Annotated in this window: 40 protein-coding genes and 7 pseudogenes; 20 read left to right on the top strand and 27 right to left on the bottom strand. The window is 44.7% G+C overall.

What is annotated here, in order from left to right; all coding sequences use genetic code 11:
- Nucleotides 1-137: 137 nt before the first annotated feature.
- On the bottom strand, nucleotides 138-368 hold the full coding sequence (gene acpP / locus QUB26_RS20830; protein WP_333244260.1) for an acyl carrier protein: 231 nt from the start codon (nucleotides 366-368) through the stop codon (nucleotides 138-140).
- Between the two features lie 1,441 nt (nucleotides 369-1,809).
- On the opposite strand from acpP, the gene QUB26_RS20835 reads away from it, so the two are divergent.
- Nucleotides 1,810-4,437, top strand: a complete 2,628-nt coding sequence (locus tag QUB26_RS20835) for a dynamin family protein (protein ID WP_333319526.1) — start codon at nucleotides 1,810-1,812, stop codon at nucleotides 4,435-4,437.
- Here the strand turns inward: QUB26_RS20835 and QUB26_RS20840 are convergent.
- From QUB26_RS20840 to ruvA, 5 genes are all read right to left on the bottom strand, one after another.
- Entirely contained in the window at nucleotides 4,413-4,973 is a 561-nt protein-coding gene (locus tag QUB26_RS20840; protein ID WP_333244183.1) for a Uma2 family endonuclease, read from the bottom strand. The two genes, QUB26_RS20835 and QUB26_RS20840, sit on opposite strands and share 25 nt — an antisense overlap.
- Nucleotides 4,974-5,282: 309 nt before the next feature.
- Nucleotides 5,283-6,344, bottom strand: coding sequence for a 3-deoxy-7-phosphoheptulonate synthase (aroF, locus tag QUB26_RS20845; protein ID WP_333319528.1), 1,062 nt, complete (start codon nucleotides 6,342-6,344; stop codon nucleotides 5,283-5,285).
- A 265-nt stretch (nucleotides 6,345-6,609) separates the two neighbouring features.
- The gene (locus QUB26_RS20850; protein ID WP_333058252.1) at nucleotides 6,610-7,083 is read right to left on the bottom strand and encodes a PAM68 family protein; all 474 of its coding nucleotides are present in this window, start codon (nucleotides 7,081-7,083) and stop codon (nucleotides 6,610-6,612) included.
- 95 nt (nucleotides 7,084-7,178) lie between these two features.
- The gene (gene rpsO, locus QUB26_RS20855; protein WP_015174482.1) at nucleotides 7,179-7,448 is read right to left on the bottom strand and encodes a 30S ribosomal protein S15; all 270 of its coding nucleotides are present in this window, start codon (nucleotides 7,446-7,448) and stop codon (nucleotides 7,179-7,181) included.
- A gap of 250 nt (nucleotides 7,449-7,698) precedes the next feature.
- Nucleotides 7,699-8,322, bottom strand: a complete 624-nt coding sequence (gene ruvA / locus QUB26_RS20860) for a Holliday junction branch migration protein RuvA (protein WP_333319530.1) — start codon at nucleotides 8,320-8,322, stop codon at nucleotides 7,699-7,701.
- Between the two features lie 522 nt (nucleotides 8,323-8,844).
- Between ruvA and QUB26_RS20865 the strand changes: the two are divergent.
- Nucleotides 8,845-9,808 (top strand): annotated as a pseudogene (locus QUB26_RS20865) (IS630 family transposase).
- A 132-nt stretch (nucleotides 9,809-9,940) separates the two neighbouring features.
- Here the strand turns inward: QUB26_RS20865 and QUB26_RS20870 are convergent.
- Both QUB26_RS20870 and QUB26_RS20875 read right to left on the bottom strand, forming a co-directional pair.
- On the bottom strand, nucleotides 9,941-11,236 hold the full coding sequence (locus tag QUB26_RS20870) for a ribonuclease D (protein ID WP_333244193.1): 1,296 nt from the start codon (nucleotides 11,234-11,236) through the stop codon (nucleotides 9,941-9,943).
- A 146-nt stretch (nucleotides 11,237-11,382) separates the two neighbouring features.
- On the bottom strand, nucleotides 11,383-11,595 hold the full coding sequence (locus tag QUB26_RS20875) for a hypothetical protein (RefSeq protein ID WP_333319532.1): 213 nt from the start codon (nucleotides 11,593-11,595) through the stop codon (nucleotides 11,383-11,385).
- A gap of 468 nt (nucleotides 11,596-12,063) precedes the next feature.
- On the opposite strand from QUB26_RS20875, the gene QUB26_RS20880 reads away from it, so the two are divergent.
- Entirely contained in the window at nucleotides 12,064-12,192 is a 129-nt protein-coding gene (locus QUB26_RS20880; RefSeq protein WP_445299418.1) for a reverse transcriptase N-terminal domain-containing protein, read from the top strand.
- 134 nt (nucleotides 12,193-12,326) lie between these two features.
- Nucleotides 12,327-12,521: a reverse transcriptase N-terminal domain-containing protein gene (locus QUB26_RS20885; RefSeq protein ID WP_333244196.1), complete on the top strand. Its 195-nt coding sequence runs from the start codon at nucleotides 12,327-12,329 to the stop codon at nucleotides 12,519-12,521.
- Between the two features lie 102 nt (nucleotides 12,522-12,623).
- On the opposite strand, the gene QUB26_RS20890 is transcribed toward QUB26_RS20885, so the two are convergent.
- Both QUB26_RS20890 and QUB26_RS20895 read right to left on the bottom strand, forming a co-directional pair.
- Nucleotides 12,624-12,743 (bottom strand): hypothetical protein, encoded by a 120-nt coding sequence (locus QUB26_RS20890; RefSeq protein WP_333302784.1) that lies wholly within the window; start codon nucleotides 12,741-12,743, stop codon nucleotides 12,624-12,626.
- A gap of 188 nt (nucleotides 12,744-12,931) precedes the next feature.
- A complete protein-coding gene (locus QUB26_RS20895; protein WP_333244199.1) occupies nucleotides 12,932-15,568 on the bottom strand; it encodes an AAA-like domain-containing protein in 2,637 nt (878 codons plus the stop codon).
- Nucleotides 15,569-16,646: 1,078 nt separating this feature from the next.
- Here QUB26_RS20895 and QUB26_RS20900 point away from each other — a divergent pair.
- Nucleotides 16,647-16,856 (top strand): hypothetical protein, encoded by a 210-nt coding sequence (locus QUB26_RS20900; RefSeq protein ID WP_333058256.1) that lies wholly within the window; start codon nucleotides 16,647-16,649, stop codon nucleotides 16,854-16,856.
- Between the two features lie 273 nt (nucleotides 16,857-17,129).
- A complete protein-coding gene (locus QUB26_RS20905; RefSeq protein ID WP_333058257.1) occupies nucleotides 17,130-17,702 on the top strand; it encodes a hypothetical protein in 573 nt (190 codons plus the stop codon).
- Between the two features lie 40 nt (nucleotides 17,703-17,742).
- Here the strand turns inward: QUB26_RS20905 and QUB26_RS20910 are convergent, their stop codons facing one another.
- Nucleotides 17,743-17,940: a hypothetical protein gene (locus QUB26_RS20910; protein ID WP_333212647.1), complete on the bottom strand. Its 198-nt coding sequence runs from the start codon at nucleotides 17,938-17,940 to the stop codon at nucleotides 17,743-17,745.
- On the opposite strand from QUB26_RS20910, the gene QUB26_RS20915 reads away from it, so the two are divergent.
- From QUB26_RS20915 to QUB26_RS20925, 3 genes and pseudogenes are all read left to right on the top strand, one after another.
- Nucleotides 17,939-18,655 carry a GUN4 N-terminal ARM-like repeat domain-containing protein gene (locus QUB26_RS20915; RefSeq protein ID WP_333244202.1) on the top strand — a complete coding sequence of 239 codons (717 nt, stop codon included), beginning with the start codon at nucleotides 17,939-17,941 and terminating at the stop codon, nucleotides 18,653-18,655. The genes QUB26_RS20910 and QUB26_RS20915 overlap by 2 nt on opposite strands.
- Nucleotides 18,656-18,878: 223 nt before the next feature.
- A pseudogene (locus QUB26_RS20920) lies at nucleotides 18,879-19,037 on the top strand (transposase family protein); the annotation flags it as partial.
- A 37-nt stretch (nucleotides 19,038-19,074) separates the two neighbouring features.
- Nucleotides 19,075-19,609, top strand: a pseudogene (locus QUB26_RS20925) (IS1 family transposase); the annotation flags it as partial.
- A gap of 14 nt (nucleotides 19,610-19,623) precedes the next feature.
- On the opposite strand, the pseudogene QUB26_RS20930 reads toward QUB26_RS20925, so the two are convergent.
- The 3 pseudogenes from QUB26_RS20930 to QUB26_RS32075 all read right to left on the bottom strand — a co-directional run.
- A pseudogene (locus QUB26_RS20930) lies at nucleotides 19,624-20,568 on the bottom strand (IS630 family transposase); the annotation flags it as partial.
- A 70-nt stretch (nucleotides 20,569-20,638) separates the two neighbouring features.
- Nucleotides 20,639-20,761 (bottom strand): annotated as a pseudogene (locus tag QUB26_RS20935) (IS1 family transposase); the annotation flags it as partial.
- A 9-nt stretch (nucleotides 20,762-20,770) separates the two neighbouring features.
- Nucleotides 20,771-20,857, bottom strand: a pseudogene (locus QUB26_RS32075) (hypothetical protein); the annotation flags it as partial.
- Between the two features lie 54 nt (nucleotides 20,858-20,911).
- Between QUB26_RS32075 and QUB26_RS20940 the strand changes: the two are divergent.
- Nucleotides 20,912-21,122 (top strand): annotated as a pseudogene (locus QUB26_RS20940) (hypothetical protein); the annotation flags it as partial.
- Between the two features lie 2 nt (nucleotides 21,123-21,124).
- Here QUB26_RS20940 and QUB26_RS20945 read toward each other — a convergent pair.
- The 6 genes from QUB26_RS20945 to QUB26_RS20970 form a co-directional block, all read right to left on the bottom strand.
- Entirely contained in the window at nucleotides 21,125-21,565 is a 441-nt protein-coding gene (locus QUB26_RS20945; RefSeq protein WP_333244205.1) for a DUF6444 domain-containing protein, read from the bottom strand.
- A 188-nt stretch (nucleotides 21,566-21,753) separates the two neighbouring features.
- Nucleotides 21,754-22,365: a class I SAM-dependent methyltransferase gene (locus QUB26_RS20950; RefSeq protein WP_333244208.1), complete on the bottom strand. Its 612-nt coding sequence runs from the start codon at nucleotides 22,363-22,365 to the stop codon at nucleotides 21,754-21,756.
- A 234-nt stretch (nucleotides 22,366-22,599) separates the two neighbouring features.
- Entirely contained in the window at nucleotides 22,600-23,643 is a 1,044-nt protein-coding gene (gene bioB / locus QUB26_RS20955) for a biotin synthase BioB (RefSeq protein ID WP_333319534.1), read from the bottom strand.
- Between the two features lie 17 nt (nucleotides 23,644-23,660).
- Nucleotides 23,661-24,965, bottom strand: a complete 1,305-nt coding sequence (gene bioA / locus QUB26_RS20960; protein ID WP_333319536.1) for an adenosylmethionine--8-amino-7-oxononanoate transaminase — start codon at nucleotides 24,963-24,965, stop codon at nucleotides 23,661-23,663.
- 215 nt (nucleotides 24,966-25,180) lie between these two features.
- On the bottom strand, nucleotides 25,181-26,593 hold the full coding sequence (locus QUB26_RS20965; protein WP_333244217.1) for an adenylate/guanylate cyclase domain-containing protein: 1,413 nt from the start codon (nucleotides 26,591-26,593) through the stop codon (nucleotides 25,181-25,183).
- A 249-nt stretch (nucleotides 26,594-26,842) separates the two neighbouring features.
- Nucleotides 26,843-26,995, bottom strand: coding sequence for an adenylate/guanylate cyclase domain-containing protein (locus tag QUB26_RS20970; RefSeq protein WP_333054555.1), 153 nt, complete (start codon nucleotides 26,993-26,995; stop codon nucleotides 26,843-26,845).
- Between the two features lie 604 nt (nucleotides 26,996-27,599).
- Between QUB26_RS20970 and QUB26_RS20975 the strand changes: the two genes are divergently transcribed.
- Nucleotides 27,600-28,349: a class I SAM-dependent methyltransferase gene (locus QUB26_RS20975; RefSeq protein ID WP_333319538.1), complete on the top strand. Its 750-nt coding sequence runs from the start codon at nucleotides 27,600-27,602 to the stop codon at nucleotides 28,347-28,349.
- Between the two features lie 145 nt (nucleotides 28,350-28,494).
- On the top strand, nucleotides 28,495-29,853 hold the full coding sequence (locus QUB26_RS20980; protein WP_333319540.1) for an FAD-binding oxidoreductase: 1,359 nt from the start codon (nucleotides 28,495-28,497) through the stop codon (nucleotides 29,851-29,853).
- 149 nt (nucleotides 29,854-30,002) lie between these two features.
- Here the strand turns inward: QUB26_RS20980 and QUB26_RS20985 are convergent, their stop codons facing one another.
- Both QUB26_RS20985 and QUB26_RS20990 read right to left on the bottom strand, forming a co-directional pair.
- Nucleotides 30,003-30,386: a hypothetical protein gene (locus QUB26_RS20985; RefSeq protein WP_333244225.1), complete on the bottom strand. Its 384-nt coding sequence runs from the start codon at nucleotides 30,384-30,386 to the stop codon at nucleotides 30,003-30,005.
- A 350-nt stretch (nucleotides 30,387-30,736) separates the two neighbouring features.
- Nucleotides 30,737-31,627: an ABC transporter permease gene (locus tag QUB26_RS20990; protein WP_333319562.1), complete on the bottom strand. Its 891-nt coding sequence runs from the start codon at nucleotides 31,625-31,627 to the stop codon at nucleotides 30,737-30,739.
- A 144-nt stretch (nucleotides 31,628-31,771) separates the two neighbouring features.
- Between QUB26_RS20990 and QUB26_RS20995 the strand changes: the two genes are divergently transcribed.
- From QUB26_RS20995 to QUB26_RS21010, 4 genes are all read left to right on the top strand, one after another.
- Nucleotides 31,772-32,218: a hypothetical protein gene (locus QUB26_RS20995; protein WP_333319542.1), complete on the top strand. Its 447-nt coding sequence runs from the start codon at nucleotides 31,772-31,774 to the stop codon at nucleotides 32,216-32,218.
- Complete coding sequence (locus tag QUB26_RS21000) at nucleotides 32,215-32,637, top strand: putative toxin-antitoxin system toxin component, PIN family (RefSeq protein ID WP_333319544.1); 423 nt, start codon at nucleotides 32,215-32,217, stop codon at nucleotides 32,635-32,637. The genes QUB26_RS20995 and QUB26_RS21000 overlap by 4 nt, the downstream gene beginning before the upstream one ends.
- Before the next feature lie 70 nt (nucleotides 32,638-32,707).
- Nucleotides 32,708-33,187, top strand: coding sequence for a DUF433 domain-containing protein (locus QUB26_RS21005; protein ID WP_333319546.1), 480 nt, complete (start codon nucleotides 32,708-32,710; stop codon nucleotides 33,185-33,187).
- Entirely contained in the window at nucleotides 33,177-33,539 is a 363-nt protein-coding gene (locus QUB26_RS21010; protein WP_333319549.1) for a type II toxin-antitoxin system PemK/MazF family toxin, read from the top strand. Before QUB26_RS21005 ends, QUB26_RS21010 begins: the two co-directional genes overlap by 11 nt.
- A 188-nt stretch (nucleotides 33,540-33,727) precedes the next feature.
- Here the strand turns inward: QUB26_RS21010 and QUB26_RS21015 are convergent, their stop codons facing one another.
- Complete coding sequence (locus QUB26_RS21015) at nucleotides 33,728-33,901, bottom strand: hypothetical protein (protein ID WP_333319551.1); 174 nt, start codon at nucleotides 33,899-33,901, stop codon at nucleotides 33,728-33,730.
- Nucleotides 33,902-34,457: 556 nt separating this feature from the next.
- On the opposite strand from QUB26_RS21015, the gene QUB26_RS21020 reads away from it, so the two are divergent.
- Nucleotides 34,458-35,900 (top strand): NB-ARC domain-containing protein, encoded by a 1,443-nt coding sequence (locus QUB26_RS21020; RefSeq protein ID WP_333319553.1) that lies wholly within the window; start codon nucleotides 34,458-34,460, stop codon nucleotides 35,898-35,900.
- A 61-nt stretch (nucleotides 35,901-35,961) separates the two neighbouring features.
- The gene (locus QUB26_RS21025) at nucleotides 35,962-36,549 is read left to right on the top strand and encodes a Uma2 family endonuclease (protein ID WP_333319556.1); all 588 of its coding nucleotides are present in this window, start codon (nucleotides 35,962-35,964) and stop codon (nucleotides 36,547-36,549) included.
- 32 nt (nucleotides 36,550-36,581) lie between these two features.
- Here the strand turns inward: QUB26_RS21025 and QUB26_RS21030 are convergent, their stop codons facing one another.
- The 4 genes from QUB26_RS21030 to QUB26_RS21045 form a co-directional block, all read right to left on the bottom strand.
- Entirely contained in the window at nucleotides 36,582-36,965 is a 384-nt protein-coding gene (locus tag QUB26_RS21030) for a DUF433 domain-containing protein (protein ID WP_333244245.1), read from the bottom strand.
- A gap of 226 nt (nucleotides 36,966-37,191) precedes the next feature.
- Nucleotides 37,192-38,214 (bottom strand): ATP-binding cassette domain-containing protein, encoded by a 1,023-nt coding sequence (locus tag QUB26_RS21035; RefSeq protein ID WP_333319558.1) that lies wholly within the window; start codon nucleotides 38,212-38,214, stop codon nucleotides 37,192-37,194.
- Nucleotides 38,215-38,945: 731 nt separating this feature from the next.
- Entirely contained in the window at nucleotides 38,946-39,134 is a 189-nt protein-coding gene (locus QUB26_RS21040) for a hypothetical protein (RefSeq protein ID WP_015175516.1), read from the bottom strand.
- 320 nt (nucleotides 39,135-39,454) lie between these two features.
- Entirely contained in the window at nucleotides 39,455-40,378 is a 924-nt protein-coding gene (locus QUB26_RS21045) for a histone deacetylase (protein ID WP_333244251.1), read from the bottom strand.
- A gap of 396 nt (nucleotides 40,379-40,774) precedes the next feature.
- On the opposite strand from QUB26_RS21045, the gene gyrA reads away from it, so the two are divergent.
- Entirely contained in the window at nucleotides 40,775-43,471 is a 2,697-nt protein-coding gene (gene gyrA / locus QUB26_RS21050; RefSeq protein ID WP_333244254.1) for a DNA gyrase subunit A, read from the top strand.
- A 245-nt stretch (nucleotides 43,472-43,716) separates the two neighbouring features.
- Nucleotides 43,717-43,884 (top strand): hypothetical protein, encoded by a 168-nt coding sequence (locus tag QUB26_RS21055; protein WP_333319560.1) that lies wholly within the window; start codon nucleotides 43,717-43,719, stop codon nucleotides 43,882-43,884.
- Nucleotides 43,885-43,944 lie beyond the last annotated feature (60 nt).

Consider the following 43,944-nt stretch of genomic DNA (forward strand, 5'->3'; position numbering starts at 1 on the left):
CTCTGACTTTTCGCTCATCTGACTACATTACCATATTGTTCGGCTCTCTGCGGAACTATTTTTACCTGAATCCTTACAAGTCTTTCTAGTGCTTTCTTCTGTTTAAGGAATTTGAACTTGGTTACTGTCTTTGCTTTTTAAACAGCAACTTTTTTGTAAATGTAATCAACAGCCTGTTGAACTGTTTCTATGTTCTCCGCAGCTTCATCGGGAATTTCAATGTCGAATTCCTCCTCGATGGCCATGATTAGCTCTACTGCATCGAGAGAATCTGCTCCTAAATCACTGGCAAAATTAGCGTTGATGGTGACTTGACTTGCATCAACTTCTAGTTGCTTGGCAACAACGGCTTTGACTTTTTCATAAATTTGCTGCTTAACCTTATCGCTTGGGAAAGATTCTGCAACAACGGTAGCAGTAGCAGTATTATTCGTAGTTTCATCAGAATCTAATTCTAATTCCTCTTCGGATTCATCCCGGACTTTGAAGTACCAAAATAGATTAGCCACAGCCAAATCAGAGGCTTTTTCCAAATTCGACGATACTAAACTTTTATGACCCCCTAGTTCCCCTTGTTCAATGATATAATCTTCATACTCTTCACGTCGCTCCTGATCGAGCATCCATTCCAGTTGAGTGCGAAGCGCGTAAAAATGAGACTTCGGCTTCAAATTTTCATAAAATAACTGTTCCTCTGGGATTGCTAAAGCTGTTGCGGCTGAGTTTTTCTCCACCTTAACAGCAGAGTCAGATTTACTAAAATCAGCACTTTGCAACTGTTTTAATTCACTTGGCGGTAAAGCTTTCATCCATTCAATCTGATTTTGCCAACTCTCTAATAAAACTAAATCGCGATCGTGAATGCACGTAATTTCAGGAAAAAGAAAGTCAAGCTCTTCGTCTGAGTCACAACAGTGTATAATACCGAGGCTATCTTGACGGATTTGTTGTTGAAGTTGAGAAATACGATCGCCCGCAGCCCCATACTCATTTTGCACCTGATAAGTCGCAATAATACTTTGTTCGATCGTCCAACTGCACTCTAACCGCCGCAACTGTCCCGCCGCACAGGTTTCTGACAACAACTGCGGATTTCTGTAATCAGCTAAAGCCTCAAACAGCATCCCCCGCGCCGCATCAATTTCAGCATTGCGGCGGTTGATATCTTGCAGTTGCAAAGCCGATCGCATTCGTTGAATTGCTTGATTAAATAACCCGTAAGCCCGCACTAAGACTAGGCGATGGTTCTCAAATTTTATATCTGCAACCACTTCGGAAATTAATTGCTTAATTTCGGCGCCTTGGCCTTTCAAAAGTTGTTCTAAATTGATGAAACCATTTTCTACTTTAACTTCCAGCCTTTCTACTGCTTTTTTTAGTTTCAAAGTCTGGTGCAAATTCACCGCCGACAAGGCTACCCCAGCCGCAACTCCCACACCAATGACGGCTGTTGTCGCTTGCAGCACGCCCAAACTGGTTTGGACGGCTTGAAAGCCCATGTGGTTTTGGTACATCTGCAAGCCTCCCATTGCAAGCTGCACGGGAGACACTAACGGCGATAGGGGGCTGTTGTTGACCACCGCGCCAACGGCGTGGGCCGCAAACTCTCCCGTTGCTGCATCTCTCGCCATGCCGATCGGCACTCCAGCCGATGTAAACACTTGTACGTACTTGCCAGCCTCGATCGCAGCCTGTACCGCCGGGGGAAATACAAAGTTCATCATCAATTTCTACCGTGTTACCAATCCACAGAATAACTAATATATTATGCTAGTTTAAATAAAAAAAAATTATCAATATGCCCTGCAAATGCACACTTCGCTAATTAGTCCTCAAACAGTTGAGCTTGTTTCGCGGCTGACCGGGCAAAACCTCCGAAAAGAGGATATTACTCCGCCTGTGCTTTTCCTGGCGGGGCTGGTGACGGTATTGCTGGGAGTCATTCATGCCGACGGTACGGTAAGTGCTGAGGAAACACAGCGATTGCGGACAATTTTTACGGAACTTATTCCCGCTAACAACAGTTTGCGCCAATTCGTAATGCCGATGGTTAAGAGCGTGCGGGAACAGCAAGTTTACAAGAAATTGACGGCGTTGCTGGCGCTCACATCGTGCTTTTCCGAAGAGGAAAAACTGCTGTTGATTAGTTTTGGGTATCAAATGTCGGCGGCAGATGGGACAATAGATGAACGAGAAAAACAGTATTTGACCATCATTGCCGATCGACTCGGAGTTAATGCGCGATTTTTGAGTGTTTTGGAAGCGAGTTTTAGCAATCAAGCCATCAGCGATACAGCAGCTTTAGCAGAAGTCCACTCGTTACTAGATCCAGCGCAATTTCAATCTCTCGATTCTATGTTTGTCCGTGCTGCCAGTCACATTATCGAACATTTACCAGCCAAACCGAAACACAAAACAAATCAAAAGCAATCAGTTTCATCCTATCAGGAGTTGAAAAAATTTCAGGAGTATCGGCAACAACTGAATGCTCTTTGTGAAAAACTAGGCTTAACTCTGCAAAATGGAATCGATCGCAACGTGCTATCTCCTACTTTAGCACAAGAAGTAACGAAAGTATCTCAGAGATTGCAATCTCCATGTTTTCGCGTTGCTGTTGTCGGCGAATTTAGTAAAGGTAAATCAACCTTACTAAATGCTTTACTTGGTGAGGAAATCCAACCAGTGCGCGATATTCCCTGTAGCGGTAATGTGACTATTTTGAAATATGGTTCGCAGCGCCGGGTTATTTGTCGCTACCACAATGGACGGGAGGAAGAAATTTCACCTGCACAATATCAAGAGAAAGCTTCGATTTCGGAACAAGCGGCTTATGGTTCCTATGCCGATGAAATTGCCAAGTCGGAAATTGCCGAAATCGTTTTTGAACATCCCGAATTAGAGTTGTGCCGCAATGGGGTAGAAATTATTGATTCTCCTGGATTGAACGAACAAGCCGAACGCACATTAATCACCCAACAGGTGCTCAAAACAACTGATGCGGTTATTTTCTTAACTCATGCTCAAAATGCTTTAACCGAGAAAGAGCGAGAACTGCTTTTGTACTTGAAAAAAGAACTAAATTATGGTAATAAGGAAGGCGCGAGTAATATTTTTATGGTAGTTAATTTTTTCGATTTGCTGCGGCGGGAAGAGAGTCGCCAGCAGGTACGAAAAAGGGTGGAAACAATTGTTACAAGTCAAAATTTGATTGCTGGTGAAAATCGGATTCATTTTATTTCTGCTCAATCTGCATTGGAAGCGATTTTAGCAGGCCATGAAAATGATGATTATCTAAAATCTTTTCAGGGTTTTACTGATTCGGTTGAGAAGTTTCTGACAGTTGAACGCGGGGCGATCGCACTTCAGCAATCAGCCGCCGGAATTAAGCAAATTATTAATACTGGCTGCAATGAATTGACTCAATATAGGGAAATCTTAGAAGGAAAATTGACAGTTTCTCAAGGAGATAAGGCGAAGATTTTTGAACAAATGGCGGAAGTAAGCGGCCGCGATGTGAAAATCAAACTTTTAGCTAATGAACTGAGGGAGGAATCTGTAGAAGAAGCTATTGAATCTTGGAATGAATGGGTGGAAGGATTGGGAGAACGCCTGATGGCAAAAAGTCATCGCTGGACTTCCGAACACGGACACATCATGAGTCAAGACAAGTTGACTAAAGATTATGCAGATCAATTTGTACGAGACATCACCGAAGAAATTGATGACTGGGGCAATCAAAAAGTACAGTCTATTTTAAAACAAAATATGGGAGTGCTAGACAGCCAAATCGGTGAAGATATTGATGCAATACGGCAAGAATTTCAACAGTTTGACCAGCAACTCAGCACTAGCCTTGTCGCTCAATTCAATAACTTAGCAACAGCAGGTAGCTTAGGCGGATTTGGCGCAAGTGGAAGGGGAATTGCTTCCTCAATTAACCCAAATATCGGTAGTGATGAAAGCTTAGGCGTTGGTTTGGGTCTCGGTGCATTAGTAGGTGCTGGGTTGCTATTTTTTACAGGACTTGGTTTTATAGGAGTTATTTTGGGTGGCTTAGCTGCTGGCGCTGGTGGCGGTTTTGGCTTTAGTTTTTTAGATGGCGATGCTGTTAAAGATCAGATTAAGCAAAAAGTTTGCGAGTTAGGCGTTGAGAAATTTGACGAATCTGCCCAGTCTATTTTTGAGAAGGTACAAGAAAGAATTATTACAGTATTTGACGATCGCGCTGATGCGAATAGCGGTGCGATGTCAAAAGCGATCTCGCTGTGGGAAAATTTATTAGAACAGCAGGAAAAGCGCGATCGAGAGCAAGCAGATTGCGAGGCCCAAAAAGTTTGGCTGGCTGACAAACGCCGAGAACTCGAACAAGTACAAAATCAAATTGAGGCTATTTTAAATCAGAGCGATCGCCCTCAATCAATCAATTCCGCTTCCTGAAAAATCTGTCTAGTCGTCAACTCCAAACCAGGCAGCAACTCATCCACAATCGGTGTATTATCCGTATAAACTTGACTAGAACCATCGGTCAAAAAACTTCTAATTAAAATAGCCTCTGGATCAATTACCCAAACTCGCGGAACACCCGCAGCCAAATAATCTTTCGCCTTCTCTTCAAATTCCTTCATACTTTGATCGGGCGATATAATCTCAATCACCAGTTCAGGAATTGCGGGACAAGCTTCATTTCGCCGCCAACTTTTCGGCAGACGTTCATAAGAAATGTACGTTAAATCGGGAACAGGTGCCCAATCTTTATCCTGACGTTTTAACAAAATTGCCCATTCTGGAAGCACTCGCCCGCGTCCTTTACACCATACACGAATCAGGTCACACAAAGCTCCCTGTAAACTGGAATGAAAAAATTTTGGAGACACTTTAGGGACTGCTTCACCATCTACAAACTCACAATATACATCTCCGTCGGGCAAAGCTAGAAATTCTGCTAAAGTGAGTTTGGTTCCGATGCCTACCATGACTCCCAGCCCTCTCGCTAATTAATTCAAATATCAATTATACAAAATTTCCCAACATTCCTAGAACTACGATCGCCCTTGGGCCTCTATTCCAAAAACCGAATAACAAAATCCCCGACTTCTTTAACAAGTCGGGGATTTAACCCAATACGGTTCCGTTAAAACTATTTATTCCTCGGAGATCCCCCTAAATCCCCCTTAAGAAGGGGAGTAGGGGTTGACTTTGAGAACATTCTTGTCCCCCCCTTTTTAAGGGGGGTTAGGGGGGATCTGGGTTAACCCAAGCGTATTGACTGATTACCGCGATTTTTATGCCAAAACTGGCACCGGCTGTGGCCAACGTCCCATGACTTTACCAATCACCGCCAATTCTTCCATCAACTTGTCGAACTGATCCGGTGTTAAAGATTGCGGCCCGTCAGACAAAGCTTTTTTCGGATTCGGGTGCACTTCAATCATCAGCGAATCAGTACCAGAGGCGATCGAAGCAAACGCCATCGAGGGTACAAACTGCGCCCAACCGGTGCCGTGACTGGGGTCAACCATAATCGGTAAGTGAGTCAGAGTCCGCAATACTGGTACTGCCGACAAATCGAGGGTATTGCGTGTATATTGCCTGTCATACCCGCGAATTCCGCGCTCGCACAAAATCACGTTCGGATTGCCAGAAGCCATGATATACTCAGCAGCCATCAACCATTCTTCAATGGTTGCGGAAATGCCGCGCTTCAGCAAAATTGGTTTGTCTTGAGCTCCGACTTTCTTCAACAGTGAGAAATTCTGCATATTTCTCGCCCCGACTTGTACCACGTCGGCTACTTCCACGATCGCACTTAAATCGGCCGCATCCATAACTTCCGTGATAATTCCCAAACCGCTAGCTTCCCGCGCCGCAGCTAGCAATCCCAAAGCACTCTCGCCGTGGCCTTGGAAAGCATAGGGGGAAGTTCTCGGTTTGTACGCGCCACCACGGAGAAAATGAGCTCCAGCAGCTTTGACGCGCATTGCCGTTTCGACAATCATTTCTTCGTTTTCGACCGAGCAAGGGCCTGCTACGATCGCGATCGGGTGATGCAAGCCGATCATCACAGTTCCTAAAGGAGTAGCAACTTCTACTGTGCTGGCTTCTCCTTGGCGGTACTCCAGAGAAGCGCGTTTGTAGGGTTTTTCCACGCGCAGCACTTCTTCAATCCAGGTGCTCATTTCGCGCAGTTGCATCGGTTCTAGTTCAACGGTGTCGCCCACCAAACCCATGACGGTTTTGTAACGGCCGACGATTTTTTCTGGTATCAAACCCCAGTTAGTGCGGAGCTCTTCGTCGATGCGATCGATCTCGGCTTCTGGAGTGCCGGCTTTCATTACTATAATCATATTTTTTTTGCCTTTTTAGTTGGGCTAGACACGAATTATGACACGGATGGAATGCGAAAAATCCCGTTTTTACCTAAGCCTCGATCCCCCTAAATCCCCCTTAAGAAGGGGGACTTTGAGCAAGTTCTTGTCCCCCCCTTCTTAAGGGGGGCTAGGGGGGATCTGGGGCTAATCGTCAAACAGAAGTCTCTGACTGGGTTTAACCTTAAGTTGACACCGATGACTACTGACTAATGACTAATGACTAATGACTAATAACTAATGACTAACTTTTTGGCTTCGCGGCGCGCCACGCTTCTCGCATCCGTCCAAAATTGGTATTAAATTCTTCCCACCCCAGAGTGCTTCCTGAAACTTCTTCATCCCAGGAAGCTGAGAGGACTCCGTAGCTTAATCCCAGAACGCCTAGACCAAAACAGCCCATGCTTACCAGCAATACTGCTGTGTTGGGCAAATCAAACAAGCCTTTGCTGACTATCAAATAGCTGACAAAAAATGTGGAAATTCCCAGGATTGTCGGTATGCCGCAGAATACCGCTATGCGAGATATCATGCGTTGGCTGACTACTTCTGGGATGGATTGCGCCTGTTTTCCGGTTTTGTTAGCTTTCGGCTGCTTGTCGGCAGAATCCGACTCTAAGGCTATGCTTGCTTGGGGTTCTGGGGGCTTTTTAGGCGTTTTTTTACGATTTGTTGCCGGTTCAAAGGGCAAGCGCTTGCGGGGTGGTTCGGAGGACATATTTTATCTCTGACCTGAAATCTCGAACATTTTTCAATAAGTCTTGGTGTTTGTCCAAGATTAAAGAATATTGTCGCAAATTTTGGCTTTGGTGTTTAGCCGCGAATGCCTAGACGGGCAATCAATGCTTTGTAGCGATCGGCATTTTGCTTTTGGATGTATGCCAGCAGGCGCTTGCGGCGGCTGATCATCATCATCAAACCGCGCCGGGAGGCGAAGTCTTTTTGGTTGATTTTCAGGTGGGCGCTGAGTTTTGTGATGCGATCGGTCAGCATGGCGACTTGGACATCTGCTGAACCGGTATCGGTTTCATGGGTTTGGAAGTCGCCCATGATTTCTTGTTTGCGCTGTTGTGTAAGAGCCATGAATTGATTTTAGTTTTTTTTGTACGATTGTCACGATCTCCAATGTTATCACAGGGGAAGCATAACAACGATAAAATTTTTGCTACGGATGGGTTTGTTTTTTGAGCAGAATAGACTTGAATTGCAAACATACTTAGGACGGGCGGGACGCCCATCCCACAGGAAAAAAAATTGTGGGATGGGCGTCCCGCCCGTCCAGGGTTTTTATTCCCGGCGGCTAGATATTGTAGGGGATTATCATTGTAGGCAATTATCGGCTCAAATAGGCGATCGCCTCACGTATCCAATCCTCCGCATCACCTTTGGCGGACAAAGTGCTGTCTTGACTGAGGGTTTGCAGCGCTTGCAAGACTTCAGCCCCAGTGTATCCCATCGCCAGCAGGATCATCTCGACTTCTTCTTGAATAGCTGGGGGGACTCCGGCCGCGACTGAAGTTGTCAAACCTGCTTGCTGGCGCCATTCCGAGAGTTTGCTTTTGAGTTCCAGGGCGAGACGTTCTGCGGTTTTTGTACCCACGCCCGGAGTTTTGGCGAGGATGCGGGTGTTACCGCCGACGATCGCCTGGACTAAATCTTGCAATCCTAAAGTATCCAGAAGTGCGATCGCCAGTTGAGCACCCACACCGCTGACACTCGTCAACTGCCGAAACAAATCGCGTTCTGCCGCGCTGCCAAAACCGTACAATACGATTTGGTCTTCCTTAACTTGCTGGTGGGTAAAAATTTGGGCGACTTCGCCGGATGCTGGCAATTGACCGGTCACACGGGGCAAAATTTGGATTTCATAGCCGATGTGATTGACTTCCAGAGTCAATATGACGCGGTTGCTGCCTTTGGCGATATCGGCGACTGTGCCTTTGAGATAGCTAATCATAGAGTTTATAATACACCGCTATTCGTTTTCGTCAAACTCGGCGATGATGCAGCAGATTTCGTTGAGGCTGATATCTGTTCGATTCCCTTCGGGATAGCTTCACTTCACGGATTTTGAGTAAATGGTTCAGGACTTACGCATAAACACCATATATAGCGTTTATGAGGATCCTGAACTACAAGCCGCTAAAGGGTGATTGCCCTGCCTGCTATAGCAATCCTCGCATCATTTGCATAATTATTGTAGGGGCAATCCCACGCCCGGTTGCCCGATAGATAGGGTGTAGGCACTCTTAGCACTACCCCTACAAATTTATAGCCTTTCGAGCGAAAGATGAGGTATCATGTTACTGACACTCACTCGTGAGGGTCAAACAGAGAAGATCAGCTCAAATGAACTCTAATTACATGGTTCAGTAAAGCCACGCGAAAGCCATACCACACATAATAGCATTTTTTTTACACCACGATCTGCTTGACTCACAACACGTTTACTTGTACCAAACATCATACATTGTTAAAAATCAAAGCTTATTCGATTGATTTTCGGCAAAAAATCCTTGATACTTATCATGCTGAACCCATTTCACAAAAAGCAATAGCTAAGCGTTTTTCTGGAGCCTCGGAGTTTTGTACAAAAATTGCTTAAACAATATCGTGAAACAAAAAACATTACTCCGAGAACTGACCGATGTGGAGTCAAACAAAGGCAAACTGAATGCGGAGCAACTACTCATCGAGTGCCCAATTGGTTGAAGCAAATAATGATGCAACTGTTGAAGAACTCCGTTATTTACTTTATGGAAAAATGGGATTTTCCGTTAGTAGAGCAACAATAGGAAGAATGATAAAACTCTTAAACATTACTGTCAAAAAAAAACTCTCTTCCCTTCAGGTAAAGGCACGGAGCGAGTTCAAATCCTGCGATGTGAGTTCTGGAAAACCATTAAAAAGTAAGGTTTGAAAGACTTAATATTCATTGACGAATCGGGAGTTAATTTGGCAATGGTTAGGTTATATGCTAGGTATGCAAAAAGGTGAAAGAACCCAGGGACTAAAACCAACTAAACGTGGCAAAAATCTCTCAATAATTGGAGCAATGTCAGTCAATGAAATTTTGACATCGGTTAATCTAATAGGCGGAACTGATGCAATTACATTTGAAGCTTTTATTATCAGAAAAATCGTACCAAAACTCTGGAAAGGTGCTTGTGTGGTGATGGATAATTGTCCTATTCACCTGGGAGAAGAAGTCAAAAAAGCGATTGAAAAGAAAGGCGCAAAATTAATATACTTATCACCTTATTCACCAGATTTTTCACCAATTGAGAATCTGTGGTCAAAACTTAAAATCATTCTCCGTTCTATCAAGACTACTAATTATCAAGAGTTAGGAAAAGCACTCTTAGTTTGCGTTCGGACAAGTTACATCGTCAAATATTTTTAACTGGTTTACACACTGCTGTTATTGTACCTCATCTTTATGAGAAAGGCTATATTTACAAAATCGGGATGCTCCCGGCTGCAACCCTTATTGGGTCTTGTTCTTAGACCTCTTTCTCACCCTCCCAGACCCCAGAGAACACATAAAAATGAGAAGAAACATGATATTTTAGTAGTTAAAAAGGGATTTCATCATCATCTTCCTCTTCCATAGTCTTAGCCGTCATCCGCCAACTCGTAAGATACTCAATTTGCACATCAATTTTGTTAATAGCTTCCCCTAACCGCTTTTGAATGTATTGAGTCAGCGTCACCATAAAATCTAACTCAACTCCCACAGATAGCGCAAGTTTTGCCAATCTAGCAAAATCTACCTTCAAAATTGAGGAACTGGATAACTTAAAATGGGGAGTATTTTCCTTACTTTGCACCAACATTGCTTTTTTAATTCGCTCTTTCAAATGCTCAACTTCTGAATCCAGTAACTTCCATTCAGGCAAAATTTTTTGATACCTTTCCCCCAATACTGTTAAATCCTCACTCTCCGGTTCCGGCGCAATTTTCTTAGTGGATTTCCGCCGTTGCTGTACATTAGAATTTAACCGCCAACTAGCAATATCCTCAACTTCCAAAGATGGATCAGCGATGAGGTTGCCTAACTGTTTTTGAATTTCTTTCGTCAGCGTCACCGGAAAATTTAACTCAATTCCCTCATTTTCCATCAGTCTGGCCAGCGTCATAAAATCAACTTTCATCGTTATCGAACTGGAAAGCTCAAAATAAGAACTGTCTTTGAGCTTTTGGGCCAGCATCCCTGCTTTAATGCGTTCTTTCACTTCAGCAATTTCTGAATCTAGCGGCTTCCACCGAGATTCTATTTCCTGATATTTTTCACCCAATGCTGTCAAGTTTTCCGTTGCTGGTTCGGGGTAGCATTGGGCAAGAATTTCTAGCAGGTGGCGATGCACTCCAGCTAAATAAACCGCGTCCATCTTGGCATATTCTAGCTGATTCTGGGTCAGGGGACGCTTTGCCCAATCGCCGCTTTGTTCTGTTTTATCTACATAAGCAATGCCGCAAAGTGTTTCTATTAAAGTTTTGAGTTTTCGGTTGGGTAATGGCAGGATGTAAGTGGGAATGTTTGTCGCCATTTTGAATGTGCAAGTGACATTTTGAGCGTCGTCATTGCCGAGAAATCTGATGTCATAGCTGGCGTTGTGCAAGACTTTTTCAATATGTGGATTGACCATGATTTGGTTGATGAAATCTTTGGTCAATTCTGGTTTATCCAAGACATCTAGTAGAAAAGTGGCATCTCCCGTGGAATCTGTGGAGTCAGCTAACACCTGAATCAGAGATAATCTGGGGTTGGATTTATAGTCTGCTATTTCTGTATCCACCCACAGGATTTTAGCTTGGGAAAATTTAGCGATGAGTGCTTTGATATCGTTTGCTGCTGTTAAATAAGGCATTTTTAGAGACTTTTGCTATTAACTTTTTGATTCTATTATGCTATAGCAATTATCGGCTCGATTGTCAACAATTTAAACACCGGACATCGCATTGCCGTGTCCTGGATACACGCCAACCTCAGAAACCCGGTTGCCCCGGTTTCTTCCTATATTTCTCGTTCTAGCGTGCGTTTCGTTCTGAAGAAACCCAGAAATGGGGGGAATTCAGGCTCTAACAAGGTAATCCAATATGGATTGAGTTCGCACTTTAATCCCTTGTTAGATGACAACTTGTTCGTCTTGTGGGTGAGAACACTGTTCAAGTCCCATCCCGCTGGTGCTGCGGTGAAAGCATCACCCCTACGGTAGCGATTAGCCATCAATTCGTAAAGCGGGGTGAAAAGGCGGTAACTGGAAAACCTATTCTAGAATCCCGTCGAGCAAGAGTTTATGGGTAGCGAAAGTAAAGGTACATCCGAACCATCGTGAGCGATAACCAGCGAAACAGGTTGATACGCGCTTGAGTCCCAAAAGGGCAAGGATTGGTAAGAAAGGGACTTTACCTTCAATGTACCGGAGGGTTGGCAATTGTTAGCTTGACCAACTCAGCACTCTGTAATAAATTCGCTGGAAAGTACCACCCTAAAAACTCTAAACAAAGACGAACAGGAACGAAATAACCTACCGTTTGCTCTCTGAAAAAGTCGATTTTCAGAGTAGGTGCGTTCCCGGATGCAACGGCAAGGAGAGATTGGGTCAAAAGCGAAAGCTCCCCTGTAACGAGGGAGATATGCAGACAGACCCACGGTGTCTCGGAAGATAGAACCTCCAGTAGCAATCTAAAAGTCATGAGCACGGTAAAACCGATGTATGAATGGAACAAGACTCCCTGGCGAAAGCTGGAAATAGTTGTGTTCAAGTTGCAGAAAAGAATCTATCAAGCCGCCAATCGTGGTGATACAGCATATTCCATGTAGATGTGGTACACACAATCTTCTAGCCCGTGTAAGGTGCTGATACACCCGTCAATCTGTAAGTTTTATCGACCAATATTTCGCCGCTCCGCACCCGGAGGATTAACACCACACAATATAGCTTTATAGTGTACTTCATGAACCACCGAACAGGCTGTATTAAGGCACTTCGCAGACTCCAAAAGTTGTTGATGAAGTCCTGGGCTGCAAAATGCTTAGCGGTACGTAGGGAACAAAGGAACCACTTCAAGACTGGGCAAACATTAACTGGAAGCTCGTCAAGAAGCGTCAGGACTTACGCACGACCACTAGATATAGCGTACCGGGTTTAGAAATACCCATTGGATAGAGCGATAATATAAAATTAACTATCTTGACTTTTACATGAGAAATTTTAATTCTAAGGAATGACAATTTAATAACTTTAGCATCTGCTAAATAGTCGGAACTGCACGATAATTCCATTTTGGTAGATATTCATCAAAAATAATTTTTATTGTTTCTTTAAATCCCTTAGCTACTTTTCGGCCAGTTTCATAAATTTTATCGCTCACATTTACTACCACAGAAAGCCCGTTTTAGTATGAGTTTTTGCCATGTTTTTTTTCCTAACTCAAGAGTAGTAAAAAATACTCCTTTACAGGCTCTGGTTACGTGAGTAAACAAAGGTTTTTATGTGCTTTACCTGGTTTTTTTGAAATTAATACTATTATAAAACCCTGCACCAGGGAGTTGGTTTTTTTTAAGTCAAAATAAGATGCTCTTTAACTAAAGACAAATCCATCTTACCAAAATTCACAACCAAAGCCACATTGAAATTTTCCAACGATTTGACAAACCACATAATTTCATTAGAAGCTTTACCTTCATAGTGGTTGAACAAAATAGAAAATCGCTTTTCCAACTCTGGTTTTACTTTGCCCGAAAGCAGCACAATTTTCATCAGTAAACCCATTGTCCTGCTGGCGCCGAGGTTGTACACCAAATCGTAAAAAACGTAGTGGCTGGGATGTTGGGAATTTTCCACTACTAAGAAGTTGAACAACTGGTTGCAAGTACGAACTAACAATGGATTATTGAATTTCACCGAGTCATTTTCTCGCAATGTATTTTTGATTTGTTTGTACAAACGGTCATTAAATTGACGCCCGCCGTATTCTGGTTCGATAGACGATATTAAATATTCATATAAATCCACTTTAAATGAGGCGTAAGATGGAGTTTTTCGGGAATCTCTCAGGAAAAATTGAGCCGCTTCTTTGTAGGTGCGATCGCCTGCTACTTTTCCGGCAAATTCCCTGACCGCTAAGTGCAGTTCTGCATCGTTCAAAAGTGTGGGATTAGCCGCTCGCTGTACAATTCCTATTTCTGTATTTCTCGGCTCAACCATATAATTCAAATATTTAGACAAATGTGTTTCAAATTGTCGCTGTCTTTGAAATGCCAGTTTTTGGATGGTTTGTTGGTCTTCCTCAATGCTGTCCTTGCTCAGTAGAGAATAGCCGTACAAATAAGGATACCGACAGATCAATTCGCCCAAAGGAAAATCTGTATCTTGTTGCTGCAGTTCCGCATCTCTATCTAAGGCTTTTACTAAGCGCTCTATAGTCTGGAATTCTTCACTTTTATTAAAAAATTTTATTTGTTCTTGTAAGCGCTTGACTATGTAAAATTCCATCCCGAATCGGGGAGAAGTCTGCTTAAATAAAGATACCAACTTGGCGATCGCGAACTGATTTTGTGATTGCAATTGCCAGCGGTTGATGGGGATGTAGCAGCAGCGGTGGAGCAGATATTTAAAGTCCTGATCCGATCGCTTGACGGAGACTATACTATACAAAGTTGCTTCAATCTCTCGATCGGGATAGCCCATGCCGTCGATGAATAGCTTTCGGAACCGCTCGATCACCTGTGCGGGGGATTCTGTTTCCACGCAGGAGACGATGTGATCGTACAATCTCTGTTCGTTGTTGCCAGTTGGAAGACTCTCTGAGGGTGGGGTGAGGATGTGGCTGTCTGCATCTGTGTCTACGCTGCTGTCTGCAACTTGTGCGACAACCACTGTGGGTTTTTTCCCAAAAGTTCGATCGGGATTCAAGAACCAATAGTGTTCTTGGCTTAATTGTTTGTCCTCCGCCCAATCCAAAGCTGACTGCAAACTTTCCCCTGTCAATAACAGTGATTCATCTTCGCGGTCTGAAGCCAGCCATGCTGCTAGGGCCAAGCGGTAAGGAGCCAATTTTCCCAGCTCTTTTTCCACCCAGAACTGATTAAAAACTGACTGATAAATTAGGTTGGAAACTATTAATTTACCCTCAAATTTAACAACCAGTCCTGACAGTTGCAATTCGAGTTTTTCGGGAGAGTAATCTGCTGGTACTCCCTGGGATTCTCCCGGTTTTGTTGCCTTGGGCGGTTGCAAAGCTTGCTGGTACAGCGTTAACAGCCGCGTGAGGTCGCAGTGGTTATGGAAAATGCGATCGCGTATAGGTATCAAATGTTGGGGTTCGTCTTCTTCTTCCCAATTTTTAATAATTCTGTGTTTGACCAGTTTTTCAACCTGCTGAGCTTCCGAATTTCTGCCAATAAAAGGCCCGTATTCAAGTACCAAGTGGCAAACTTTTTGAGTTAGAAACGGTTGCCCGCCCGTCCAAGCTAATATTTCTTGGAGGACTTTTTGGGGGCGAAAAGCTTTCAGGGCTAATCCTTTTGCTAGCGGCAAACTTTCCTGCAGTTGGAATCGACTTAAATGAATTTGCCGTCCAACATTAAAAGGGTTGCATCTTGGATCTCGGATCAATTCTGAGGGGGCTGCTACTCCCATAACAGCAAAAGTCAGGCGATCGTATTCCGGTTGCTCTGCCCGCTTGGAGTAACAAGCCCGGATCAAAGCAAAAAAATCCTTGGTACTGAAATTTAGGCGGCTGATGCTGTCAATGTCATCTAGAAAAATTACCAGATTTTGCTGAAGTGACTTGAGCAAAACTTTTTCGATAAATATCTCCAATCGCTGCACCGGCGGCAGCAGTTCGCGATCGTTCCACCACTTGATGGCATCAAACCTGTTTGTGATGTGTAAACTGCTGGCCATGCGGTACATGATTCCGCCATACCACTTTTGGGGGGAGATATCTGGGCTGCTGATGCTTCTCAAGTTGATGGCGGCAAAAACTGTACCTTCGGCTTGCAACCTTTTGGCCGTTTGCACTAGCAGGCTGGACTTTCCCATTTGTGGCGAACTCAACACGTAGCAGAAGTCTCCGGCTTTGAGTCCTTCGTAGAGCTCGCTGTCTGCCGATCGCCTGACATAGGTGGGCGCACCGGCAGGCAAATAGCCTCCAACTTGATATTGGTACGTTGAGTTGACGGATGCTGTCATCTGGGAATTCATCAAGATTTTACGCCCCTATGCTGTGCGATCGAAAGGTTACAAATTGGAGTTATGGCCCGCTGATACCATTTTAGATTTTAGATTTTAGATTTTAGATTGGGCAATGACTTATTCAATAAGGGTTTGGAGTTTGCCTGTTGCATTTGCATTGTTTTTTTTTGAATCGGCCTTACTATGGTGGAAAATTTTTTGTTCTTCTTTCTCTATTGTCTACTAGGTCAGCTTTCTTCTCGTCAATCTTTACCGTATCTTTGCAAGCGTTCGCCCCAAATCCTATGATCGGCCCAATTGTACCCCGCCACTTGATTTTTTACACTCGTTCACATAATTAGATGAATTTTCACTCGCTCGGATTGAAAACGCTAAAACGCCGTTTTTTTCACATTTTTTTTACAATAATACTTTAAAATTAACCCGGTGGTATGATGTTGGCAGGGAAACTCATAACCACAGCGCCGTCAACCTTCTGCCTTCAGTTGCGCTTGCCGAATGCTGGAGGAAAAGACAGAGCAATGGCTGCCAATAAAAAACCCCAGCGTTTGGCTGAGGACTGCTTGAGTGGGAGATATCGTTAATCTGCGTTTTTTTAGTTGACTTAGATTGCATGGAATTCCATGCTGCTGACTTTCCCCGGGCTTTCGCGTTCGGGGATTCCTAAGAACAAACTTTTCAGGATGCATCCACAAAAAGTTTAATTCTTAAAGGCGTGGTCAGAAACTGGCTAACCACTCGCTCAACTCTAAAAGTTAAGTCTGTGGCTAATTGTAGAAGATGCGCCCTGATGGCTTAACTACCCGATGGATTAGCACCCTGATGGCATAACTCCCTGATGGATCGACGCCCTGATGGCTTTCGCTCCACTACCCAAAAGATTCGGGTTGGTGGATGATCGTGGACATTAGTAACACGTCACTTCTGGCGTTTCCGATCGCAAGCGGGTGTGCCTGTCTGAATTGATTATGGCAGGCAGATTTATCAGAAGACAAGTGGGCTATTGCATCAACCCATTTCTGACAGATCGGGTGAGCCAAAAAGTGTCAATCTACGCAAATCAGGGTCATCGAACATGAAAAACAGCATCTTAGTATTAGGGGTAATTGCCTCGGCTGGCTTCGGCTTTTTCCAGGCAGGCAGCGCCAGCGCTTCAGCGATCGCCACACAACCTTCATCAGCCAGTAGTTTGACGGCTTGGGAGAGTCGTCCTGACTTTAACTACACTGGAACGAATGAGGATGGGGACCAAGAAGAGGTAAAAACGGGTAAAGGCAGGAAATAATTGGCGCCCGGAGTGTGGTTCGCTCTGATGCGGTTGTGGTTGTAGTTGTGGTGCTTGTTGTCCCAACCGCCTCTGATCGAGGTAGTTAAAACTCGATCCCAAGATCAGTCTACCTAATCCCAGGTGTGGTAATCAGTTTCAGAGAACGGTGGATGGGAAAATAAACAGGTAAGGCGAGTCTGTTGGTGGAGTTTCCCCGCCTATCAACTTCCTTACCTTCTGATGTTCGGGATTTGGATCTGGCACAATCGTATTTCATCTCGTAAAAACCCAATGGAAAATACTCTCGAAACTACCCGCAGACAGCGCGTATTGACAAGAACCCAGGAACGGCGTCAGGCGACACCCAAAGAAAAACAGTTGATTCACCTGCTAGCCAATATGGCTTGCAGCTTGATTAAATACGACTACAAACACGCAGCGGGCAAGGGTACTCTCCCGCCTTCGGAAAGCAAGCGTTTAGCGGAATGGCACTACCTGCGAGTTCAGCAAATTCGCCGGATAGAACGTTCATTGGAGCCCGTAGCAACCCTTAAGCGCGTGTACTACAAGAGCATCCTCAGTCCGAGGGATCTGAAGTCTTTGAAACTGCTGTGGCTGGAGGAGGACAAAAACCGTGTCAAACGGGTCGATCCTGACTTGGACGACATCCTCAGCGAAGCTTTGGATCGGGGAGATACTTTAAAACAGCTATTTCACTCGATCGAAGTCAAAGAACGCACCTTTTCTGCAACTCCTAGCCCAGGCGCCGTGCCGCTTTGGGTCAAAGAGTGGGAAGACTCGGAATATGACATAAACTTTTTTCCGCCTTCCTTCCCTGCATGGGTTTCAATCGTGGACGACTAGGTTCAAAAAAAACTCTTTGGTATGGCATCGATCGTAAATTTCAGATGGTAGACTTATTTGCGATTGCTGACATTGGCGAAAAGTGTGCGATCGGGCGATCGGCTAAACCAGGCGGCGTTGCGCGCAGGCATCCGAGTACAGAGAAGTGAATCGGAGTCAGTACCATTGTACAATGGGGGAAAACCAGGGCTTCAGCTAATAGCTGATAGCTGATAGCTGATAGCTGATAGTTTCTCATGACTGACTCGATTTCTACTTCTCCTCTAGACTCGGCGGCCGATACAGCCGAACTCCGCTCTCAGTTGAGGTCGGGTTCGGAAAAAGCTCAACTGCAACTGCTGCAACAACAAATAGCAGATTCCGGTTGGGATGTATTGATGGAATTTTTATTAGAGCGCAAGTCAGAGGCACCGACTGCGGTAATGGGTAAGGCTTACCAAATTCTTTACAGTGCTAATTCTCCGAGAGCGACGGAGTTTTTGCAAGCGAATTTTCCGACTGGGGTTGTGCCACTGCGATCGGACTCTAACATTGATTACACTCCGCTGCAACAATTATTGGCGTTACAGGAATTTCAAGAAGCCGATCGCTTGACTTTAGACAAGCTTTGTGAATTGGCTGGTGATACAGCTTCTGTGAGAAAGTGGCTGTATTTTACCCAAGTTGAGAGTTTGCCGATAACGGATTTGCAAACAATTAATACGCTGTGGAAAGTTCATTCTGAAGGCAAATTTGGCTTTTCGGTGCAGCGGGAAATTTGGCTCGGTTCGGGCAAGAATTGGGATAAATTGTGGCCGCTAATTGGCTGGAAAAAGGGGAATAATTGGACGCGATACCCGCAAGAGTTTATTTGGGATTTGAGCGCGCCTAGGGGTCATTTGCCGCTGTCGAATCAGTTGCGGGGAGTGCAGCCTTTTGCAGCTTTGATGGCTCATCCTGCCTGGTTGAAGTGAATGATTTTGGGGCTTTTGGAGAATGTGGGGCGGGCTGGATGGCCTGCCCCGCTATGGTTTTTGGGGAATTGGGATTTTGATTTTTGAGGCGCAGAAATTCACAGAAATTCACAGGCGGGATGCCTGCAGGGCGAACGCATCTCAACTTTATGTTAACATAATCTGGTATATTGGAGAATAATTATTGAGTACCTACAAAACATTTAATTAGAGTTTACCCTTTATGAAACTCAAACCTAAAATCACCATCGCCGACCATTTTTCCGACTTAGAAGATCCAAGAATTGAGCGGACGAGACATCATCAATTAATTGATATTATCACCATCTCAATTTGTGCCGTGATTGGCGGTGCTGATACATGGGTGGATATTGAAAGTTGGCGTTGCTGAGTTAGAGTATGAATAGGAGGAATAATTTATGCAATGCCCAGAATGTAAATCAACCCATATCCGCCAAAACGGCAAGAAGAAAGGAAAACAGAATCACATTTGTGTCCAATGTGGTCGTCAATTCATTAATCAGTATGAATCCCACCCTTGGTTATAGCGAGAGCATCAAACGTGATTGCCTAAAAATGTACGTCAATGGTATGGGTTTACGGGCGATAGAACGAGTTAAGGGAGTTCATCATACCACGGTAATAAATTGGGTAAAACAAGTCGGAAAACTGTTACCAGAGGTTTATGACCCTGAAGTCATTCCAGAAGTTGGTGAGCTCGATGAATTACAAACTTATGTAAAAAAAAAACAGACAAAATCTGGTTGTGGACAGCGGTTGACCACTTTCGACCAGGAATTTTAGGATGGGTATTAGGGGATCGTGCGTGCTAAGACATTTGAACCATTATGGAACCAAGTAAGTGCATGGAACTGCTACTTTTATGTAACTGATGGATGGTCTGTATATCCCATGTTTATTCCTGATGAGGATCAGATTATCAGTAAGACTTATAAGCTGTTGCACATTTAAACTGTGATACAAGCATTACCCTTATTTTTAATTTTGCGACCCCATTTAATTATTAATTGCCCTTCATTTAAGAGGCGGTGCAATAAATACTCTAGCTCTTCAATAGATGTAAAAAGTCGATTGGCAATATATTCTTTTGCCGAATGCCATACTAATTCAATTAAGTTATAGTCGGGGCTGTATTCGGGGAGAAATTCTAAATGAAGGTTAGGCATTTCTGTTTCAATTATTTTCAGGTACTCTTCTTTCTTATGAAAACTAGCATTATCAAGAATAATCACTATTTTCGCTCCTTTTTCAGCAAATTCTGAGGCTTGATTCCCTGCTGATACCCATTCATTGATTAGCTCTTCATAAAAGAGTTTTAGCACTTGATAAAAATTATATGAATTGCCTTTTTTGAGGAACTCTACCCACCTTTTTTTATCCGAATTCCTCACTCCTCCCATTACATTAACTCTGCCTTTTCTTCTGTCTCCTCGAACCTTTTTTCGGCTGCCTTTTTTACACCAGTTCTTTCTTCGGGTGACTCTTAAACTAAATCCACTCTCGTCCCAAAACCATACCTGTAATCGTTCTGGCGATTCTTTTTCTATTTTTAAATATTCGGCTATCTTTATTTTAAACGCTGTTCTTTTTTCAGGATTTCTCTTGGACTCTAGGCTATACTTAGCCCAGATGTAAACATACTTTTTTTTCTTTAATATCCTCCGAACTTGTCCTCCACTTAATTTTATTCCTGTGGATTCCTCTAAGTATGTTGCTAATCTCTGCGCTGTCCATCGTCCAAAATTATATCCTAATTCTTGAGGGTCTTTTTCTATAGTCTCTAATAATATTTCTATATATTTATCTGTGGCTTTTTTGTGATTTCCCTTCATCCTCTCATCTATTAGACTTTCTAAATTGTCGGGATCTCCCTTTATACACCAATAAGATACTTTGTTTACTGGGTAGTGCCGTGAAGGAAAGCATCAAGAGAATTAAACTGAATTCAAAGAAAGTAGGGGTTTAGACTTGTAAATTAGCATTGTAATGATGCACAAAGCGCCAAATGGCAGCAATATGATTTTCTAATTTTTTAGATAAGGCTAAGCTCTTTCTTACCAATCGAGACACTCGTTGTCGAATAGTTCGGCATTTATAATTTTGTTTATGATGCCGACTTTGACCGTTTCGACTAACTTCTTCCGCACCACAATTAGGGCAACAATTAATTTCTAATGTCATATCACGCTATGGCAAACACTTCTCTAATCATAACGTACTCTGATCCTTTCCTTCAGGGCACTACCGAGAAAACGTACTACAGTTGAACACTCTCTGGCTCCTATTGGTCATTGGCTTTCTTAACCGTGCTCGCTATATTTGACTGCGGAAAAATCTCTTCTCACTACGGCGAGTCCCTGTTGTTCATAATCTTCATGTCATTGCTCGAATGGATAAGGTTCGACCAATTACACCAGGCATAAAGTCGAACTCATGCACTGGCTAATTTCATAAAGTCTTTTTTTGTCCACTCCTAATACTGAACCGACGCCCTAGACTTGCTACTTGCTGAGAGTGGATGTTAATTACTTCACTTAATTCTTGACTGCCACAATTGAGGCAGATTTCCGGTGAGCTAATTTCGGTTCTGTCTACTCGTCCAAACCCTTTTCGGGTTTTTCCCTGATGACCTGGTTGTCCACCTGGTTTCTTTTTTTGGTCTGCTTCTGGTTTAACTGTTGGTTTCTCTGGTTTTTGGAGTAGATCCGTTGATGGGGGTTTTGATGAAGTCTGACTGCTGGTTCGACTTTTGCCCGTAGCAATGGCTAGTTTTTCTTGCAATTCTTCAATAATTTTTTGCAGCCCCAGTACCATTTCTACCAGTTTAGCTTGGCTCAACTGCTCGATTTCGGTTTTTTTCTGCTCTCTCGTGGGTGCGGGCTTTTTCATCCGTTTATTTTACCAGATGCCGCCACTTAAGTTTTTTTGACCTGAATCCTTACAAATGGCAGGGCTTTTTCCATAAGGCTTACAGGGCAGTTAAAAAACTGTCCGAAGTATTGGTGAATGAGTTTTTTTATTTAACCGCAGAGGGCGCAGAGGAAGAGAGGGGAAAGATTGGCAATTTCCCATTTACGTTAGAGTTTTTTGCCCACTATTACTACCCAAGATTGAGCTTCGCGGGGTAAGCCGGGGGGGCGATAGTAGCGATCGACAATTGCAAATCCTGTTTGTTCTAAACAAGGCGCTAAAGTATGATATTCCCATCCGGCTGTATAGCGTTTTCCCGTTGGTCTCTCGTCGTATCCCTCCCAATTTCCCCGGCACATTGACATGACAATTGCACCGCTAACAACTAAGGCTTTGTGCAAATTTTGCAGCACTTTTACCATCTCGTCCCTGGGAACGTGAATTAGGGAAGCATTGGCAAAAATACCGTCAAATTCTGCCTCTGGCAAGTCGAGATTCAGAAAAGATTGTTGCCAAACTTCGCATCCTGACAACTCTTTTGCTATTTCTACAAAAGCTGGAGTTGCATCTAAGCCTACAACTGTGTGTCCTTGGCTTTTGAAGGCTACTAAGTCTCGTCCCGGCCCGCATCCTATATCGAGAATTTTACCGGGATTGCGGGGCATAGCAGCGGTCAATGCGGATCGATTTTGGGATACGTCGTGATGCCAAGTTCCTTCTCGGAAAGATTCGGCAGTTAGCTGGTATTCTGCGATAGTAATTTCTTCGCGTTTGTCCACAATTTCCCCCTCTTGTATTATTTTAGATTTTAGATTTTAGATTTTAGATTGAAGAATGTAAACCGTAGAAACCGGGTTTCTGGCTACAATTTAAGAACTTACGGCTTACCCATTTGCTACCTCAGAAACCCGGTTTCTCTTGCCCATGTGTAAACGTGAAATAGAGATATTGGGTAGGAACACGGCACTGCCGTGTCCTACTCTATTTCATCTGATTGAAAACTGGTATAAGAGTTAAACAACCAGGGTTTTTTGTTCAGATTTGGTAACTGCTGAATCAACCTCTAAGAGAGAACCTTCGGGGGATTCGATCGCAAATCCCGCATCTTGAATCATGTCCCAATCTTGATGGGCAGCTTGTCCGGGAGTTGTCAGATAATCGCCAACAAAGATAGAATTAGCAGGGTAGAGTCCGAGAGGTTGCAGCGATCGCAAATGCACTTCTCGTCCCCCAGCAATCCGAATTTCTTGACTGGGAAGCAAAAATCGGAACAAACAGAGAATTCGCAAACATTGGCGGGGAGTTAACCTGTTCACATCTGCAAATGGTGTGCCGGGAATCGGAATGAAAAAGTTAACTGGCACGCTAGTAACGCCCAACTTGCGAAGCGAAAGCGCTAAATCGATCGCATCATCATCCGATTCGCCCATCCCCAAAATTCCGCCGGAACAAGTTGTGATTCCCGCTGCTTTTACGTGTTCGACGGTTTCCACCCGATCGCCAAAAGTGTGAGTGGTGCAAATGTCCGTGTGATATGATTCGGAAGTATTGAGATTGTGATTTACGCGATCGACTCCAGCTTTAGCCAGCCGGTGAGTTTGCTCCTCGCTCAACAATCCCAAACAAGCGCAAATTTTTAGGTTATAATTTGCCTTCACAGTCTCGACAGCATCCAAAACGCGATCGAAAGTAGATGCGTTAGGTTGGCGGCCCGAAATCACCAAACAAAACGTACCAGCTTTTAAATCTGCTGCGCGTTGGGCGGCATCCAGAATTTTCTCCTTAGCTAAAAGCGGATATTTCTCAATTTCCGCAGTCGAAATTTTTGACTGAGAACAATAATGGCAATCTTCAGGACAAAGGCCACTTTGAGCATTTAACAAATAGTGCAGCCTGACTCGGTTTCCCCAGTAGTGGCGGCGCACCCGATAAGCTGCGTTTAGTTGTTCCAGCAAAACCTCATCCGGTGCGCGCAATACGGCTAAAGATTGCTCGCGAGAGAGACATTTGCCCGCCAGCGCGTCGTCAGCCAAATCGTTCCAATTGGGTAAATTCATTACTAAAATTAAAGGGTTTACAGAGTATCCAAAACCTGACGAATCACCCGATAAATCGATTCTAGTTCATCAGGAGAAATGCAGTAGGGAGGCATCAAGTAAAGCGTATTTCCCAAGGGGCGGAGCAAAAACCCCGCTTCGAGAAATCTGGCTTTCAATACAGGAGCAATGTCATTAAAATAACCGGAAATGCTTTCCGTTTTCACATCCATTGCTACGATGGTGCCACAAGTCCGAATCCGTTCGAGTTTAGGATGATTTCTCAGCCATTGATTCAGGGATTTGTGGTGGAGTTTTTCCATCCCTTGATACACATTTGGGTTTTGCTCCAAAAGCTCCAAGGATGCTACACTCACCGCACAAGCTAAGGGATTTCCGGTGTAAGAATGACCGTGAAAAAAAGCTTTGTCCCATTCATCTCGCCAGAAAGCTTGATAAATATCCTCCGACGCCATTGTGACAGCAATTGGCAAACAGCCACCAGATAATCCTTTAGACAAACACAGGATATCCGGTGAAGTTGCAGATTTAACCGAGGCAAACAGTTTGCCCGTGCGCCCAAAACCCGTCATTACTTCATCGTAAATCAACAATACATTAAACTGGCGGGCAAGTTGTGCGATCGCCTGCAAAAACTCAGGGCGGCACATTCGCATCCCCCCAGAACCTTGCACCAAAGGTTCGATAAAAATTCCCGCATAGCCGCCCTGCTTTAACAAAAACTCCAATTTCTCTAAACTCGCGGCCTCCTTGCTTTCCACCTCCTCATCGCCGTCAAAAGTTGCCGGAAAAGGAACAACATCCCCAGCAAACATTAAAGGTGCAAAAGATTCCCACCACAGCGAACTTCTGCCAGCCGACATCGCGCCCACAGTATCGCCGTGATAACCTCCCTCAAAACTAATAAAGCTAGTGCGATTAGTTTCTCCGATATTTTGCCAATATTGAAATGCCATTTTCAGAGCAACTTCAACAGCAGTCGAGCCGTTATCAGAAAAGAAAATCCGCGTTAAAGAAGCAGGCGTATGAGTTAGCAATTTATTGGCAAGTTTCTCGGCAGGTTCGTGAGTAAACCCCGCAAAAATTACGTGTTCTAACTTTTGGGCTTGTTCGTAAAGAGCCTCAGCGAGAACCGGATGGCTGTGCCCGTGAACAGTCACCCACCAACTAGAAATGCAGTCGAGAATTTGCCGCCCGTCTGCTAATTCCAGCACCGCTCCTTTGCCGCGAATTACCTTCAGTGGCGGGGCAGCCGTTTTCATTTGCGTGAAGGGCTGCCAAATCGGTGAATTTGAAGAATTCTGTTCCTGATTCGCAGTCATTTTTGCCCCGATTACTAATATTAACCTGCCTTTTAATATAGCAATAATAACGACCTTATGAACTTTTTATTTTTGATTCTTTCTTCTTCTCTTCCTACGTGTCCTTAGCGTCTTCGCGGTTCGTTCAAAAAAAATCTAGTTTGGTGTCGAGGGCGGCTGCGCTGTAACGTCTGCCGCCATCTCACTTATTCCCGGGCGATGGTTAAAATTGTCAGTTACAATTTTCGACCTTTCAGCAAATAAGTTGTCATAGCTCCTTTGCCTTTAACATTAATTTTACCGCGCTTTTCCAACAAATACTTATCGCACAGCAATTCATAAGTTGAGTTGCTAACTTGAATTTTACCCGGAAGTCCCTGAGATTCCATGCGGCTTGCTGTATTCACAGCATCTCCCCACAAATCGTAAATAAACTTTTTAGTGCCGATGACACCTGCTACAACAGGCCCAGTATTAATGCCAATGCGGATATTGAGAGGTTTACCGCATTCGTCGCGGAATTTCATAATTTCTTGCTGCATTTCCAGGGCCATTTCGGCAATAGATTCGGCGTGATTTGTACAGGGAAGCGGCAAACCGCCTGCTACCATATAATTGTCGCCGATCGTCTTAATTTTTTCTAAGCCGTATTGTTCGCTTAAGCGATCGAAAGATGAAAATATTTTGTTAAGCAACTCGACTAATTCTTCAGGAGATGTGCGCGAAGATATTTCGGTAAAGCCCACAATATCAGCAAACAAAACCGTAACTTCGGCAAATCCGTCCGCAATATTTATCTGACCTTGTTTTAGGCGATCGGCAATCATTACTGGTAATATATTTAGTAATAAACGTTCCGACTTTTCTTGTTCGGCGCGCAATACTTCCTCAGCTTGTTTCCGCTGTGCAATTTCCTGGTATACTCGGTGAAACATTTGATTGAAGGCGACCATGAGTTCTCCCAACTCGTCATCCCGCTTGACAGACAGAGAGTAGAAATCAGGTTGTTCTCGATCTTTGCTCAAAGCGTCTCCAGCAGCGATCAAGTCATCGCGCAATCTCAAGATAGGTGAAATTACTGTCAGCCCTAAAAACAACATAGTCACAGAAGTGACAAAGGCTGATATAATGATGACTAGAACAGCAATCCGTCCGATAAATGCGTAGAGTTCCGGCTGGACTGTGGAAGCATCGTGGCGAACAATTAAGATGTAATCGCCTCCCAAATGTCGCTCCGTCCAAGCAATATCGTACCTCTTGCCATCGAAATTGTGATTGTGAACTATACGAGATTCTTTTAGTTGCTCTAAACTGATTTCTGGGGGTTCGCCAAGTGTATATATTAGTTCACCGTTAGCTTGGTAAATAGATAGTCCTAAGACTACTTGAGAATCCTTAGTAATATTTTTTACTTCTTCTTGCAATAAAGTGCGATCGGAAATATCTTGTTGGAGCACAAACTCTAGGGAATCAACAGTTGCCCGAGATACCTGTTCCAGTTGGCTTAAAAGTTCATTTTCTCGCCGAAAATAAGAGGGAACTAAAATAATTCCTTCTATGACAAGAATGCTAGCAAATACCCACAAAGCTATTTGCCTAGACAAGCGAGATTGGAAAAATTTCAAGAATGATAAAATTGACAAGGGCATAAAATTTACTATTTGGCAAATGGCTAATGTAGGACATAGGAAAAAAACCGGGTTTCTGGTAATCAATTTTGGGTTGTCAACGAAGCAACCGCGCAAAAACCGGGTTCTCACATCCCCTGTGTAATTCCTGTAATAGTCCGCCGTCAGCAGTCAGCAGCGACTAACTGTTAGTTCTTGGCTGCTTGCTGCTGACTAATGACTGATCGCTCTCGACTAACTAGCAGACCCCTTCATAATATAATAAACAAATTAAACCGAAACGGCGCTGACTAGCCTGCCTGCAAGCAGATAAGTATTCATATAGCCCTTGCCTTTGATGTGAATAATTCCTCTGTTTTCAAACAGATACTTATTTTGCAAGATATCGTAAGTTGATTGTGTGACTTGAATCGCGCCTGCAATCCCGTTAGGATGGAGGAAAGCTCAGACATACTTGCCATCGCTATCCCTACGCCGACACCAAATAAAATTGTCAAAGCAAGGAGAATTTGTTTGTAAACTAATTGGCTGATGGCAGCCCGACTGCGAGAAATCAATTGGCGCATGGTATCCTCAAGTCTGAGGTTTAATCTTTATTTCAATTTATGCACTACTAACATAACACTGCTTGTTCAGAGTGTTTTGCTGGCGTCCGGGGTAAAGCAAGACTCTCTGAGTGCAACCGAGGGTCAATCGATTTTAGATTTTAGATTTTAGATTTTAGATTTTAGATTAAAGAATTGAAGCATTGACCCCACGGATAAATTCGGGGGCAAGTTTCATCGGATACAGGTTTTTTATTTCTGGACAGATGAATCACGTGGCGGGTATCGTGGATGCTTTCGGTTAATTATTGTTTACCACGAGTGTTTGGCTTATCCGTAAAAATACGCATAACTATATAGCGGTTTTGTGTTGAGTGAAGTACAGATGATCGGGTAAGGACAGGGCAGTGGCTTGTCCCTACTTCACGCACTTTTTGCTCTATTTCAGTTAGGATAGCAATTGTAGTCTATGGTTGACGATCGTGAATTCTGACTCTACTGTCTCACCTACTAACAACGAAATTTTTCCGGGAGAAGTTTTCGTCAATACTGCAAATTTTGATACAGGCATTCGGCGACTTTTACCTAAGTATGACGAAATGCTGGATGTATTAGCCGACTGCATTGCTAACACAAACCACCGCATTTTAGAACTCGGCTGCGGTACGGGTGAACTCACTTTAAAAGTTCTCCAACGCTACCCGTCTGCGGAAATAGTGGCTGTCGATTACTCGCCGCGAATGCTTGATTTTGCCCGCGCCAAAATAGAGTATGCAGGATACGCAGCCCGGTGGACTGGCATAGAAATGGATTTTGGAGAATGGGCGAACAATCCAAATTTCTCAGGCTTGGGCGATAAATTCAATGCTTGCATTTCATCTCTGGCAATTCACCATCTTGAGGACGAAATGAAGTTAAAATTGTTTCAACGGATTCGCGAAAGTTTAAATGCTGGTGGCTGTTTTTGGAATGCCGATCCTCTTTTAGCAGAATCAGCAGCAATGAAAGATATTTATCAAGCGGCGCGAGAAGATTGGGCGCGAAATCAAGGGGAAACGTTAGCACAAATTCGGGCAAATGTGGGGACGAGTGTCTCTTACGGGTATTCTAATCCCGATCGCCTAGCTACACTTTCGGCACAGTTGGAAATGCTGGTAAAAGCTAGATTTGACACTGTTGCAGTGCCTTGGAAATACTACGGTATGGCAGTGTTTGGGGGATTTTTTCATTGAAAAAAGCAGTCCGGGAGGCAGAACTTCTATGTGTAGGGTGCGCCTGGACGCACCTTAATGCTTAAAGAAAGATTGCAGTTAGTATTTTATGTTACTAAGTTCGGCTTGAGAAAATATATAATACTCCCAGGATGGAGTAAACAAAATGACTGCAACTGCGATTCAAAGTATTGACTGGGATGCTTTTTCTTCGGAACTATCGGGAATTGAAATAATTAGCGATCGCGCGCAAGTTGTCAAGCTATCTCAAGACTACTATCACTTCAGTCCTGTTTTGCAACCTCTCTTAAGTGATAAAACAGGAGATTTAGTAGTTCGTCCCGCCAGCGAAGCCGATGTTTTGCGGATTGCTGCGGCCTGCGTCAAATTCAAAATTCCGCTAACTGTTAGAGGTGCAGGAACGGGCAATTACGGGCAGTGTATTCCCCTCAAGGGCGGCGTCATTTTAGATACCAGCAAAATGAACAGTATCCGCTGGATAAAACCGGGTTTAGCTTGCGTAGAACCAGGGGTGAAAATGTCGGTTTTCGACAAACAAGCGCGAGAAACTGGTTGGGAATTGCGGATGGTTCCCTCAACCTATCGCACCGCAACGATTGGGGGATTTATCGGCGGCGGTAGCGGGGGAATTGGTTCGATAACTTACGGGCAATTGCGCGATCGGGGAAATCTTCATGCCGTTCGAGTAGTTACAATGGAAGACGAGCCCCGCGTCATCGAATTGCGCGGCGATGAAGTGCAAAAAGTCAATCACGCTTACGGCACAAATGGGATTATTACTGAGTTAGAAATTCCCCTCGCCCCTGCTTATGCTTGGGCGGAAATCATCGTCGCTTTTGACGATTTTATGACATCGGCTAACTTCGGTCAAGCTTTGGGCGATGCTGACGGGATTATCAAAAAACTAATTTGTGTTTGTGCTTGGCCGATTCCTGCTTATTTTGCTGCTTTCCGCGAGGAGATTCCTGAAGGTAAGCACTGCGCTTTGTTAATGGTAGCTGAATCTTGTCTGGAACCGCTGCAAGATTTGGTGCGCGAATATGGCGGCACAATTTGCTATCAAAAAAACGCGCAAGCAGCGAGCAAAGGTGCAGCAATTGCTGAATTTACTTGGAATCATACAACTCTCCACGCACGCAGCGCTGACCCGTCTCTGACTTATTTGCAGACGCTTTTTCCCGCAGATAAAGGTTTGAAATTGATTGAGGAACTGTATAATTTTTATGGGGATGAGGTGATGATGCACTTGGAGTTTTTGCGGATGAATGGCAGGGCGATCGCTGCGGCTTTGCAAATAGTTCGCTACACTACGGAATCACGGCTCAATGAAATTATTCGCTATCATGAAGAGCAAGGCGCGCTGATTGCTAATCCTCACACTTATATATTGGAAGATGGAGGGATGAAAAGTATTAATGTGGAACAGTTGCAGTTTAAAGAGTTGGTCGATCCTTACGGTTTGCTTAATCCGGGTAAAATGCGGGCGTGGTTGGAACGGGATTAAGGGGGATGGTTTTTAGATCGTTCGGCGGTTGAAACCGCTGCTAGACAAACGAAGTCCGCCTTCGCGGACTAATAAATAAAGATTAAAACTTGGCGGTTGAAACCGCTGCTAGACAAACGAAGTCCGCCTTCGCGGACTAAGAAATCAATTTAAGGGACAGGGGCGGTAATTTCTGTAGGTGCGATCGCCCCTGGTGTAGGTACTGCTTGCTTTTCCAGTAGTAGGCGCTGTTTGTTCCGAAATTCGGCGGCCGCATCGTTCAAATTTTGGCGCTGTTCGCTATTAAATTCTTCCATGCTGCGACCGCCGCCCAATTTGGATCTGTGAATTAAATCAAATATTCCGCTTCCGCTGCTGCGGCCGGAAAAGGGGTCGGTATTGTCTTGAGTTTGAAAGTCTTGCAGCGGTTGGGCATTATTTAAACCGCTGGCTTGAGCGAAGCTTGCTTGAGGCGAGAACAGAGCACAGGATGCGATCGCGCTTGCAGCAATCCCAATCATCAATTTGCCGGATTTGGAAGTTTTGGGGTTCATAATTTATTAGTTGAATCTTCAAAAAAACAATTCTATCTAAACAATATTCTGACTTGTGACTAAATATTATATTACTTCGCTGGGGCTAAGGACAGGGCAATGCCTTTCGTCGTGTCAACTTAAGCTTTTAGTCCGCCAGTCCTCTCGCTTACCCAAGAGTCCGCCAGGGAATGAATTCCCTGTCTCATAGCGAAAGTCCTCTGAAAGAGGACTGAAGAAGTCATTAGTCCTATGCAAGAGGACTTTGGCTTGGAGGCTGTTGTTTCAACCCCTGACGGACTATCGGTTTTAGCTTAAGTTGACAGGACGAAAGGCATCCTAGAATTGACGGTGCAGGTGAAACGATCGCCCTAAGCAAACCGGCGCCGCAGCAGGGGTTGAATGCTCAGCAGCGCCACCAAATCAAACGCCAGCAGCACTAATAGCGCTCCTCCAAAGGTGACAGTACCCCAAGGAGCCTGCATCACGACACTCGCTAGCGACCAATCGCTGTGCAGGTACAGGTAGCGGATGGGTTCGATCGCATAACTCAGAGGATTGAGAGTCACCACAACTTGCAGCCACTCTGGCATAAATGACAGCGGCGCGAGGGCTGTGCTGGCAAATAACAGCGGCAGGTTAGTAACAAAAATTACCGCTATTAATTCTACGTGACCGGGAAGAGCGAAGGCTAAACCCAGACTCAAGCCGGTGACGCCCAAAACTAATAGCAGGACTATTAGGGCGATCGCCCCTAGTCCGGCAATTCCGGGGAATCCCGCGCCCAAAAACGCGCCTGCTGTAACGATTGTGCCGGTTTGGATAAAGCTGAGGGTGACGATAAAAATAGCCGAAGCCAGGACGATCGAAAATCTCGAAGCCAACGGCGCGACTAACAAGCGGTTGAGAAATCCGAACTCGCGATCGAACATAATCGGCAAACCAGCATTCAGCGCCCCGGCAAATGCTGTAAAAACGATTACACCAGCGCCGAGAAATTGTCCGTAATTCTGGCTTTCGCCGAACAAGCCTGCGGGTGCATTTTCAAACAGAGCTCCGAACAAAACCAACCACATCAGGGGCTGAATAATGCCTGCAACTAGCGTCGAGGGGCGGCGCTGCAATTGAATAAACAGGCGCTTGGTTAAGGCGAGTGTTTCTTGGATGAAGTCGCCCAGCAGGGAAGTGGAAGTGTCAGCGGAGGCTGTGGAGAGTGGCCGCTGCGGGTTGAGGTTGTTGGGGGATGTAACAGTACCGCTCATAATTGCTTGTTGATTAAATCTCACTATCTTTACAGTAGCAAGTCTGGAGGTATTGGTGGTGTTGGGCGGGCGATCGCTCTAAAATTGAGAATAAGCTCATCAAATATGCTAAATAAAAACTTGATTTACTAGGAGGATAAAGCTATGTCATCAAGGGCGATCGCCACTTTGGTCGAAATTATGGAATCTCTGCCGGAAACTCTGCAAGATAGAGTTGTTGAACACCTGCGAGAATACATTCTGAAATCAAATATTACTGTTCCTGTCAACCCCGACGGTAAGTTAGAAATTCCCGCTGAGATTGAAGCTCAACTGAAGCCTGGGGATCGATATGCAGTTACAGTGACAGGGGATAGTATTGTTTTTCAGAAAGTAGCAGGTTTCGACTGGGAGGAACTGCGGCGGCGTAGAGAGTCTTTGCAACCCGATCCTAATCCCCTGACAAAGGTAACAGGTTTTGACTGGGAGGAATGGGAACGGCGAATAGAAGCAGCGAGTCCAGATCCTGATGAGTTAACAATGGAAGAAATTTGCGAACTTGTGCGGGAAGTGCGTCGCGAGAAACGTTCTGAAATAGAGTCGCACCAATGAAAATTGTAGTGGATACTAATATCTTTGTGTCCGGCTGGCTGTGGGGAGGTATCCCAGCTCGTTTATTCAGATTAGCTCGAACTCGTCAACTCATAATTTGTGCTTCTGAACCAATACTAGCAGAATTAGAGAATACTTTGAACAAACAAAAACTCCAGGCGAGATTACAGTCTTTGAGTTTTACCGTTAATGGTTTAATGAGCGGAACACGAGAGTTAGTGGAGATTTATCCGATTTCCACTATCAACGTCCCTGAGTTACGAGATGCTAATGACAATATGATTTTAGGAAGTGCGATGGCTGCTGGTGCCGATGCAATTGTTACGGGCGATCTTGATTTGTTAGTGTTGCAGGAATATGAGGGGATTCCTATTGTTACAGCTAGGGAGTTTTTGGAGCGCTATTTTCCAGAAAATTAGGAGGCGATCGCTCTTGCTGTGACAGTGCTATCCTAGATAAAAGAGCGATCGGAATAGGGAGGAAAAAATCTTGTCAACTATCACCGATATAGGAACTTTAATTAGCCGTCAGCCTGACATACATGGTGGCTGTCCAATTATTGCCGGAACGGGTGTTACAGTCCGGCGCATTGCTATTTGGTACAAGCAAAGTTTGAGTGCAGAAGAAATTGCCGATCGCATCGGGCATTTAACTCTCACCCAAGTTTATGCAGCTTTGACTTATTATCATGCTAACCGAGAGGAAATTGATGCTGATATTGCAGCGGAAGAAGCAGAAGCCGATCGAATAGAAGCCTTGATTTGCGATCGTCAGATTCCAAAGCAGCCGACAGATATAGCTTTAGAAATACCAACAATAGCCAACTCTCCCAGCCGCCGAGAATTTATGCAATTGCCGCTAGAAGAGAGGCGAAAGATTCTAGCAAAACAAGCTGAGGTAATGTTGCAACATTATCAGGAAGATAGAGAATGGCAAGAATTAGAAGCAGGAGATTTAATTGACTACTAACTCTCTTTTTCCTAAACGAGGTGATATTTGGTTTGCTAATTTTGACCCAACTGTGGGAGCAGAAATCAAAAAAGTCCGTCCGTCTGTAGTGGTAAGTTCTGATAGTGTTGGCAAGTTACCACTGAAATTGGCTGCACCTATCACAGATTGGAAAGAATATTATGCTGGTAATATCTGGCACATTAAGATTGACCCAGATATTGCTAATGGTTTAACGAAAGTTTCGGCAGTGGACCTGTTGCAATTACGGGGTATGGATGTACAAAGATTCATTCGTAAAATAGGAGAACTTTCGACTACTGATATGGAGGAAATTGCCAGGGCGATCGCGGCTGTAGTAGAGTATCAGTAGTTACTGATTAAGGGCGATCGCACTTAGTTTAGGTAAGGGCGATCGCTCTTCACTGCGGTAGAGGGATAGAATCGGCGATCGATAACTGAAAATTTGACTAAAGAAAGGCGAAGCTGCTTTGCAAAATCGCCTTCTTCCCCTAATTTTTGTCCGTACCTTTTAGGCAACGCAGATTGTGGATATTGAGTCTAGAATGTCCGGTAGCTATCGTAACAAGAACGTCCTCCATCGCCCACCCAAGTACCCTTGCCCGGATGCTTATTTTCACAAACCTCATTGAGATGATGAGGCTCAGTTTTCCAATCAGGGTCATTGATGGTTCGATTTAGTGTAACGCTTCCATTCGGCACTGGTCCCTGCATTCCGCCTTGTACACCGAATTGAGTTTGTCCAGTAGATGCCCGTCTCAAACACAAAACACGGTCACTCTCAGGCTCGATGCGAAAAGATGTATTTTGATCATACGTCCTTTTACAAAAGCGCTCTGCATCCGACGGGTTTATATCAGAAATTTTGTAGGTAACTCGTCTTTGTCCTGGTAGTAGTGGTAAGTCTTCTGGTCTTATTTGAGCGAAAGCAGCTTCACCGATCGCGCTAGTTGCTACTAACGCGCAGACTGCTGAAGACATTAGTGTATTTAGCCAAGATGTTCTGAACATATTTTTCACGTTTGATTTGCTAATAATGGCATTTGGCGTTTTAAGCCTCTACCTAAAGTTAGGTATTTCCTTAAAAGGCTTGTAGAAAATTATATTAATATTTTTTATTATTGCCTACTATAAAAAGTATCTTTGGGTATTCATTTTAAAACCTTTTTTGTTAGGATAAAAATATTTTAAGTAGCGATGTGGTAGTAAAAAGTAGTAAAAAGTAGGAAAAAGTGGGATAATGGCTACAACATTAACATCTGCATGACCTATGGACGTTCAAGAAGTATTGAAATTAGCGGATGAACTAGCGGTGGACAAAACAGGAAAATATTTGGATGACATTCAAAAAGATACGCTCCGAGGTATTTGGGAACGCAAGAAATACTTGGAGATAGCAAAAGCTTCCAACTGTAGCGAGACTCACATTAAAAAAGTAGCTTCCAAGTTATTCAGACTATTCAGAGACAGACTAACTGATAAAAAACTTAAAAAAACTAACTTTCGAGCAACAATGGAAAGGTATGAAATTTCTCAATCCTCTAATTTCGTAAACTTTAATATTGTACAAAAAAGTAACATCAATAACTTCTGTACAGAAACCTCACACCCTCCAAAAACTCCACAACACTCACCCCCAACACAAACCTCGAATCAAGACGACACCCAACAAAAACCGCGACTTGATTTAAGAGATGCACCGGAGATCAGAACATTCTACGATCGCCCCAACTCACCCCTCACCGCCCTCGAAAACTCGATCGCACACCAAAACTGCCGCCTCCTCACCATCACAGGCATGGCAGGCACCGGCAAAAGTGCGATCGCCCGTAACCTCATCCCCCAAATTCAAACTCAATTCGATCGCATCATCTGGCGCAGTCTCCGCACCTCCCCACCCCTTGAAACAACCCTCAAAACCCTCATTCAATTTCTCTCAAATCAACACCCCCCCAACCCCCCCTTACCAAGGGGGGGTGAAGAGGGGGTTTTCCCCGCCAACCCCGATGCTCAATTGTCAATCCTAATAGAAACATTGCGCGAAAATCGCTGTCTCATCCTCCTCGATGACGTGCAGCAAATTCTCAGTAGCGGGCAACTTGCAGGACATTATAAACCCGGATATGAAAACTACGGAACCTTATTTAAACTTATCGGCGAAATTCCCCACAATAGCTGCTTAATTCTCAATAGTTGGGAACCACCCTCAGACATCCTCACATTCACCGACGATAATTCAGCAGTACGTTTATTGCAGTTAACCGGTTTAGGTGAAGCCGCAACAGAAATTCTTAGAGAAAAAGGTTTATTGGATGAAGAAACCTGGCCTGAATTGATTAACCTTTATCAAAGTAATCCCCTATGGTTAAAATTAGTCGCTCAAACCATTAACAACTTATTTAGCGGTAGAGTATCTCAATATTTAAGTTATCAACCAGTCTTTTTAGGTGACGAATTGACACCGATATTGCAGCAGCACTATCAGCGGTTGTCGGGAATAGAAAAACAGGCGATTTCGCAACTTAGTAATGAAATAGAACCAGTTTCCTTTCCCCAATTCATGGCAAAATGTCAAGGTTCGCAGCGCGAATTATGTCAAGCAATTCAATCTTTAGACCGACGGGGAATGATCGAAAAATTGAGCGGTGAAACTGAAACTGTTTTCACGATTGCACCTGTGTTAAAACAGTATGTTAAAATGGTGGCAGAATAGTCTTAAATATCTCGCTAAATGAGATAAGACCACGATCGCAACTCCTACCCAACCTAAAATAATGCTCACTTTCGATCGATTCATCAAGCAACTTCCAGATGAAGACGGACGCTATGAACTGGTTAATGGAGAAATTGTCAAAATCTTACCAACAATCAGACTCCACGAAAATGTAGCTGATTTTATTGAAAATACGTTCTACGACGAAGTAAAACGACTCAACCTTAATTACAGAATATCTGGTAGAATTGTAGTCAGGACATTAACCGCAGATCGTAAAGAACAAGGCCGCCATCCTGATGTGACAGTAGTAGACAAAACCCTCTGGGAATCGCAGCCCTTCGCCTATTCAGCACTAACTGAACCTCCACAATTAGCAGTAGAAGTTGTCTCGACAAATTGGGAAGATGATTATATCGACAAGCTGGATGAATATCAGCGGCTGGGAATTTCTGAATACTGGATTGTCGATTATTTAGCTTTGGGAAGCAGAAACTATTTGGGAAACCCGAAAGAACCGACTGTTTTTGTTTATCTGCTTGATGAAAATGAAGTTTATCAAATGACTGCTTTCCGAGGGAGCGATCGCATTATATCCCGAACTTTCCCAGAATTAGCATTGACAGCAGAGCAAGTATTGGATGTATGATATTAAATCCAGCTTAAATATCGGTTTATCTCTTAGTCTGCGAAGGCAGACTTCGTTTGTGTAGACGCGGTTTCAACCGCCGAAATACTCAAGATTTTTTGGGCTAACAAGCGCGATCGCACAACGCTCAGATCCGGTTGAATATCCAACAAACGCTGACGCACGGAATCGGCTAATTGCTCGCGATAATTGAGATAAGCTTCTACTGCTTCTTGGTGTCGGAGATAATAGCCGATCGCACTATAGACATCAGACAATGACACAGTTGAATAACGCTGCACAATAGATTCCGGCGACGCACCATCCTGAAAAGCTCGAATCACCAATTCCAGCAAAACTCTTGAGTTTCCCACCCGAATAGCACCTGTTGCATCTTCTCGGAAAGGAGGCGCTTCAACTTCCAAAACAAGATTCATTTATTAATATCCCCCAAAATCACTATAGTATTTTTTCGATTCACTCTTAACATTATAGCTAACTTATCTCGCTTGTCTGCGAAGGCAGACTTCGTGTGTGCAGATGCGATTGAAACCGCCGGAATACTGGTTTATGAACAGGCATCTTGCCTGTTCCACAAGAAAATTCACTCTTTGTGGAACAGGCATCTTGCCTGTTTCTGACGAACTTTTCCCTTCCCTCAAACTACGATCGCATCGCCTGTTTTTGCTCCGCCTTCAAATCGCGGTTGCTAGCAGCAGCCAACTCCGCATCCAACAGCGTCTTACCAGTCGCAGCCAAATACACATCATCCAAACTCGGCCGAGATTGAGCAATCCCAAAAGTAGGCAATCCCGCATCTTTCAAAGCTTGCTGAATAGTCACCAGCGCATCGCTTTGCGGTGTTACTACTAAATTGAGAGAATTTCCTTGAGCCGTATTGACAATTACTTCCTGCACGAAAGGCAAAGATTGCATCAGAGTTTTAGCTTTTTCGGCTTCTTCCATCGGCGAAAACTCCCGAATCCGCAAAGTCACCCGATCGCCCCCAACCCGATTTTTCAACTCCTCCGGCGTACCCTCAGCAATTACTGTACCCTTGTCAATAATCGCCACGCGATCGGCCAAAGCATCAACTTCTTCGAGATAATGGCTGGTAATCAAAACCGTCGTACCTTCCTCCCGCAAGCGCCGCAGGAAATCCCACACCACCACCCGGCTTTCAATATCGAGCCCGACAGTCGGTTCGTCTAACACCAAAACATCCGGCTGGTGAAGCAACCCAGCAGCTAAGTCAAGGCGTTTGCGGATACCGCCGGAATAAGTACCCGTCTTTTTATTTTCCCACTCCTCCAAACCGAGGAGTTTCACCATTTCGTCAATCCGCCCTTTAATCGTATTGCGCGGCAAATGGTAAAGCGCTGCTTGCAGTTGCAGGAGTTCCCGCCCCGTCAGCACCTTATCAAGAGCAACTTCTTGGGCGACATAGCCTAGTCTTTGTCTGGCAATTCTCGGCTGACTGACAGCAGAAATGCCAGACACTTCAATGCGTCCGCTATCGGGCGCACTCAAAGTACAAAGTACCCGCAGGGTTGTGGTTTTGCCTGCGCCGTTGGGGCCTAGCAAACCAAATATTTCCCCCGGTTCTACCTTGAAGGAAACATCTTTAACGGCTTCTACAGTGCCGTAGCGTTTCTGAAGATTTTCAATTAAAACGGCGGGAGCCATATATTTTGGGGATGAACTGGTTGTTAATATTTTGACACTTCTGAGCTCAAATTGCCGGAATGGTCGATCGACCTATACGACTCGGTGTGCTTGTAACGATCGCACAATCCTCCTCAACCGGAAACTGCTTATAGTTTTGATTTTTAATATCCGTTTAAAAAATCTCAGCTTTATAGCGGTTCCCAACCCTGATATTCATCAGTTTTCCCACTATTTAATCTCCCATCTCAAATCATGTCCGGTCAATTAACCATGATTCCTGTAGGGGCCCGTGAGCCAAGATATTGAATAGAAACGGGAAAATCTGTAAACCCGCCCTGGCCTTTAATCGCGGTCAATCGATCGGACATGATATCAAATCCAAAAAATTATGAGTTTTGAGTTAATTCTAACTTTGCAGTTAACAACTCAAAACTCACAATTGTTCAACAAGTAGAGATGCACCCGAAACCTGTTATTTTATAATTATCTCTACCTATAGGCTGATGTGTAGCGAGATTTTGATAATTAACACACTGGTCAAACACATCACACTTTCGAGCCAACTATTAAACACAAAAAACTTCCCGAATTGGCAAGTTCTCCTTGTAACGAGTTCCCAAAAAATGTAACTGTAGGCTCGTGAGCTCAATCCCGATAGTTATCAGTCATCACCAATTCTTTAATCGAAAATCGAAAATCGACAATCGAAAATGGTATTAACTCCTTTACAGAGAGTGGTTGCCAGGTCTTTAATCGACAATTTTTACCCAACCGCGGCGAACGTTGTACAGCAGTCGGTTGATGATGGCATACTCATCTTCATTCAATGTTCTTTCTAAGAGTGCCGATCTGAGCTGTCTCCGGTCGTGGCGAGTCACGACACTGGAGAACATGACCTGACCAAATAACTCTTCGAGTGTCATTTGGGATACTGACATGATAAACCTCCTACTTGATTGAGACAGATAAAATTTTAACAGGCTTGTTGTATTTGTATTATGCACTCTGGGAGCGACTTCAAAGGCGATCGAAAACATTGACACAGTGTGATTTTTTGGTTAAAAATCTGTGACCGAGACTTGGATCGGCAGTGACTTGGATCTCTTAAATTGGTGATGCTTGTCACTAAAGTCAGAGGGAAAAAGTCAGAAGTCAGAAGGAAGAGGGAAAAAGACCATCAAGCCCGATCGCCCTCAAAAAATCTCCATCCCGTCCTCATGGCTTCTCAACCTCATTTTTCCATCTTCCAATTTTCCAGCTAATTGAGGCATCGGTCAATAGTCGCCACAACCGACTCGGCCAACTCTTTGAGCGCGTAACCCCCCTCCAAACCAAAGGCGATGCGGCGGGTGATTTGCAAGCAGTATCCGGTGAAAGTACCGTAATCTGACGGCGCCAGAGTCATACTCGCCAGTGGATCGGACGCAGTAGCGTCATAACCAGCGCTGACAATCAACAAATCCGGTTCAAATTTGGACAAAAAAGGCACGACAAGAGATTCAAAGGCGCTCAGGTATTCAGCAATGCCACTGCCAGGATAGAGGGGAATGTTCAGCACGTTGTCGTAGGCACCTCGCTCCTCGGCATCTCCCGTTCCCGGATAGCAAGGAGATTGATGCAGGGAACAGTAGCCAATTTGCCGGCAGCTTTCCACCAAAGATTGAGTGCCGTTGCCGTGGTGCACGTCCCAGTCAAGGACGGCGACGCGGTTGATTCCCGGCTGTTCCAGGGCGTAGTGAGCGGCGATCGCAGCATTGGAAAACAAGCAAAAACCCATCGCGCGGGCGTTTTCAGCGTGGTGTCCCGGCGGCCTGGCCAGCACAAAAGCCGGTTCCCCCGCAACCACCACTCGATCGACCCCATCGAGCCAAGCACTCGTCGCCAGCAGCGCTACGTCGTAACTTTCAGCAGAAATCGGCGTATCACCGTCGAGGTAGCCGCCTCCCCGATGAGCCAAATGTTCGATTTCTTTGATGTATCTTTGCGAGTGAACTTTTTTGATAGCCGATAACAGTTGTTGTTCGCGCTGCGCCACTGGGGTGGGCAGTTGCCACTCAATTTGATCCGCCCAAGGAGCAGCTTTCAGAGCGTTGACGATCGCCGTTAAACGTTCTGGTCGCTCTGGGTGAAGCATTCCAGTCTTGTGCAGCAAGAAATCTTCGGAGTAGATGACGGGTAGCATCGGCTGATTTTAGATTTTAGATTTTAGATTTTAGATTTTTAGTTAGCTTTAAGAAGGCCTTCGGTTTTGTGAAATTAAAATTTCGATCGAGTAACCATTTTAATTTCTTAGATGGCCGTCAAAAAAACTCACGAAAGCATGAAACCCGATCGCCTAAAAAAACCTTTTTAGCTTTTGCCAACTGCTGACAAAATCACCAACTGACAAATTATCAATTGTGCTGGTTTCGTCCCTTAATTTTTCTGGCAACTTTCCCATAAATTCCAAGGCAAATTGTGATATAATTTCAGGAGTAATTGGCAATATTTGGCAGCTCTACTGAATCCAAACCGATTTTATCGCATTTTTGAGATTTATAGCCGTCAAATTTAAATTTTTAACGGAGTTTTTCAACCTATGAGCACCTCTGAGTCGCGGATAATCCCGACGGATCTGGGTAATGAGATGTCCCGATCGTACTTGGAATACGCCATGAGCGTAATAGTCGGTCGGGCGCTACCAGATGCCAGGGACGGTCTCAAGCCCGTTCACCGACGCATTCTCTACGCCATGAACGAATTGGGCTTGACTCCCGATCGACCTTTCCGCAAATGCGCCCGCGTCGTGGGGGAGGTGCTGGGCAAGTATCACCCGCACGGAGATACAGCGGTTTACGACGCCCTGGTGCGGATGGCTCAGGATTTCTCCATGCGGGAACGCCTGATCAACGGCCACGGCAACTTCGGCTCCGTTGACAACGACCCGCCCGCTGCCATGCGGTACACCGAATGTCGCCTCACAGCCTTGACTAGCGACTCCATGCTGCGCGACATCGACTCGGAAACAGTTGATTTCGGCGACAACTTCGACGGTTCCCAGCAAGAACCCCTTGTACTCCCGGCACGCATCCCCCAAATTTTGCTCAACGGTTCCTCCGGGATTGCTGTAGGGATGGCCACCAACATTCCGCCCCACAATTTAGGCGAAATAATTGACGGTTTAGTAGCACTAATTCACAATCCAGCAATTACTGACCTGGAATTGATGCAGTACATCCCCGGCCCGGACTTTCCCACCGGAGGGCAAATTCTGGGTAGAGGCGGCATTCGCGATGCTTACACCACCGGGCGCGGTTCGATTACAATGCGCGGAGTCGCCGGCATTGAAACCATCGAACATCCCGGCCGCCCCGACAAAGAAGCAATTATTATCACCGAATTGCCTTACCAAACAAACAAGGCAGCCCTAATTGAGAAAATTGCCGAACTTGTCAACGACAAAAGATTAGATGGTATTTCCGACATTCGCGACGAAAGCGATAGAGACGGAATGCGGATCGTGATCGAACTCAAGCGCGACGCCTATCCCCGCGTCGTCCTCAACAACCTCTATAAACAAACACCCCTCCAAGCCAACTTTGGAGCCAATATGTTAGCGCTAGTAAATGGGGAACCCCAACTACTTACGCTCTCCCAATTCCTCAATGTCTTCCTAGACTTCCGCATTGAGACAATTACTCGCCGGACTCAATACGAGCTCCGCAAAGCAGAAGAACGCGACCACCTTCTGCAAGGCTTATTAATTGCCCTAGACAACTTAGATGCAATTATTCACCTAATTCGCGCCGCAGCCGACTCCGCAGCAGCGAAACAAGAATTGATGGATAATTACGGTCTTTCGGAACAGCAATCAGACGCAATTCTGCAAATGCAGTTACGGCGTTTGACAGCATTAGAAGCGCAAAAGATCCAGCAAGAACACGAAGAACTGCGAACTAAAATCGCCGATTTGGAAGATATCTTAGCGCGTCGGGAGCGCATCTTAGAAATCGCCGAATTTGAAGCAGTCGAAATCCAAACCAAAATCGCCACTCCTAGGCGCAGCGTCATCGAACACGCCGAAGGAGAAATCGATGAAAGAGATTTAATTGCCAACGAACAAGCAATTATTCTGATCACCGAGCAAGGCTACATCAAGCGGATGCCAGTCAGCACTTTCGAGGCCCAAAGTCGCGCTACTCGCGGCAAAGCAGGCGCGAAAATGAAAGAAGACGATGGAGTAGAACATTTCCTTTCCTGCTGCGATCACGATAGCGTTTTGTTCTTCAGCGACAGGGGCGTAGTTTACTCTGTCAAAGCTTATCAAATCCCCGTCTGTTCCCGGACAGCCCGCGGCACTCCCGTGGTGCAACTGCTGCCGATTCCTATAGAAGAAAAAATCACTTCTATGGTTTCAGTCACAGAATTCACCAGCGAAGAATACTTGGTAATGTTGACTCGCGGCGGCTACATCAAGAAAACCGCACTTTCAGCTTTTGGCAACATCCGCACTAATGGATTAATCGCCATTTCTCTAGAAGAAGGCGACCAACTGCGCTGGGTGCGGAGAGCAAAAGTTGGTGACAGCATCATCATCGGTACGCGCCAAGGCATGGCAATTCATTTCCGCACTAATCACGAACAGTTGCGCCCAGTCGGCCGCGCGACGCGGGGTGTAAAATCAATGAAATTGCGATCGGGCGATGAGTTGATTAGCATGGACATTTTGCCCAGTTCAATAGTTGCCGAAATTGCTGAATTGGAAACTGAAGACTCCGAATTTGAGGGAGCTAATATTGCTCAATTAGAAACGGACGAAGCGGAATTTGAAGGGGCAGAAAGTGCTGAATTGGAAACGGAAGATGAAGAATTAGAATTGCAAGCAGAGGAAATTGAAGGCGAAGAGGTTGAAGAAATTTCGACAGTTAGCAGCGAAGTTCCTTCGGTGTTGGTAATCACCACCAACGGCTACGGCAAGCGGGTTCCTGTTTCTCAATTCCGCCTACAAAGACGGGCAGGCAAAGGATTGACGGCTACTAAATTTAAGTCGAAAAAGGGTAAGGATCAGGTAGCAGCCCTGCGAATTGTCAACGAAGATGACGAATTGATGATCATTACCAACCGAGGTATTATTATCCGTCAGGCGGTGAGTGCAATTTCTACTCAATCGCGCACAGCAACGGGTGTGCGGGTGCAGCGGTTAGATGAGGATGATTCGATCGTAGCTGTGGCTTTAGTGCCGGCTGCTGGTGAAGAATCGGCGGAAGAATCGGAATCTGAGGAAGTGGCAGAATAGTCCTAGGTTAATAGTTTGTAAGGTGCGCGCTGCGTACCTTACTGCTGAATGGTAAAAATGCGATCGTCCATACTCTGAAGTTTTCCCTCAAAAGTCAAAGATTTTTTCCGGTGAGGTAATGATGAGTCAACTCCAAACCTCAACTACTAACCGATACCTGGATTACAGCGACTTGGGATGAATATATAGAAATTATTAAACAGCCGGAGTACGATCGAGCAAAATCCTACTACTACAACGGACTATTGAGGATTGAAATGGCAGCCGTCGGGCCAGATCATGCTGATGACAACGGAGTTATCGTCATCTTAATCAATTTATTGGGCATTGCTAAAGGTATAAAAATGAGACTGCTGGTCAACTGTAGCTACGCCAAAACAGGTGTCAGAGGCGCTCAACCTGATGCTTCTTAGGAATGAGAATTAAATAACTTCCACTCTTGAAAGTGGGATGGGCGTCCCGCCCGTCCTTTT

The sequence above is a fragment of the Microcoleus sp. B4-C1 genome, from assembly GCF_036705285.1.
Taxonomy (GTDB): Bacteria; Cyanobacteriota; Cyanobacteriia; order Cyanobacteriales; family Microcoleaceae; genus Microcoleus.

Bases quoted from the DNA above. Each gene is read 5' to 3' on its own strand.
- QUB26_RS20835 (WP_333319526.1), top strand. From the start codon at position 1,810: ATGCACACTTCGCTAATTAGTCCTCAAACAGTTGAGCTTGTTTCGCGG.
- QUB26_RS20840 (WP_333244183.1), bottom strand. From the start codon at position 4,973: ATGGTAGGCATCGGAACCAAACTCACTTTAGCAGAATTTCTAGCTTTG.
- aroF (WP_333319528.1), bottom strand. From the start codon at position 6,344: ATGATTATAGTAATGAAAGCCGGCACTCCAGAAGCCGAGATCGATCGC.
- QUB26_RS20850 (WP_333058252.1), bottom strand. From the start codon at position 7,083: ATGTCCTCCGAACCACCCCGCAAGCGCTTGCCCTTTGAACCGGCAACA.
- rpsO (WP_015174482.1), bottom strand. From the start codon at position 7,448: ATGGCTCTTACACAACAGCGCAAACAAGAAATCATGGGCGACTTCCAA.
- ruvA (WP_333319530.1), bottom strand. From the start codon at position 8,322: ATGATTAGCTATCTCAAAGGCACAGTCGCCGATATCGCCAAAGGCAGC.
- QUB26_RS20870 (WP_333244193.1), bottom strand. From the start codon at position 11,236: ATGCCTTATTTAACAGCAGCAAACGATATCAAAGCACTCATCGCTAAA.
- QUB26_RS20875 (WP_333319532.1), bottom strand. From the start codon at position 11,595: ATGGCTAATCGCTACCGTAGGGGTGATGCTTTCACCGCAGCACCAGCG.
- QUB26_RS20880 (WP_445299418.1), top strand. From the start codon at position 12,064: ATGAGCACGGTAAAACCGATGTATGAATGGAACAAGACTCCCTGGCGA.
- QUB26_RS20885 (WP_333244196.1), top strand. From the start codon at position 12,327: ATGAACCACCGAACAGGCTGTATTAAGGCACTTCGCAGACTCCAAAAG.
- QUB26_RS20895 (WP_333244199.1), bottom strand. From the start codon at position 15,568: ATGACAGCATCCGTCAACTCAACGTACCAATATCAAGTTGGAGGCTAT.
- QUB26_RS20900 (WP_333058256.1), top strand. From the start codon at position 16,647: ATGAAAAACAGCATCTTAGTATTAGGGGTAATTGCCTCGGCTGGCTTC.
- QUB26_RS20905 (WP_333058257.1), top strand. From the start codon at position 17,130: ATGGAAAATACTCTCGAAACTACCCGCAGACAGCGCGTATTGACAAGA.
- QUB26_RS20915 (WP_333244202.1), top strand. From the start codon at position 17,939: ATGACTGACTCGATTTCTACTTCTCCTCTAGACTCGGCGGCCGATACA.
- QUB26_RS20910 (WP_333212647.1), bottom strand. From the start codon at position 17,940: ATGAGAAACTATCAGCTATCAGCTATCAGCTATCAGCTATTAGCTGAA.
- QUB26_RS20945 (WP_333244205.1), bottom strand. From the start codon at position 21,565: ATGAAAAAGCCCGCACCCACGAGAGAGCAGAAAAAAACCGAAATCGAG.
- bioB (WP_333319534.1), bottom strand. From the start codon at position 23,643: ATGAATTTACCCAATTGGAACGATTTGGCTGACGACGCGCTGGCGGGC.
- bioA (WP_333319536.1), bottom strand. From the start codon at position 24,965: ATGACTGCGAATCAGGAACAGAATTCTTCAAATTCACCGATTTGGCAG.
- QUB26_RS20965 (WP_333244217.1), bottom strand. From the start codon at position 26,593: ATGCCCTTGTCAATTTTATCATTCTTGAAATTTTTCCAATCTCGCTTG.
- QUB26_RS20980 (WP_333319540.1), top strand. From the start codon at position 28,495: ATGACTGCAACTGCGATTCAAAGTATTGACTGGGATGCTTTTTCTTCG.
- QUB26_RS20985 (WP_333244225.1), bottom strand. From the start codon at position 30,386: ATGAACCCCAAAACTTCCAAATCCGGCAAATTGATGATTGGGATTGCT.
- QUB26_RS20990 (WP_333319562.1), bottom strand. From the start codon at position 31,627: ATGAGCGGTACTGTTACATCCCCCAACAACCTCAACCCGCAGCGGCCA.
- QUB26_RS20995 (WP_333319542.1), top strand. From the start codon at position 31,772: ATGTCATCAAGGGCGATCGCCACTTTGGTCGAAATTATGGAATCTCTG.
- QUB26_RS21000 (WP_333319544.1), top strand. From the start codon at position 32,215: ATGAAAATTGTAGTGGATACTAATATCTTTGTGTCCGGCTGGCTGTGG.
- QUB26_RS21015 (WP_333319551.1), bottom strand. From the start codon at position 33,901: ATGCAGGGACCAGTGCCGAATGGAAGCGTTACACTAAATCGAACCATC.
- QUB26_RS21020 (WP_333319553.1), top strand. From the start codon at position 34,458: ATGGACGTTCAAGAAGTATTGAAATTAGCGGATGAACTAGCGGTGGAC.
- QUB26_RS21025 (WP_333319556.1), top strand. From the start codon at position 35,962: ATGCTCACTTTCGATCGATTCATCAAGCAACTTCCAGATGAAGACGGA.
- QUB26_RS21030 (WP_333244245.1), bottom strand. From the start codon at position 36,965: ATGAATCTTGTTTTGGAAGTTGAAGCGCCTCCTTTCCGAGAAGATGCA.
- QUB26_RS21035 (WP_333319558.1), bottom strand. From the start codon at position 38,214: ATGGCTCCCGCCGTTTTAATTGAAAATCTTCAGAAACGCTACGGCACT.
- QUB26_RS21040 (WP_015175516.1), bottom strand. From the start codon at position 39,134: ATGTCAGTATCCCAAATGACACTCGAAGAGTTATTTGGTCAGGTCATG.
- QUB26_RS21045 (WP_333244251.1), bottom strand. From the start codon at position 40,378: ATGCTACCCGTCATCTACTCCGAAGATTTCTTGCTGCACAAGACTGGA.
- gyrA (WP_333244254.1), top strand. From the start codon at position 40,775: ATGAGCACCTCTGAGTCGCGGATAATCCCGACGGATCTGGGTAATGAG.